This window comes from Methylobacillus arboreus (assembly GCF_020532725.1).
Classification (GTDB): domain Bacteria; phylum Pseudomonadota; class Gammaproteobacteria; order Burkholderiales; family Methylophilaceae; genus Methylobacillus; species Methylobacillus arboreus.
In genome coordinates this window covers 466,119-523,789 of record NZ_JAJAVC010000011.1, presented here as the reverse complement: position 1 = coordinate 523,789, position 57,671 = coordinate 466,119, and the positions used below count along the sequence as shown (strand labels likewise).

The following is a 57,671-nucleotide window of genomic DNA, read 5'->3' as shown; positions in this document are numbered from 1 at the left end:
CATAGAGCAGGCAGTCAAGGCAGTGCTTGACCACAGCCGCGCCCCTACTAAAGATTAAGTTTGTTTTTTGTAGTACGAGCACCGTGAACTCCACCGGTTCATGGTTTTTTTAATTTAACCCCGCTGCACGGCGGGATTATCTGGATATTTTTATTAATGGCTAACCTTTCAACCACAACCTCCTCCGCGGAAAGCTTTGCAGCCCTGTTCGAGGAAAGCCTGGCCCGCCAGGAAATGCGCTCCGGTGAAGTGATCACCGCTGAAGTTGTCTCTGTCGATGACGACTTTGTTATTGTCAATGCCGGCCTGAAGTCGGAAAGCGTAATCCTCGCTTCCGAGTTCCGCAATGACCGCGGCGAACTCGAAGTGAATGTAGGAGACTTTGTCAAAGTCTGCATCGAATCCCTGGAAGATGGTTATGGTTCTACCAAGCTTTCACGCGAGAAGGCCAAGCGCCTCGCAGCATGGCAAGACCTGGAAGAAGCAATGAACGAATCCCGTATCATCAAGGGCATGGTCAATGGCCGTGTCAAGGGTGGTCTGACCGTGATGGTCAACAGCATCCGCGCCTTCCTGCCAGGTTCACTGGTTGACCTGCGCCCAGTGAAGGACACTACTCCGTTCGAAAACAAGGAATGGGACTTCAAGGTCATCAAGCTTGACCGCAAGCGTAACAACGTTGTGGTTTCCCGCCGTGCCGTCCTGGAAGAAACCATGGGCGCTGATCGCGAAGCCTTGCTTGAGTCCTTGAAAGAAGGCGCAGTGGTCAAGGGTATCGTCAAGAACATTACCGACTACGGTGCATTCGTTGACCTGGGCGGCATTGATGGCCTGCTGCACATCACCGACCTGGCATGGCGCCGCGTCAAGCACCCATCCGAAGTGCTGACCGTTGGTGAAGAAGTTGAAGCTAAGATCCTCAAGTTCGATCAAGAAAAGAACCGCGTTTCCCTGGGCATCAAGCAACTGGGCGACGATCCATGGGTTGCTCTGGGCCGCCGTTACCCTGTCGGCACCCGCCTGTTCGGCAAGGTGACCAACCTCACCGACTACGGCGCATTCGTTGAAATCGAGCCAGGCATTGAAGGCCTGGTACACGTTTCCGAAATGGACTGGACCAACAAGAACGTACACCCTGCCAAGATCGCCCAACTAGGCGACGAAGTAGAAGTCATGATCCTGGAAATCGACGAAGACCGTCGCCGCCTGTCCCTGGGCATGAAGCAATGCCAGGCCAACCCATGGGATGACTTTGCAGCTTCCCACAAGAAGGGTGACAAGGTCAGCGGCCAGATCAAGTCCATCACTGACTTCGGCGTATTCATCGGTTTGCCTGGCGGCATCGACGGCCTGGTTCACCTGTCCGACCTGTCCTGGAACCAGACTGGCGAAGAAGCGATCCGCAACTTCAAGAAGGGTGACGAACTCGAAGCCGTGGTGCTCAGCATCGACGTTGAGAAAGAGCGTATCTCCTTGGGCGTCAAGCAGCTCGACAGCGATCCGTTCAGCGCCTACGCTGCATTGAATGACAAGGGTGCTATCGTCAAGGGTACCGTCAAGTCCATCGAAGCCAAGGGCGCAGTGATTACCCTGGAAAACGAAGTGGAAGGTTACCTGCGCGCTTCCGAAGTTTCCCGTGACAAGGTGGAAGACATCTCTACCGTACTCAAGGAAGGCGAAGAAATCGAAGCCCGCATCACCAATATCGACCGCAAGAACCGCTCCATTACCCTGTCCATCAAGGCGAAGGATCTTGCAGACGAAGCTGATGCACTGCAAAAATTCAGCAATGATGCCGGCTCTGCTGGCACCACCAACCTTGGTGCATTGCTGAAAGCCAAACTTGACGGCAAAAACAACGAGTAAGGTCGTAGCGTCATGACCAAATCGGAGTTGATTGCCAACCTGGCTGCGCGCTTTCCGCAACTGGTCGTCAAGGATGCAGAACTTTCCGTCAAGGCCATTCTTGACTCCATGACGGATAATCTTGCTTCTGGTGAACGCATTGAAATCCGTGGTTTCGGTAGCTTCAGTCTGAACTACCGCCCACCACGCTTAGGCCGCAATCCCAAGACTGGCGAAAAAGTGCAGGTACCTGAGAAATATGTGCCGCACTTCAAGGCAGGCAAGGAATTGCGTGAGCGCGTAGACGTTAGTAGCGATAAGTCCAGCTGACTATAAGTTAGGCTAGAAAAAGCGGCAGTATCTTCATGATACTGCCGCTTTTTTATCTTTTTGCATCAAATCCTGCACGCTTTTGGCGGGGCTTGGGTAAAATCATAGTATGCGTACCTTATACATGATACTCGGTGTTCTACTGTTCATCCTGTTGCTGGGCTTTGCCTTCAAAAATTCAGAGCCTGTAGAACTTGCCTATTACCTCGGCTACTCCTGGAGGGCACCGCTTTCCCTGATGCTGCTCATTACCTTTTTCAGCGGCATCATTGCAGGCATTATCGCTTGCCTGGGTTCGCTGATCAGCCAGCGCCGCAAACTGCTTGCACTGGAAAAGGAAATCAAGAACCTCAAGATAACCAATAACCAGTCAAACAAATAACAAGCATGCGCCTTGTTGCTTCATCCCTAGTAGAACCCCTGCCAACTTAATGTCAGGTCTGGAAATCAATCATGGAATTTGAATACTGGTGGCTACTCGCCCTACCCCTCTTTTTTACACTCGGCTGGCTCGCAGCACGCGTGGACATCAACCAGTTGCTGACAGAATCGACTGCCCTGCCGGCAGCATACTTCAAGGGCCTCAATTTCCTCATCAGCGACCAGCATGACAAGGCGATTGAAGCATTTATCGAAGCGGTACAAGCCAATGCTGACTCCATGGAGCTGCATTTTGCCCTAGGCAGCCTGTTCCGTCGCCGTGGCGAGGTAGACCGCGCCATCCACTTGCACCTCAGCCTGTTGGAACGCAAGGAATTGCCTGACCAGCAAAAACAGGCTGTCATGGCCGAGCTTGCACAGGACTATCTCAAAGCCGGATTATTTGACCGTGCAGAAGAACTCTTTACCTCTCTGCATGACAGCCGCTACAAGCAAACAGCCCTGCGCGCGCTGCTGGAAATCTATATTCGTGAGCGTGAATGGAACAACGCCATCAAGAGTGCGATAGAACTGGAGCGGCTTTCAGGCATCTCCTTCCGCAAGGAAGTGGCGCAATTCCATTGCGAAATTGCTATGAAGGCCATCCTGGAACATGATGCCCACAGCGCACGCCATGCGTTGGACATGGCCATTGAGGCCGACAAGCGCTGCGTGCGCGCCAACATCATGCTGGGGGATCTTGAAGCCGGCACCGGCAACCATAAACAGGCCATTTCATTCTGGAAGCGCGTGGAGTACCAGCAACCGGAATATCTTGGCCTGGTCGCCCCCAAACTGCTCAACAGCTACAAGGCGCTGGGGAAACTCGATGAAGGCATTGCGACTCTCAAAGGCTACCTGCAATCCTACAAACTCGCCTCCATCCTCAACCTGGTGTATGAAACCACCTTGAGCGAGGAAGGTGCTGCCAGTGCGGAACAACTCGCCCGCGAAGAATTGCAACGCAAGCCCAGCCTGCAGACCCTCGACCAGTTCCTGCGCGCGCAATCCATGCTGGAAGTCGGCAACCAGCAGGATGCCCTGCTGATGCAACAGACCGTGCGCTACGCCATTGGCAACCGCAGCGCGCATTATTGCGACCAGTGCGGCTTCCGCGCACGCAACTTCCACTGGCAATGTCCGGCCTGCAACGCCTGGGAATCCCTCTCACCTGAAAGCAAAGAATCCGCTGTATGAATGACCCCAAGATCATCGTCGCCCTTGATTATGCCGATGCCACCAGCGCTTTGGCACTGGCACAGCAGCTCGATCCCACCCTTTGCCGGGTCAAGGTAGGCAAGGAACTCTTTACTACTGCCGGGCCGCAGCTAGTCGAGCAATTGGTAGAGAGAGGTTTTGGCGTATTCCTGGACCTCAAGTTCCACGATATTCCCAATACCGTTGCCAAGGCTTGTGAAGCTGCAAGTAGGCTGGGAGTATGGATGCTGAACGTCCATGCATCCGGTGGCAGCCAAATGATGGAGGCGGCCCGTGAAGGCGTTACCCGTAGCGGCCACTCTCCGCTGCTGATTGCCGTCACCGTGCTGACCAGCATGGACCAAGCCGGCCTGGAACAGCTCGGTATCAATGCCCCGATTGAGCAGCACGTACTTCGCCTCGCCACCCTGGCGCAGCGAGCAGGCCTTGACGGTGTGGTTTGCTCTGCCCAGGAAGCGCCAGTGTTGAGAAAAACACTGGGCAATGGCTTCTACCTGGTTACCCCTGGCATTCGCCCGGCCAATGCCGATCTCGACGATCAATCCCGTGTGGTCACCCCTGCGGATGCCCTTGCCCTGGGCTCCAATTACCTGGTGATCGGCCGTCCCATCACCAAAGCAGCCAATCCGCTTGCAGCCCTGCAGCACATTCAGGAATTTATCCTTGAAAAATAAGGAAAATAGCTTACAGAAAAACTATCCCATCCTCCAATAGCTCATGCTCAGCATGAGGAATATGATGGTCCGACCTGGGAACAACAGGGAGTTCTACCACACTATTTAAGGAGACCATCATGAAGAAATCATTATTGCTTGCAGTCCTGATCTCACTTGGGTTGACATTCAATGCCATGGCAGCAATTGACCTTAATTCAGCCTCAGTCACCGAACTGGAATCCGTCAAGGGCATAGGACCGGCAAAAGCCCAGGCGATTGTTGACTACCGAAAGGCCAATGGCGCGTTCAAGTCAGTGGACGACTTGGGTAACGTTAAGGGGTTTGGCAAGAAAAGCGTAGATAGTTTGCGTAGCGAACTCACCGCAGGCAAGCCTCCAAAAGCAGAGAAAACTGCGGCCAAGGCTGACAAGAAATAAGACATGCGTTCACGTTTCATAAAAACAAAGCCCCTATCCAGGGGCTTTGTTTTTGATGGTTACTTACTTAACCTGCATGCCGGGCTGCGCCCCGCTGTCAGGAGATAGGATAAAAGGCCCGCCCCGCTCGTCGCTGGCAGCCAGCACCATGCCCTCGGACAGGCCGAACTTCATTTTGCGCGGTGCGAGGTTGACCACCATCACAGTCAACCGACCCTTAAGGCTTTCAGGATCATAGGCTGACTTGATACCGGCAAACACCTGGCGCGGCTTTTCCTCGCCAATATCGAGGGTCAGCCTGAGCAGCTTCTCCGCGCCTTCCACATGCTCGGCATTGGCGATGCGAGCAATGCGCAGGTCTACCTTGGCAAAGTCATCAATTGAGATATAGCCGGTTTCTTCCGCTATGGCATCCTGAGACTGCTTTTGCGGCTGGCTTGCCGCTTGAGGTTGCATGGACTCCTTGTTGGCTTCCACCATGGCTTCCACCAGCTTGGGGTCAATACGGGTAATCAGGTGCTGATATGCCTGAATCTCGTGCCCGGCAGGCAATGGACGATCAATATCGCCCCAAGTCAGCGGGCTGATATTGAGGAACGTCTCGATGGACTGCGCCAGTTGGGGCAATATAGGCTTGAGATACAAGGTCAGCAAACGGAACGCTTCCAGTGAAACCGAGCATACTTCATGCAGTGCCGCACTTTTTTCCGGCTGCTTTGCAATTTCCCACGGCGCATTTTCCGCCACATAGGCATTGGCCTTGTCAGCCAGCGCCATGATATCGCGCAAGGCTCGCGCGGTATCACGATTATGGAAACTGTCGCGGATACTATCGGCTGCACTGCGCAACTCCGCAATCACAGCGTTGTTCTCCACTGCAGCCAGTTTTCCGTCAAAACGCTTGGCAATGAACCCAGCGGTACGGCTGGCAATATTGATGTATTTCCCCACTAGGTCGCTATTCACGCGCGCGACAAAATCCTCAAGATTGAGGTCGATATCCTCCATGGTGCCGTTTAGCTTGGCAGCATAGTAATAGCGCAGATATTCAGGATTCTTCACATGGTCAAGATAGCTGCGCGCGGTGATGAAAGTGCCGCGCGACTTGGACATTTTTTCGCCATTGACGGTAAGGAAACCATGGGCAAATATCTGCGTTGGCTGGCGATAACCTGAGAATTTCAATGTTGCCGGCCAGAACAGCGCATGGAAGTAAAGGATGTCCTTGCCGATGAAGTGATAAAGCTCGGCCTGGCTGTCCGCTTTCCAGTATTCGCCGAAATCCAAACCTTCTCGCGTCGCCAGGTTCTTGAAACTCGCCATGTAGCCGATAGGCGCATCCAGCCAGACATAGAAATACTTGCCCGGCGCGTCGGGAATCTCGAAGCCGAAATAAGGCGCGTCGCGCGAAATATCCCAGTCCGAAAGTCCTGAAGCGAACCACTCGCCCATTTTGTTGGCGGCTTCCGGCTGCAGTGTGCCGGAGCGCGTCCATTCCCTGAGGAAGTTCTCGCATTCACTCAGCTTGAAGAAGTAATGCTCGGTTTCCTTGCGCACCGGTGGCGCGCCGGATACGGCTGAATATGGCTCAATCAATTCGGTGGGGCTGTAAGTGGTCCCGCAAGATTCACAGGAATCGCCATATTGGTCCTTGGCATGACACTTCGGGCACTCGCCCTTGATGAAACGGTCGGGCAGGAACATCTGCTTCACCGGGTCAAAATATTGCTCGATCGTGCGTATCGCGATCTTGCCGTTGGACTTGAGTTCTCGGTAAATACGGCTGGAAAGCTCGCGGTTCTCCTCGGAGTTGGTGGAATAGTAATTGTCAAAAGTCACGAGAAAATCGCTGAAATCGGCATAGTGCTCAGCATGAACACGGTTGATCAGTTCTTCCGGTGTGATGCCTTCTTTCTCTGCACGCAGCATGATAGGCGTGCCGTGCGTATCATCGGCACAGACATAATGCACGGTATGCCCTTGCATCTTCTGGAAACGCACCCAGACATCGCTCTGCACATATTCCACCATATGGCCGAGGTGGATGCTGCCATTGGCATACGGCAAGGCGGAAGTGACAAGGATTTTGCGTGGCGCGTTCGAGGACGTATTTCCGGACATAGTGAAAATGATGGGCAACAAGATAATCCTGCATTCTAGCAAACTGCCACGGTTTCACATAAGCAATCCGCATGCGCTAGAATGCCCTTTCCAAGAATCTTGCAGGAAAGCTCCTCATGCCACTTACCGAATCTCAGGTGCAGGATACGCTCCGGGCCGTTATCGATCCCAATACCGGTAAGGATTTTGTCAGCAGCAAGTCCGTCCGCCACATCGCAATCAATGGCAGCCATGTCTCTGTCGACATCGTGCTTGATTACCCGGCACAGAGTATCGTCAGCGAGATCAGGGCATTGGCGGAACAGGCAGTGAAAACCCTGCCGGATGTTGGCAATGTCACGGTCGGCGTCACCAGCCGCATTGTCTCGCACAAAGTGCAGCGAGGCGTGCAACTGCTCCCCAACGTCAAAAACATCATTGCAGTCGCCTCTGGCAAAGGTGGCGTAGGCAAGTCCACCACCGCCGTGAACCTGGCATTGGCACTGGCAGCAGAAGGCGCGCGCGTCGGTATTCTTGATGCAGACATCTACGGCCCCTCGCAGCCACAAATGCTGGGCCTGAGCGGCAAGCCTGAGAGCATTGACGGCAAAAGCATGGAACCGCTGGAACACTACGGCGTCCAGGCCATGTCCATCGGCTTCCTGATCGACGTGGATACTCCCATGGTCTGGCGCGGCCCCATGGTAGTGGGTGCCCTGGAGCAATTATTGCGCGACACCCGCTGGAAGGATCTTGATTATCTCGTGGTTGACCTGCCGCCCGGCACCGGCGACATCCAGCTCACACTAGCGCAAAAAGTGCCGGTGACAGGCGCTATCATCGTCACCACACCACAGGACATCGCCCTGCTGGATGCCCGCAAGGGGCTTAAAATGTTCGAGAAGGTCGGCATTCCCATCCTAGGCATCGTGGAAAACATGAGCACGCATATCTGCTCGCAATGCGGGCATGAGGAACATATCTTCGGTGCAGGTGGGGCTGCCAAAATGTGTGCCGACTACAACACGGAACTACTGGGCAGCCTGCCGCTGGATATCCGTATCCGCGAAGAAACCGACGGCGGCAAACCCACTGTTGTCGCCGACCCGGCTGGGCAGATTGCAGGCATTTACAAAACGATCGCCCGCCGGGCAGCCGTCAAACTTGCAGGCCTGAGTCAGGACTACAGCAGCAAGTTCCCGAACATCGTGATACAAAGCTCCTGATAATCAAAAGCCCACGATTGCCGTGGGCTTTTGATTTAGATATTCACGCCGAATATATAAATATCCACGCCGTTTCTGGGCTTGATCAGGCTAGCAGGGATGGCCTCGCCGCGGCGCCAGCTATCTACCGCTTCCTGCTTGCCGGCGCCAGTCACAAAAAATATCACCTCCCGCGCATGGCTCAAGCGGCCGGCGCTAATGGAAACCCGTTCCGGTGGCGGTTTGGGCGCGTCGAACACCGACACGGCTGGCTGGTTGTCATCCCAGCTGTGTCCAGGGAACAGGCTAGCAGTATGACCATCCTCGCCCAGCCCCAACAGTACCAGGTCAAACTCACCCGCATCCGCCAGAGTCTGGCTATAAGCTTCTGCGGCTTCTACCGGGCCACGCTCGGCAGGAATATCGTGTATTTGCGCAGAAGGAATCGCCACATGCTTGAGCCAGGCCTCATGCGCCATCAAGCTGTTACGCTCCTCATGCTCGGGCGGCAGGCAACGATCATCGCCGTAATACACGTGCCACTTGCTCCAGTCAGTATCTATCTTGGGCAGCAACTGGTAGATGCTCTTGGGTGTGCTGCCTCCTGCAAGCACGATACTGAACTTTCCATGTCCGGCGATCGCATTGCGGGCTGCTTCTTCTATATACTGGACAGCGCTGCTATACAGCGCCTCTTGTGCCGTGAACACCTGCCATCGGCTCACCTGGTTATTGACCACCAGGGATTGTGTTGTATTTTGCATGATATAAAACCTTCACGTTATAATTGTCTGGCTATACGCTGATCTTAATTATCAACTAAGTTCATCTTACCCCAAAAGTCTTACCCAAAAGGAAGATGGCATTCTCCTCATCAAGGAAAAAATTCAATGAAACTTGCAATAATCGGTCTAGGAAAAATGGGTGGCAACATGGCGCGCCGCCTCCTGAAGCACGGTATCGAAGTCGTCGGCTTTGACTTCAATCAAGATGCAGTGAACCAGATATCCCTGACCAACGGTTTGATTCCAGCCCACTCGGTTGAAGATGCCGTTGCCAAGCTCTCGGGCGAACCCCAGAAGATTGTTTGGATCATGCTGCCTAGCGGTGAAATTACTGAAAACCAGATCAAGGATCTGGCTCCCTTGCTCAGCAAGGGTGACATTATTGTCGATGGTGGCAACTCGAATTACAAGCACAGCCAGCGCCGTGGCGCGTGGCTGGCCGAGCAAGGCATATACTTTATCGACTGCGGTACTTCCGGCGGCATCTGGGGCCTGGACAATGGTTACTGCCTGATGTACGGCGGCGCCAAAGAAGCTGCCGACATCATCGAACCAATTGCCAAGGCGCTCACGCATGAAGACCGCGGCTGGGCACACGTCGGACCCATCGGCTCCGGCCACTTCACCAAGATGATACACAACGGCATTGAATACGGCATGATGCAAGCCTTCGCCGAAGGCCTGGATCTGCTCAAGGGCAAGGAAGAGTTTGGCCTGGACCTGGCACAGATTACCGAGCTCTGGCGTCATGGCTCCGTGGTCCGTAGCTGGCTGCTCGACCTGACAGCAGAAGCGCTGGCGCATGACCAGGAACTGTCATCGATTGAACCGTATGTTGCCGACTCAGGCGAAGGCCGCTGGACTGTCGTGGAAGCCGTGGATCAAGGCGTAGCAGCCCCAGTGCTGACCGTGGCATTGCAAGCACGTTTCAGAAGCCAGGATTCCAAAGGCTATAGCTACAAACTGCTTTCCCTGATGCGTAACGCGTTTGGTGGCCACGCAGTCAAGACCAAGCAATAAACCCAGGCCATGCTTAGGCATGGCCTTTTATGATATCAATCTTTTTTTAGAGAACACTGAATGAAAGTCATAGACCCCTGTACCCTTGTCCTATTTGGCGCCAGCGGCAATCTCTCCCGCATCAAGCTCATGCCTGGCCTGTTCCGTCTTGACCAGGCAGGCCGCTTGCCAGAGAACATGGCAATCCTCTCTGTTGGCCGTGGTCAGGTTTCGCGCGAAGATTGGCTTGCCGACATCAAAGGCATGCTGGATGCCAAATTCCCCAAGGGTTATGACCAGGCAGTGTTCAAACGTTTTATCGAACGTCACCATTACCACGCCAACCCGCCTGATGACCCAACTTCATTCACCCGGCTGAAAGAAACTTTATCAAACGAAGCGGTGTTTCCGCAGAACCTGGCCTATTTCCTCTCGGTTCGCCCCTCCGACTTTGCCACCATTGTCGAGCAACTGGCTGGCGTCGGCCTGACCCAGGAAGACAAGTACTGGCGCCGTGTCGTGGTCGAGAAACCATTTGGCACTGACTTGAAGACCGCGCAGGAACTGCAATCCTCGATCACCAAGCATCTCAAGGAAAGCCAGATCTACCGTATCGACCACTACCTTGGCAAATCCGCACTGCAGAACATCATGCTGCAACGCTTTGCCAATACCATCCTCGAACCTTTGTGGAACAAGAATTACATCGACCACGTGCAAATCACCAACACCGAGCAGCTCGGCGTGGGCGAGCGTACCCAGTTCTATGATGCCACCGGTGCCCTGCGCGACATGATCCAGAGCCATGTGCTGCAGACCCTGGCCCTGACTGCCATGGAACAGCCTGCCTCGCTGAGGTCGGACGATATCCGTGCCGAGAAGATCAAGGTGCTGGAAGCCATTCGTCCTATTCCCGTGAACGAACTGGAAAAGAATGCGTTTCGCGCCCAATACGCTGCTGGCGAAGTCAAGGGCGAAAAAGTCCCTGGCTACCTGGAAGAACTTGGCGACAACAGCAGCGTGGTGGAAACCTACGCCGCACTCAAGCTGTTCATCGACAATCCTCGCTGGCAAGGCGTGCCCTTCTACATCCGCACCGCCAAACGCCTGCATGAGGCCGACACGCGGATTTCCATCCGTTTCAAGAAGGCACCATTGCAACTGGGCAACGGTCAGGACCAGAACTGGCTGATCATCGGCATCCAGCCGCGCGAGAGCATCAAGCTGGAAATCCAGTCCAAGATTCCAGGCCTCGATATCGCAACCCGCACGATCGAGCTTGACGGTGCCAATCGCCAGGAAGGCGATGAAACCATCGACGCCTATGAAGCCCTGCTGCTGAACCTGATGGAAGGCGACAACTCGCTTTACCTGCATATCAGCGAAGTGGAAGCGCAATGGCGCCTGGTCGACCCGGTCATCGAAGCCTGGACCAAGGATCGCAAGCCAGTGTTCCAGTACCCCGCAGGCAGCAGCGACCCGGAAGCATCCAAGGTGATTTTCGAACACGAAGATCAATTCTGGCGCTACAGCATCAAGCTGGGTGGCGACAAGCAATAACTCTTTTTGACAACCCGATCAAAGCGCAGTTAACCGGATAGCTGGCAGCAAAAGCCGGTTATCCGCAAACTTCGCTTTTTGTCTTTCTAGCGGAAGAACATTACATGAGCATCAAATCCGACAAGTGGATACGCCGCATGGCCGAGCAGCATGGCATGATTGAGCCATTCGAGCCCAGCCTGATCCGTGAGGTGAACGGCCAGAAGATCGTTTCCTACGGCACATCGAGTTATGGCTACGATATCCGTTGCGCCAATGAATTCAAGGTGTTCACCAATATCAATAGCACTATCGTCGATCCCAAGAACTTCGATCCCAATTCCTTTGTCGAATTCAATAACGATTTCTGCATCATTCCACCAAACTCATTTGCCCTGGCGCGCACCGTGGAATATTTCCGTATCCCGCGCAGCGTATTGACTATCTGCCTGGGCAAATCCACCTATGCCCGCTGCGGCATCATCGTCAATGTCACCCCGTTTGAACCTGAATGGGAAGGCTATGTCACACTGGAATTCAGCAACACAACGCCGTTGCCTGCCAAGATTTATGCAGGTGAAGGCTGCGCCCAGGTGCTGTTCCTGGAGTCTGACGAGGAATGCGAGACATCCTATAAAGACCGTGGCGGCAAATACCAGGGCCAGGTTGGCGTTACCCTGCCAAAGATCTGATCCAGACCCCAAATACTCAATTGCGTCTTTGTCATATCAAGCGCAGTTGAGTATGTTATATTCCGCTTTTTTCAATCCCAAGGCAGCCTTCAGGAGGCCTCATGAAATTCCGCTTTCCCGTCGTCATCATTGACGAAGACTTCCGCTCAGAAAACTCTTCCGGCCTGGGCATCCGCGTGTTGGCCAAAGCCATTGAAAATGAAGGTTTTGAAGTGCTTGGCGTCACCAGCTATGGGGACCTCACCTCGTTTGCGCAACAGCAGAGCCGGGCATCGGCCTTCATATTGTCGATAGACGATGAGGAATTCATCGAGGAGTCGCCGGAAGCACTGGAGAACCTGCGTAATTTCGTGGATGAAATCCGCTTCCGCAATGAGGAAATCCCCATCTTCCTGCATGGTGAAACCCGTACATCGCGTCACATCCCCAACGAGATATTGCGCGAGCTCAACGGCTTCATCCATATGTTCGAGGATACGCCGGAATTCGTGGCCCGCTACATTGTGCGTGAGGCCCGTACCTACCTGGACAGCCTGCCACCGCCCTTCTTCCGCGCCCTGACCCACTATGCCGCAGACGGCTCCTATTCCTGGCATTGCCCGGGACACTCCGGCGGTGTAGCTTTCCTGAAATCGCCCGTGGGTCAGATGTTCCACCAGTTCTTTGGCGAGAACATGCTGCGCGCCGACGTCTGCAATGCAGTAGATGAGCTGGGACAACTGCTCGACCACACCGGCCCTGTAGCAGCCTCTGAACGCAACGCCGCACGCATCTTCAATTGTGACCATCTGTACTTTGTCACCAATGGCACCTCGACCTCGAACAAGATCGTCTGGAATTCCACCGTAGCCCCGGGCGATGTCGTGATCGTCGACCGCAACTGCCACAAGTCGGTGCTGCACTCCATCATCATGACCGGCGCCATCCCGATTTTCCTGATGCCGACGCGCAATCACTTCGGCATCATCGGGCCAATTCCCAAGGAAGAATTCTCCTGGGAGAACATCCAGAAAAAACTGGAAGCCAACCCGTTTATCGGTGACAAGAGCGTCAAGCCCCGCGTACTGACCATCACGCAATCGACTTATGACGGCGTGTTGTACAACGTCGAAGAGATCAAGGAAATGCTGGACGGCAAGATCGACACCCTGCATTTCGACGAAGCATGGCTGCCGCATGCCACCTTCCATGATTTCTATGGCGACTACCATGCCATCGGCGCAGATCGCCCGCGCTGCAAGGAATCCATGATATTTTCAACCCAGTCCACGCACAAGCTGTTGGCTGGCTTGAGCCAGGCTTCGCAAATCCTGGTGCAGGATGCACTGGATATCCAGCTCGACCGCGACCTCTTCAACGAGGCTTATCTCATGCACACGTCCACCAGTCCGCAATACTCGATCATTGCGAGCTGCGACGTCGCTGCTGCCATGATGGAAGCTCCCGGCGGCACAGCCCTGGTGGAAGAATCCATCATGGAAGCCCTGGACTTCCGCCGTGCCATGCGCAAGGTGGACGAGGAATGGGGAGCAGACTGGTGGTTTAAGGTCTGGGGGCCGACTGACCTTTCCGAAGAAGGCATAGAAGAACGCGCAGCCTGGATGCTGAAGGCCGGCGACCGCTGGCATGGGTTTGGCAACCTGGCCGAAGGCTTCAACATGCTGGATCCGATCAAGGCCACCATCATCACGCCAGGCCTGGATGTTGATGGCGCATTCTCTGATGAAATCGGCATTCCCGCCGCCATCGTCACCAAATATCTGGCCGAGCACGGCGTGATTGTAGAGAAAACCGGCCTTTACTCGTTCTTCATCATGTTCACCATCGGCATTACCAAAGGCCGCTGGAACACCATGGTCACGGCACTACAGCAATTCAAGGATGATTACGACAAGAACCAGCCATTGTGGAAGGTATTGCCCGAGTTTGTTGCCAAGCATCCGCGCTATGAGCGCATCGGCCTGCAAGAACTTTGCAAGCATATCCACGCAATCTATGCAGCCAATGATGTGGCACGCCTGACGACAGAAATGTATCTATCCAACATGGTGCCGGCCATGAAACCTACCGATGCATTTGCCAAGGTGGCGCACCGCAAGATAGACCGGGTGCTGATTGATGAGCTGGAAGGCAGGATCACTGCCGTATTGCTGACACCATACCCACCAGGCATTCCCCTGCTGATTCCTGGCGAGCGCTTCAATCAGGTCATCATCAACTACCTGAAATTTGCTCGGGAGTTCAACGAACGCTTCCCAGGCTTTGAGACTGATGTGCATGGCCTGGTAAAAGAAGTGGTAGATGGCAAGGCGCATTACTATGTAGATTGCGTCGCCAATTGATTGATTGACACTAGGCTTCCGGCCTGCAAGGGCCGGAAACCGACTCTCATGCGATTTAGCCTTCAAAAGCAGAAAGGCCAGAGCGCCGCAGACAATTGCTGACGTAGGGCAATGCAACGTTGTTATACGTTCAAATTACATGCTTGCAGGCGAAACCCCGTATCAGCCGCGCTTGCGTTCGTAAGTAATGTAGCTGAAACCCAGCCCTTTGACGCTGACATGGGATTCCCTGCTGACCTCTTGCCATTGAGAAAAATCAATATCCGGAAAGAAGGCATCGCCGGCAAACTCGGCATCAATCTCGGTAAAGTAAAGACGGTTTGCCAGCGCAAGGCCTTCGCGATAAAGCTCGGCCCCGCCAATCAGGAAAGCCTCGCCATCATCCTGTACCAAGGCAGCCGCCTCTTGCAGGCTGTGGACCACCAGGGCGCCGGGCACAGCGTAATCACGGTTCCGCGTCACAATCACCGTGGTGCGGTCCGGCAATAAACGGCTCAGCGACTCATACGTCTTTCGACCCATGATGATATGGTGACCCGTGGTCAGGGCGCGAAAACGCTTGAGATCTTCCGGCAAGTGCCACGGCAAAGTATTGTTGAGGCCAATGACGCGGTTGTGCGCCACGGCAACGATAAGGGAAAGGTTAGTCATAGCGTTATTATACTGGGAGTTTCGGTATCCTAGTTTTGTAGGACAAACACTGTCTGCCCCACAGCAAGGAGATGGTTTAAGATTAAAGTCGGTTTTCCCATAGTTCAATTAAAAGAAATGGAAGACAAGTTTTGCAGATTGCCTACCCAAAATCCTTTCTCAAGCTACTGCTGATTGGCTTTGCCCTTGCGATGTTGCCGCTGCTGTTTGCGTTTGGCAATGCGGCGCTCTATCTCGACCGCCTTGCCACCCAAAGCCGCGATGCGGTCACCCAGGCGGTGCAGGCAACGCGCGCGAGCCGCGCGCTGGTGGAGCAAATCACCTTCATGGAGCGTAGCGCCCGGCAGTATTTCGTGCTGGAAGACGAATTGCTGCTCGACAACTATGAGCGCGCGCATGAGAAATTCACAGACTCATTGCAGGATCTGGACTTGCTGCCCATGACCAGCAAGCAGAAGCGGGCCTTGTTAGCCCTATCCAGCCAGGAACAATCCCTGTTCCAGAGCATCATGCAGCATCCTCAGCAAGCCACTCCGTCCGAGGAAATCGTCGGCCGCTTTGCCGACCTCACCACCCAGGCCCAGGATATCCTGGATGAAAACAACCGTCAGATAGACCGCGAATCCGCCATCCTGGCCGAAACCGCCGAACGCACCCAGCAGATCATGCTCTGGCAGACCCTAACCTTGATTCCGGTGGCATTGCTGGTTGCCCTCATGATCACCTTCCTCGTGGCACAGCCGATACGGCGCATGGATGCTGCCATCCGCCGTCTGGGTGAAGGCGACTATACCGAACCCATCAGCATAGACGGCCCTGGGGACCTGCGCAGCCTGGGTGAACGCCTGGACTGGCTGCGTGCGCAACTGAACGAGCTGGATCAGCAAAAGCAGCGCTTCCTGCGCAATGTGTCGCACGAACTGAAAACACCGCTCACCGCCATCCGCGAAGGCAGCGAACTATTGAGCGACGAGGTTGGCGGCACCCTCACGCCACAACAGCGGGAAATCGCCGGCATCCTGCGCGAAAGCAGCCTGCGACTGCAGAAAATGATAGAAAACCTGTTGAGCTACACTGCCGTGCAGTTCCATGCGCCCCAGCTCAAGCTGGAACCGGTGGCCCTGACCAAGCTTGCCGAGGAAATCCTCGCTGACTATTCACTCACCATTTCCACCAAGCATATTGAAATCCAGCGCGACTTCTTCCCTACCGAAATCATGGCAGATCGGGAGAAAATCCACTCCGTGGTCGACAACCTGGTGTCCAACGCCATCAAATATACATCGCAATCCAGCAGCATACGCATCAGCATCACCCATCAGGCAGGCAATGCCATCATCGAGGTCCACGACGGCGGCCCGGGCGTGATGTCAGCCGACAAGGCCAAGCTGTTCGACCCGTTCTACCGAGGCGATGGCGTCTACGAAAGCCTGGTCAGCGGCAGTGGCCTTGGGCTTTCCATTGCCAAGGAATATGTGGATGCCCACGGCGGTGAAATCATTCTGTTACCTTCGGAACGCGGAGCACATTTCCGCGTATCCCTACCCTTGAAAGCCGCAAACCAATGAATCCAACACTCTTTATCCCCCCCATGCTGGTAGGATTGCTGTTGAGCGCCTGCGCGCACCAGCCCAAACCCACAGTTTCAGCTCCTGCCGCGAGCACTGAGCAGGTACAAAACCCTCCCCCTCACATTGCCGCGCACAAGGAAAATACCTCAGAACACACACCTGGCTTGCTAGAGTTCATTAGCAACTTTTCTGAATTGCCGCTGGATGCACAAAAAAAAGAACTGGCGCAAACCCTGCAAAAAATCAGCATCCACCACGACGAGTTACACCAGAAAACCAAGGCTGCGATCATCTATGCCGTCCCTGGCAGCAAGCTGCGCGATCCGCTCAAGGCACAACCCTTGCTTGAAGAGTTGGCGCGCGAAAAACGGTTGAGCAAGGAAGAAAACGCCATTGTTGCCATCCTTAGGGAGCACGCGGCTGAAACAGGCAAGCTCAACCAGCGTATACGCGAGGAGCAACGGCGTTCCGAGGAAAGCCAGCAAAAAACCAATTCGTTGCAGCAGAAGCTGGATGAACTGAAAAAAATTGAGAGGACCATGATGCAGAAATCGCTGAAGGATCCCAACAGGAGCAGTAGTAAATGACTGAATTAACAAAGAAAATTCTCACGGTTGACGATGACCCCGACATTCTCAAGCTGATGGGCATGCGGCTCCAGGCTGCCGGCTATCAAGTTGTGACAGCAACCAATGCCGAAGAAGCACTGTCGCAAATTGCCATCAGCAGACCCAGCCTTGTCATTACAGATTTGCGCATGCCGGGCATGGATGGCCTGGCCTTGTTCGACGTCATACACAAATCCGACCCGGCCTTGCCCGTGATAATGGTGACAGCGCATGGCTCCATCCCGGAAGCTGTGGATGCCACGCAGCGCGGCGTATTTGGCTTTCTCACCAAGCCATTTGACAGCAAGTCATTGTTGCAGCAAGTTGAGGCCGCATTACGCATCGGCACCGGGTCGCTGCATAACAGCGCCGAGCACGAGGATAATGATTGGCGGAAATCCATCATTACTCGCAGCCCGCAGATGGAAAATTTGCTGGGTCAAGCCAAGCTCATGGCGATCTCCGATGCCAGTGTATTCATCCAAGGCGAAAGCGGCACCGGCAAGGAATTGCTCGCCCGCGCGATCCACCAGGCCAGCCCCCGCCGCGACAAGCCGTTTATTGCCATCAACTGTGGTGCGATTCCAGAAGCCTTATTGGAATCGGAATTGTTTGGTCACAGCAAGGGGGCCTTCACAGGTGCGCTCCGTGACCATAAAGGCCTCTTCCAAACGGCTGATGGCGGTACCTTGCTCCTGGATGAGATTGGCGACATGCCATTACCCTTGCAGGTAAAACTTTTGCGCGCCCTGCAGGAACGAGCCATTCGCCCGGTCGGTTCCAATGCCAGCATCAATATTGATGTACGCGTGATTTCCGCCACTCATCGCAATCTCGCGGAAGAGATGAAAGCGGGCCGTTTCCGTGAGGATCTCTACTATCGCATCAATGTAGTCGGGCTTGAGATTCCCGCCCTCGCAGCCCGGCGTGAAGATATCTCGCTGCTGGCCAATAACTTCCTCAATGAGATTGCCAGCAAATATCGCAAAAAGCTCAACGGCTTTGCCCCCGAGGCTATGGAGCTTCTGATTGCAGCACCATGGCCCGGCAATGTTCGTCAATTGCAAAATATTGTCGAGCAAACGGTAGTGCTCTGTACTACGCCACTGATTCCGGCAACCTTGGTACAAAAAGCGCTACAAGAGGACATTGGCGGCATTGTGCCATTTGAGGTCGCACGCAAGAACTTTGAGCGCGACTACCTGGTTAAGCTGTTAAAGGCAACCAACGGCGGTGTCACACAAGCGGCACGGCTTGCCCAGCGCAACCGCACCGAGTTCTATAAATTATTACAGCGCCATCAACTCACCCCAGCGTTGTTCAAGAACGACAACGCCGCAAATTGACGTCTCCGGCAGGAGACGGGATTATTCTTTTATTTTCATATAGTTAACAAAAACATACCGAATCTGTCTCAGTTTTGAGACAGATTCTCCAGAAAGAAGTCCCTGCAAAAATAAAATAATTAATTGATTTATAAGTGATTTTATAAGTTGGCACACTCTTCGCTATATATCCAGTAAATATTTCGGCTGCAAATACAAAGCAAGATTAAATAGTCGGAGAGTTAGAAAACATGGCATCCAACATTAAGAAAACGCATCCTATGGTTCTGGTCGCTGCAACGGCCTTGACTGTATTCAGCCTGGTGGGTAGCGCCGCCATTACCGGCCTGATCCCTGTGAGCCATACATATCGCCCGGACTTGGCACAAGAATTGATCACTGATCCCAACGCAGCCATGGTGATCAGCAACACGCTCAACCAGGAAATGGACAACCACGTCAGCGACGCTAGGCAAATCAGCATTTCATGTAATGAATGCGGCACCATTGTTTCAATTCGCCCTCTAGAAGAGAGGATGTCGGCTGTGCATAAAGTTGACCAGCAAGCCACTGCCGCAACTTACATTATCAAGGTCAAGATGGGCAATGGCAGCTTTCATACCATTACCCAAGACAGCACACCGCACCACTCAGTAGGCGATATGGTCAAGCTTAGAAGTGGTCGGCTAGTTAACGCATAGAAAGTATCTCCAAGCTCCTCATAGCAGGCCTTTATCCTCCCCGAGAAGGTCTGCTTTTTTTATTCAAAAATAAAGCCCTGCGTTTGCAGGGCTTTATTTTTTAGGGTCGTACAAAAACTCAGGCGGTTGTATTGATGTTCTGCCCCAAATGCGCGGGCAAATTGGCTGCTGCAGGTGCTGAGGGCAAGGCTTCAATCAGTGCTAGGGCATTAGAAGAGCTAATGTCCAACGCTTTTTTCAGAACTGTCATATCCACTTTCTGCTGCAAACTACTGGCAGAAAGCTCTGTCGCAACACTGGCAATTGCATTTATATCCATCATGGCTCCAATCATCAAGTCTTCTTCCATTAACGGCAATGCAGCAATCAAATTAAGCCATAGCTGTGATTTTCATGGAGGGCCGTTGCATGCAATGGATGAATCCAATGGCTCTTAGGATGAAAACATGAAGTCTTTATTAAAATAGCAGGCAAAAAAAACGCCCCCGAAGGAGCGTGTCGACTGTCCGTCCAGTCAAAAATCGATATTATTCCTTACCTATCTGGTAGAACTCTTGGTGAGCTTCCACAATCTTGCCGCTAGTGGCATCAACTTCCACCTTGATTTCCTTGCCATCCTTGGTCTTGATGTCAAACTCGTAGGAAGCCGAGCCATCCTGTTCAATTTCGTATTCTACTTCAATAATTTCGCCAGGGTATGCGGCCAGGGCTGTCTTGCGCGCATCTGCTTCATTTACCTTCAGCTTGGCCTTGAATAATGGATGATCTGCGGAATCAACTTCTTGCTCCACTTCCACTATCTTGCCGGTGTTAGCATCGCATTCTACATCCCAAGCAGTGCCATCGCTAGACTCTATATCAAATTCGTAGACCGGAGTCTTATCTTCCAGCTTGTATTCGACTTTGACCACACTACCCGGCTTGACCTTGAGCGCCGCCTGCAAACAGGTTTCCAGGCTTACTTTTCCCTTGGGAAAAGCGTGATTATCAGCAAAAGCCAGGCTACTGGACATTGCCAAAACCAATGCACTGATACCAAATACTGTTTTTCCCATTCTTAATCTCCATCTAATAGTTATTAATGCGACAAGTATAAATGAATAATTAAAAATCGGGAAAAAATCCCGATATAATTTAGGATAAAGTCACAACCTAACCCTTTCCAACCCTGCCAGTCATTGCCACCTCTGTCATTTGATGTGCGTCAATCGGATGGCTGAACAAATAACCCTGGATAATGTCACTGCCCTGCTCTAGCAGAAACTGCAACTGCGCGTTGGTTTCCACACCCTCCGCCACCACTTCCAGCTTGAGGCTGTGCGCCATTTGGATGGTGGCAGTCGTGATAGCGACATCATCGGCATCCTGTGGAATATCGCGGATAAAGCTGCGATCAATCTTGAGCCGGCTCACCGGGAAGCGCTTAAGATAAGCCATTGATGAATATCCCGTGCCAAAATCATCAATCGCCAAGTGCATGCCCATCGCCTTCAGATCAACCAGGCGGGTAGTAGTGGCTTCCGCATCTTCCATCAACACGGTTTCGGTGATTTCCAACTCAAGCAAGCTCGTATCCATCCCGGTTTGCTCAATGATCCGGGTAACGGTCTGCACCAGACATTCCTGGCGGAACTGGCGGCCGGAGAGATTAACGCTCATGCGTAACGCCAACCCCATCTCCTTCCATTCCATTGCTTGCTTGCAAGCCTCACGCAATACCCATTCGCCGATATGCACAATCAAGCCGGTTTCTTCTGCCACTGGGATAAAATTGCTTGGATTGAGCATGCCGCGTTGGGGATGATTCCAGCGAATCAGCGCCTCCACCCCAACCAGCTTGCGCTCAGGCAAACTGATCTGTGGTTGATAGTAAAGCTCAAACTGCTTGTGCTCCAACGCAACGCGCATTTCACTTTCAAGTATCAGCCGTGTCGAGCTCTTGTGATGCATTTCAGCGGAAAACATCTGGAAATTATTCTTGCCACGGCTCTTGGCATAATACATGGCCGCATCCGCATCCCGCAGCAGATGGGCGGCATCTTCACCATCGTAAGGATAAATGCTCGCGCCTATGCTCACACCGACATAGAAACTGCGGTCATTCAACATAATAGGCTGGGCTAGTGATCGGATAAAACGGTTTGCCATAGCTTCTACGTTCTCAACATCAACAGCTTGGTTCAGGACCATGGCAAACTCGTCCCCGCCTACCCGGTAGATCGTATCGTGCTTGCCCGCAACAGATACAAGACGCTGTGCGACAAGGTACAATAATTTATCGCCGACATCATGACCAAGCGTATCGTTGATGACCTTGAAATCATCAAGATCAAATACCAGTAATGCCAAGGTTCCCCGGCGTTGATGCGCTTCATCCAATAACATCTGGAAGTGCTGATTGAAAGCATGGCGATTGGGAAGGTCTGTGACCGTATCGTAATTGGCCAGAAACCCGGCACGCTCCTCGGCATTGAGCACCGCTCGCTGGAGACGGTTCAACAACAATGCCGCAGCAAACAAGGTCACCAGCATCACCGTCACTGTCGTGCCGATATACCAAAGCAACTGGCGATACAAGCGCTTCATATTGGACCGTATGTACAGGACACCGACCTGCATGCCGCCATACATCACCGGTTGCCATATCTCGCTCTTATGCAAATCAGTCTTGCGCTGCGCCTGTGTCACAACCGGCACTTCAAAGGATTGTGGCAAGCTGCCACGACGCACATACTCAGCAAAACGGCTATGCTGCATGTTGTATAGGGCAGCTGCATCTATTTCCGGCGCCTCTGCCAGACTCGCCAGCACTTCAAACGCGCCTTCCCGCTCACCCACGACCAACGCCTGTGCAATATTACCGGCCATGATGCGCATCTGGATCTGCATGGTAGTGGCCATATTACTTCTAAGCAGCGCGTACTCCATGCTGATCAGGAAAACTGTCGCAATCAGCAGTGCCAGACCGACTGCAACCATATGTGCCATACGCAGCCTAGGTGGCACTGATTTATAAGTGGCAGGAGTCGCCATCACACACTACACGTCCATGAATAAAATGCGCAGGCAGATTGTCGCGGAAAAGAAACGGACAACAATCAACGCCCGCATCGAAACAGCATGAAGGAAAGAAAACCATGGATTGAAACAACGAATTTACACTGCGACAGGCGCCTTGATTGCTGGATGGGACTGATAGTTTTCCAGCGTGAAATCCTCGAAACGGAAGGCGAAAATATCATTCACCTCAGGATTGATCCTCATAACAGGTGACGGATAGGGTTCACGCGACAATTGCTCGTTCACCTGTTCAAGGTGATTGAGGTAGATATGGGCATCGCCCAGCGTATGTACAAACTCCCCGAGCTTGAGCCCGCACACCTGTGCCACCATCATGGTCAGCAAGGCATAGGATGCGATATTGAAAGGAACACCAAGGAAAATATCGGCACTGCGCTGATATAGCTGGCAGGATAACTTGCCATCCGCGACATAGAACTGGAAAAACGCGTGGCAGGGCGGCAGCTTCATCTTGTCCACATCCGCAACATTCCATGCCGATACGATCAGGCGGCGGGAATCAGGATTGCGCTTGATCGAGGCGATCACATCGCTGATCTGGTCGACATGGCCGCCATCAGGCTTGGGCCAGTTGCGCCACTGGTAGCCGTAGACCGGCCCCAGGTTACCTTCGGCATCCGCCCACTCATCCCAGATCGTCACGCCGTTTTCCTTGAGATAGGCAATGTTGGTACTGCCCTGGAGGAACCACAGCAACTCGTGGATGATGGACTTCAGATGCACCTTCTTGGTGGTCAGCAGCGGAAATCCCTGCGCCAGGTCAAAGCGCATCTGGTAGCCGAACACGGACAATGTGCCGGTGCCGGTGCGGTCTTCCTTCTTGTGGCCGTGCTCCAGTACGTGGCGCATCAAGTCGTGATAGACCTTCATAGGTTCTCCCGGGTATCAGATATGGTCAACAATGAACTGCTTGATGGCATCCGCGCTGGAGTGCACCACGTCGAAATGCTGCGGCAACGCTTCCAGGCCTTCCAGGCTGGGCGGACGCTCCGGCTTCTGTCCCAGCGCCTCCACAATCGCATCCTCGAACTTGGCCGGCAATGCGGTCTCAAGCACCAGCATCGGGATCCCGGCCTCACGCTTCTCCAGCGCCACCTTCAAACCATCGGCAGTATGGGTGTCTATCGTGACGCCATAGCGCTCATGCGTGGCCTTGATGGTCTGCATGCGGTTCGCATGGTTGCTGCTGCCGGAGACAAAACCGTAATCCGCCACCTTGTCAAACCAGCCATCCGCCTTGAGATCGAAACTGCCGCCAGCGTCCACCTTGTTCCATAGTTCGCGCACCTTTGCTGCATCACGCCCGACGAGGTCGAACACAAAGCGCTCGAAATTGGAGGCCTTGGAAATATCCATGGAGGGGCTGGAGGTATGGTAGGTATTCGCCGAGCCGCGTGGGCGGTAAACGCCGGTCTTGAAAAATTCGTCCAGCACGTCGTTTTCGTTGGTTGCCACCACCAATTTAGCGATTGGCAAGCCCATCATGCGCGCAATGTGCCCGGCACAGACATTGCCGAAGTTGCCGGAAGGCACGGAAAAGCTTACTTTCTGCGCATTGTCTGTAGTGACGGCGAAATAACCCTTGAAGTAATACACCACCTGCGCCGCAACACGGGCCCAGTTGATAGAATTCACTGCTCCAATCTTGTACTTGGCCTTGAATGCATGGTCGTTGGACACGGCCTTGACGATATCCTGGCAATCGTCAAACACGCCCTTGACCGCGATATTGAAGATATTGTCGTCCTGCAGGCTGAACATCTGCGCGGTCTGGAAGCGGCTCATCTTCTTATGTGGCGACAGCATGAAGACTTTGACGCCCTTTTTGCCGCGCATAGCATATTCAGCAGCTGAGCCAGTATCGCCAGAGGTTGCACCCAGGATATTGGTGATCTCGCCCTTCTGCGCCAGCACATATTCAAACAGATTGCCCAGCAACTGCATGGCGATGTCCTTGAACGCGAGGGTCGGGCCATTGGACAGAGACAACAGGTAAAGGCCTTCTTCCAGTTTCAAAGTCGGCGTAATATCTTCAGCGTTCTGGCCCGGACGGGCATAGGCATAGACATCGGCCCGGTAGGTCTTGTCCACAATCGCGCGCAGGTCAGCGGGAGGAATATCGTCGACCAGGCGTGAAAGGATAGTATAGGCAAGATCGCGGTAATGCATGCCGCGCATCGCCGCCAAATCTTCATCAGTAAAATGCGGATATTGCTCAGGCAGGTACAAACCGCCATCGGGGGCCAGGCCGCCAAGGAGAATGTCACTGAACGAAAGTGCAGGCGCCTGCCCGCGAGTGGAAATATATTTCATTGCACAACCTGATGCAGGCAAACAATATGTCCGACCTGCAACCCTTTCCTCATTATCGGCTTAGTTCTTCCATGCGCAGGCGAGTAACGCTGCCTGAAATGGCAGGCAATGCCTCGATTGCTGCAATGGCATCGTTCATGTTCTTTTCAATGGTCACGTGGGTCAGGATGATGATATCGGCCTGGTCCTCGCCTTCTTGCGGTTCCTTCTGGATCATCGCGTCGATCGAAATCTGGCGGTCGCCCAGGATGCGGGTCACGTCTGCCAGCACGCCCGGCTTGTCCACCGCACGCAAGCGCAGGTAATAGGCGCTGCTCACTTCGCCGATAGCCAGGATCGGCAAATCCACCAGTTGGTCCGGCTGGAACGCAAGATGCGGCACACGCTGGTGAGCGTCTGTCGTATGGGTGCGCGTTACATCGACAAGATCAGCGACGACCGCGCTTGCCGTAGGCTCAGCGCCGGCACCGGCGCCGTAATACAAGGTAGGACCAACCGCATCACCCTTGACCAGCACTGCATTCATCGCACCATTCACATTCGCAATCAGGCGCTTCTCGGGAATCAGCGTCGGGTGCACCCGCAGTTCAACACCCTTATCGGTACGCTTGGTAATGCCCAGCAGCTTGACGCGATAGCCCAACTCTTCCGCATAGCGGATATCAATTGCATCCAGCTTTGTAATGCCTTCCACATAGGCTTTCTCGAACTGCACGGGAATGCCGAATCCAATCGCCGCCAGGATCATCAGTTTGTGCGCAGCATCGATGCCCTCCACGTCGAATGTCGGATCGGCCTCGGCATAGCCCAGGCGCTGCGCTTCCTTGAGCACATCGGCAAACGCCAGCCCTTTCTCACGCATTTCAGAGAGAATGAAGTTGGTGGTGCCGTTGATAATACCGGCAATCCACTCGATACGATTGGCGGCCAGGCCTTCCCGCACTGCCTTGATGATGGGGATGCCGCCCGCCACTGCCGCCTCGAACGCGACGATCACGCCTTTTTTCTGTGCCGCTGCAAAAATCTCATTGCCATGCAGTGCGATCAGCGCCTTGTTGGCAGTGACCACATGCTTGCCGTTTTCAATCGCCTTCAGCACCAGCTCGCGCGCCACGGTATAACCGCCGATTAACTCGACGACGATATCAATTTCGGGGTCGGCCACCACAGCAAAGGCATCATCGGTCACCCCAACCTTGCCGCCGGTGACTTGGCGGGCCAATTCCAGGTTGCGGTCCGCAACGCGTGTAATCTCGATAGGGCGACCCGCACGGCGGGCAATTTCTTCCTGGTTACGGGTAAGGACGGTATAAGTGCCGCCACCGACAGTGCCGATGCCGAGCAGGCCAACATTGATGGGTTTCATTCAGTTTCCAGTTTTCTTGCTTTTCAATTCTAGCGCCAAGCTATATCCCACTTATGCGGGAATATGCTTCTGCTTGGCGTGTGTCTCTTTATTTGCAACCAGCGTGATCGTACTGTGCTGCTTGCGATAATTCTCCAAGAAGCGTGCAATCCGGGTGAATGCCTCGGTAAGGTCATCCACATTGGGCAGGAACACTACGCGGAAATGGTCGGGCGCATGCCAGTTGAAACCGGTACCCTGCACCAGCAATACTTTTTCTTCCAGCAACAGGTCGAGGATGAACTGCTGGTCATCCTGTATCGGGTAAATCTTGGGATCAAGGCGCGGGAACAGGTACAAGCCGGCCTTGGGCTTGACACAGCTCACACCGGGAATTTCAGTGAGCATTTTATAAGCCAGGTCGCGCTGCTTGCACAACCTGCCAGTGGGCGCCACCAGGTCATCAATGCTCTGGTAGCCGCCCAGTGCCGTCTGAATCGCCAACTGGCCCGGCACATTGGCACACAGGCGCATCGAGGCCAGCATATTGAGGCCTTCGATATAGTCGGTAGCATGGCGCTTCTCGCCGGAAATCACCAGCCAGCCAGCACGGTAGCCACAGGTGCGGTAGTTTTTCGACAAGCCATTGAATGTGACAAACAAGACATCTTCCGCCAGCGAGGCAATGGAAGTGTGCGTATTGCCGTCGTAGAGCACCTTGTCATAGATTTCATCGGCAAAAATCACCAGGCCATGGTGGCGTGCGATCTCGATGATGCCTTCCAGCGTTTCTCGTGGATACAAGGCCCCGGTCGGGTTATTAGGATTGATCAGCACAATGCCGCGCGTATTGGCGGTAATCTTGTTCTCGATATCCCTGAGGTCGGGCAGCCAACCCGACTGCTCATCACAGAGGTAGTGACGCGCAGTGCCGCCAGCCAAGGTCACGGCCGCAGTCCACAGGGGATAGTCCGGCATCGGCACCAGAATCTGGTCGCCATTGTTGAGCAAGGCCTGCATGGCCAGCACGATGAGCTCGGAAACACCGTTGCCGATGATGATGTCATCCACCCCCACGCCACGGATATTCTTCTGCTGGGTGTAGTGCATGATCGCCTTGCGCGCCGCGAACAAGCCCTTGGAATCGGTGTAGCCCGAGGCTGAATCCATGTTGCGGATCACGTCCTGCAGGATTTCCTCCGGCGCATCAAACCCAAATGGCGCAGGATTGCCGATATTGAGCTTGATGATGCGGTGCCCCTCCTCTTCCATTTGCCGCGCTCGGTCCAACACCGGGCCGCGAATGTCGTAGCACACGTTGTTGAGCTTGCTGGATTTGGAAAGTGGTTGCATATTACCCGCAATGAGGAGTTCGGAAAATGTGCTATCTTACCTTGAGTTGGCATGCAATTGAAGCGTAACTCCGCAAAGACCTTGTTGATTATTCAATACATCTGCTTATGAAATTACACCTGACCCAGGCTGCGGGCAGCCACCTGATTACCGGCTATGGCGATGGCTGGGTTGAAATCAACCATGCCCGCCATGAACACAGTTTAATCGTGCTGCCTAGCACTCTGCTCCCCGCGTGGCCGGTGGATGATTTTGACAGCCTGGCGCCCGAACACTTCAGTGACTTGCTTGCGCTCAAGCCCGAACTTATCCTGCTGGGCACCGGCAGCAAGCACCGCTTTCTGCACCCTTCCATCAGCGGCGAGCTGATCGCTGCAGGCATCAGCGTGGAATGCATGACAACCGAGGCTGCCTGCCGCACCTATAACATCCTCATGGCAGAAAGCCGCCAGGTGGCGGCAGCATTGATAGTTTAGTAAAAACTCAGTCACAGCAATCGTTTTCATCCATCTGATACTACCAATTAAAACAAAACTGAATCTGTTATAAATACAGCCCCTTCTGCAAAATCGGCATTGCATCATTCACACCAGGAAATGTCATGCAAGCAGAAGCTGTCATCGCCCGCTCCGCGCCGGCACGCAAGGTCATCCCTATCGTGCCCTATTCCGTCAAGGGGCGTTACCGCAATATCAAGTCCCTCATCCTCAATATCGCTTTTGGCGTGTATTTCCTCTTGCCATGGCTGCCTTGGCAGAACGAGGTGGGTCAGGCATTGCTGTTTGATATAGGCAACTCGCGCTTTCATATATTGGGCCTAGTGCTATATCCGCAAGATTTGATGGTACTCATGGGTGTCATGGTGATCGCAGCAAGCCTGCTGTTCATTTCCGCAGCCATGTTCGGGCGGATTTTCTGCGGTTTTTTCTGTTTTCAGACCTTATGGACCGACGCCTTCCGCTTCATTGAAAAATGGATACAGGGCGAGGCCCAGGCAAGAAAACGGCTACAGCAAGCGCCCTGGAGTGCGCGCAAGATTGCCCTGATTGGCAGCACGCATGCATTGTGGCTTTTGCTGTCCTTCGCCACTGCGGTCACATTCACGCTGTATTTTGCCGACGCTGGCACCTTGCTGGCACAAATCTTCGCAGGAAAAGCCGCCATCGCCGCTTATGTCACCGTGTCGGTCTTGACGGCCACGACTTATGTCGCAGCGGGCTTTGCGCGCGAGGATGTCTGCTTCGTCGCCTGCCCTTACGGCAAGTTCCAGGGCGTCATGCAGGATCCGTCCACCGTAACCGTGATCTATGACGAGGCCCGCGGTGAACGGGAACACGGGCGCCAGGCGCCGACCGCCAAGCTCAAGACACCCGAAATCCGGCAAAGCCAGGGGTTCGGCGATTGTATAGATTGCAACTACTGTGTGAACGTCTGCCCCACTGGGGTAGATATCCGCAAGGGATTCCAGATCGGCTGCATTTCATGCGGGCTTTGCGTGGACGCGTGCAACAACATCATGGACAGCCTCAAGCTGCCGCACGGCCTGATACGTTTTGACCGCGATGAGAATATCCAGGAAACCGATACGCGCATGCAGCGTTGGACAAAAGCCAAGCGCGCCGGCTATCTTGCGGTGCTGGTCGCCAGCATTGCATTCACCTGGCATGCCACGAGCACCATCACTCCGTTTACCGCCATTGTGCAGCAGCAACGGCAGCCCTTGGTCACCCAGCTTGCCGACGGCAGCCTGCGCAACCGTTACGAGCTACGCATCACTAACAAATCCGGGGGCACGGAAACCTATCGCATCGAGGCACAAGGTCTGCCGGAAGGCAGCTTCAAGGGCTGGAAGCAAATCACCATTCCTGCCGGCAAATCCTATGCAAGCGACTTCAGCGTATCCTTGCCGCCAGCGTTGGCAACAAGTACCAACAGTTTCATTGTCCGCGTCACGCCGCAAACGCAGCCCGATGCGCCCATGGAATTGCCTATGAGCTACTTCGCAAAATAAACAGCTCAATTACAATTAAGAAGATGTCATCGCGCGCCCATCACATTATTGTGCGAATCCATCCAGCGCCGCGCATGCCGCTGAAATAGGCGTCAACACCATTTTCACCCAACTGAGTGAGTATCTGCATCCGCAGCGGGCTGTCGCCAAGCACGCCCTCGCGTGCACGGCCGAAGAAAGGCTCGTGAGCGTAGACGAACATGTGGTCGTAGCTGCCCTTCTGCTGGCTGCTTACCCAGCCGACGATCTCGCTGGGCATCGCGCCATATAGATCGAGCGAGACGAAGAGCGTGTTGTTGTAGCTGAACGAGTAGGAGGCTCCCGGCCCTGCCGTGACCGTCGGTCCGCTCAGGTCGGGAAAGGTTGCGGACCAGGTGTCAGTGCCGCGGTAAGAGGAGGGCCCGAGCAAGGGATCAATGCCTACGGTAGTGCTCTCAGCACGCACGTCGTGATTGCCGCGCGTCAGGTAAAGAGGAACGCCAGCATCGGTCAGCGGCTTCGCGGTCTGCTTCCAGACATCGAATTCAGCCGCCGTGCCGTCCTCGGTCAGGTCGCCGATGGAAATGAGCAGGTCGATGTTGTGGTTGTTCACGAAGCGGTCCACCACCGGCTGCATCAACCTGACGGATACACCACGCGGATCGCTGGCACCCTGGGTGTCGGTAAGGAGACCGAAAGACCAGCGGGCAGGAACCGAGCTGGCGGCGGATGCTGCAAACACTGGCTGCACGCCGAGTGCAATCCCGATACAGGCAGCGAGGACAAAATGATTTCTAACAACGGACTTCAGCTTCATTGCAATCCCCTATTGAAAATGAGTGAAAATAAGTAACGCGAGTCTCGCCACCGGCCATGACCTCAGTATGAATGGGGGACTAGTGACACAGTTTCGGTTGCAGCCGTCTTCCGTTACATCAGGAAATTGAGATCGCGCAATAACCTCTGAGCCCGTTCCCGATCTTCCAAAGTACATGCGTTCATGGACAAAAAAAGCCCGGCATGGAAGGTGGCCGGGCGGAAGGGACTCAGACATTACTCAGTGGAGATGAGCCAGAATGAGTCGAGGAGATGATTCATCAATACATCAGGTTTACTGCAATGTCCTCCTAGAGACTGAAGACATTCATTGCACCGCCGCCAGGCGCGGCGTTCCAATCCTTGAGTTCCTTGTAGCCGCCAGCAGCACCCAAGCCCGCAGTTTCTTCTTCCAGGCCCAGGTTCATCGCTACACCGGCCCAGCCGCCAATGCCGGAGAGCACGCCGACATACTGCTTGCCTTTATGGGTGTAGGTAATGGCGTTGCCGACAACCCCGGAGCCCACCTGTGCCTTCCATAGCTCCTTGCCGGTCTTGGCGTCCAGTGCCTTGAACCAGCGGTCCAGCGTGCCGTAGAACACCAGGTCGGAACCTGTGGCGAGCGCGCCGCCCCAGGCGGAGAATTTCTCTTTGTTGTACCAGGCCGCCTTGCCCTTGAGGCCGTCCCAGGCCATGAAGCCGCCCATTACGCCATCCGGGCCGGCAAACATGGTCAAGGTCGCGCCCACCCAGGGCTGACCGGCGATATACTTGGACTCGGTCGGCTCGTAGGTCATGCACACGTGGTTGAGCGGCACATAGAACATCTTGGTGCGCGGCGAGAATGCGGCGGGCTGTTCATCCTTGACGCCCAATGCGGAAGGACAAATGCCTTGCGCGTTGTAATCCTGGTGGGTGGAGTACTTGGGATCCTTGTTCGGAATGCCGGTCTTGAGGTCGATCGATGTCGCCCAGTTGACGAACGGATGCATTTTCTCGGTCACCAGTAGGCTGCCGTTGGTACGGTCGAAGGTATAACCGAAACCGTTGCGGTCGAAATGGGTGGCGAGCTTTTTGCCATCGGCATCCCAGAGGATGATTTCGTTCATGCCGTCGTAATCCCACTCGTCATGCGGCGTCATCTGGTAACCCCAGCGCGCGAAGCCGGTGTCTACATCGCGAGCGAAGATGGTCATCGACCACTTGTTGTCGCCAGGACGCACATCCGGGTTCCAGGTGCCGGGGTTGCCGGTACCGTAATACATCAGGTTGAGCGCCGGGTCATAGGAATACCAGCCCCAGGTCGGGCCGCCGCCATGTTCCCAGCCGTTCTTCACAGCTTGCGGCTTGAGCCAGGTCTTGATGCCCAGCTCGGTTTCCGGGAACTTGAGCTTTTCCTTGGGCAGCGCCTTGAAGGAACCGCCTTCCTTGTTGCCTCCGTTGACATCCTCATAAAGCGACAAGGCGCTGTAGTGCGGGTTTTCCTTGTTGAAATCCTTGCCGATCAGCGCATCCGCGTCTGAACCGGTGCTGTAGGCGCGCCAGATCAGGCTGCCATCCTTAATATTATAGGCAGTGATATAGCAGCGCACGCCATATTCGCCGCCCGAACAGCCGGTAACGACCTTGTCCTTGATCACGTGCGGCGCATTGGTGGTGGAGGCGCCCTCTTTGGTGTCGACCACTTTCACGTCCCAGATCTTCTTGCCGGTCTTGGCATCGAGCGCGACGAGGATGCCATCGTTCTGCTGCAGGAAAATCTTGCTATCGCCAAAGCTCAGGCCACGGTTGACATTGTCACAGCACAGCAGCGCCTGTACCGATGGATCCTGCTTCGGGAAATAAGACCAGAGAATCTTCTGGTTGTTGTTTAAGTCCAGCGCGTACACATTGTTCGGGAACGCGGTATGGATATACATCACGCCATCCACCACCAGCGGTGCGCCCTCATGGCCGCGGTTCACGCCCGTGGCGAAGGTCCATGCGTATTTCAGGTTCTTGACATTGCTCTTGTTGATCTGCGACAAGGCGCTATAGCCGGTGTTGCTATAGTCCTTGCGCGGGTGCGCCCATTGGCCGTCATCCTTCATGAGCTTTTCCAGGTCCTGGGATGCCAGGGCGGGCATTGCCATCAGCCCCAGCATGCCGGCACTTAGTGCCAGAGTCATCGGTTTTGCTTTCACGCCATTCTCCATAGTCTATTTTCAAGAATCATTTTTTTATGTCGTATACTTCTCCGGGAGTTTTTCCCGGTGAATACACTATGGCAAAGCGTGTGCCAGCCTGGATTGGCAAGACGATAAAATTAAAAAAACCAATATTGGCAATGACTTAACAATAGCAAGGTCAATGATGCATTAAACTCCCACCCTGCCAGATGCGGGCCTGTTGTGTCAGGATTGAACAGGTGCTACATTGGCTGGAACACATCTCAACCTATTGAATCAGGCAGTTATTTATGCACAACCCCGCCAGCGATCACTCCGAGCTATTGAACGCGAGAAACGAGCTTCTCGCCCGCGGCGTGGTGGAAACCGGCAGCGTACCGGAAGAGATAGAGCGCTCCTGGCGCCGCTGCGTGGAAAACGGCATGGAAGCCGGGTCACAGGTGCGCACCGAGATCCTGACCCGGCAGGAACTTCTGCTCAAGCAGGAAGCCAACCATTTGCTGCTATCGCAGGCGCAGCCGGAAATGGAAAGCCTCAACGAGCAGATCAGCCACACCCGCAGCGTGATCGTCCTTACCGACCAGGAAGGCATCATCCTGCACAGCCTCGGCAACAGCGAATTCCTCGACGATGCCCAGCGCGTCGCCCTGATGCCCGGATGCTCATGGCAGGAGAGCCTGCGCGGCACCAACGCAATCGGCACCGCGCTGGTCGAGCGCTCAGCCATGACCGTACAGGGCGCGGAACATTTCCTCGACCGCAACCATATCCTCGGCTGCTCCGCCGTGCCGATCTTCAATGCGCAAAACGAGGTCATGGGCACATTGGACGTTTCCACTGATGTGAAAATGCCGCAGCAGCACACCCTTGCCCTGGTGCGCATGTCGGCGCAGATGATAGAAAACCGCCTGTTCACGGCCAGCCATGCGGGCGAATACTCGCTGCATTTCCACTCGCGCCCCGAATTCATCGGCACCTTATGGGAAGGCATCGCCATCTTTGACCAAGGTAACAACCTAATCGCCATCAACCGCAGCGGCCAGTTCCAGTTGGGGCTCGCTCCCGAACGTTTGCAGGGGCTGAATTTCAGCCACTTGTTCGAGGCATTGCCTGCCAAGCATTTCCAAGTGGAGAGTACTGGCAGTCAATTGGTCTTTCCGATGTACACCAGCCGCCAGGCACGCATCTATGCCCGCCTTGAGCAGCGCCATCCGCAACCGGGAAGCAACCGCGCGGCGGCACAGCCATTACCGCGCCATTGCCCTGCCAGCCTGAAAATGCTGAATACGGGCGACCCACGCATCGCGCAAGTCATTAGCCAGGTAGAACGTGTAATCGACCAGGACATTACCATCCTCATCGAGGGTGAAACCGGCGCAGGCAAAGAGCTGTTCGCGCGCGCCATTCATGAAGCCAGCAAGCGCAGCCAAGGACCATGGGTGGCAGTGAATTGCGCCGCGCTACCCGAGGGCCTGATCGAATCCGAGTTGTTCGGTTATGAAGAAGGCGCGTTTACCGGCGCGCGGCGCAAGGGCAGCTCTGGCAAGCTGGAACAAGCCGACGGCGGCACCCTGTTCCTCGACGAGATCGGCGATATGCCGCTGGCACTGCAGGCGCGATTGCTGCGCGTATTGCAGGAGCGCAGCGTCACGCCGCTGGGCAGCAGCAAATCCAAGCCAGTAGACTTTGTATTGTTGAGCGCCACCAACCAGAAACTACGCGAAAAGGTCGAGAGCGGCGAGTTCCGCCGCGACCTCTATTACCGGCTCAACGGCTTGACCGTCAGCCTGCCCTCCTTGCGCCAGCGCCAGGACTTGCACGCGCTTGTGGACACCATCCTGCAAACTGAGAACGCCACAGACAAACCGATTGATGCCGATGTGATGGCCTTGTTCGAGTCGCATCCATGGCCGGGCAACATCCGCCAACTGCATAATGTGCTGCGCACTGCACTCGCATTGGCGGGGTCAGAGCCGGTTTCGCTGATGCACCTCACCCAGGATTTCCTGGACGACATTGACAACCAGCCTCAGGAAAAATCTGCTCCTTCGCTTACCAGCATCACGGCGGAAGCGATCAAGGCCGCGATGCAGACCCATGCCGGCAATGTTTCTGCAGTGGCAAGACAGCTCGGCATCAGCCGCAATACGCTTTACAGGCGCATGAAGGAAATGAGCCTGGTTTAAATGTTGAAGATGCTGTGCTGGACTATTTGCGTTCCGCCAGCAACGCAAGCTCTGCCTCGCTGAATCCCGCTGCCTTCCTGGCAGGAAAATTGAACGGCCCGCGCAGCTTGGGGGCGGCATATTGCTCGGTGAGCAATGCATAAGTGGCTATCGGTTCCAGGCCGCGCTGTTCACATAGCCAGCCATACCAGCGGTTGCCGATCGCCACGTGCCCGATCTCGTCGCGCAGCAATATGTCCAGAATCGCCGCGGCATGAAGATCGCCCGCCTGTGCCAGCTTGGCACGCAATGGCGGCGAAGCATCCAGGCCGCGCGCCTCCAGCGTGCGGGGCACCAGCGCCATGCGCGCCAGCACATCATCGCTGGTTTTTGCCACCATTTCCCACAAGCTGTCATGCCCGGTGAAATCGCCATAACGATAGCCCAGGCTTTGCAAGTGTTCATGCAGCAAGCCAAAATGCAACGCTTCCTCGGCGGCGATCTTTAGCCAGTCTGCATAGTATTCTGCGGGCATCCCAGCAAAGCGCCAGACGGCATCCAAGGCAAGATTGATGGCGTTGAACTCGATATGTGCCAAGGCATGGATCAGGGCGGCCCTGCCCTCCGCGGTTCTCATGGACCGCTTCTCCAGCAACAAGGGCGATACGAGTTCCGGCTTTACCGGCCGGCCCGGAATTGCCTGCACCGACTCAAGATGAAGCTGTGGCGCTATGTCGGCCTCGCCTGCAAGCCAAGCCTCACGCAACACTGCCACGCCATTTGCCTTTTCGTCTGGATCACTGATACAAAGCAAGACTAGTGCGGCCTGCCGCAATTCCTTTGTGCCTCCCGGCATTGATGATGCTTCTGGTTTCATGCGCGCATTTTAACTTTACGCACAGCATTTACCAAAGACACGCCTGAATTTACAACAATTTACATAAAACTTAATCTCAGCCGTAATTTGCAGTAATATGAGTATATTTAAAAGAATCTAAAGGGGCGGGGCATGGGGAATCACCAATATCCTGGAGTTTACGTGGAAGAAATACCACAGATTCCGGCCAGCGCCGAAGCTGCCGCCACTTGCCTGCCGCTCTTCATCGGCTATACCGAGAAATCCGTCGACAGGAATGGAGCCTCTCTGCCGCCGGGCCAACCTTATTCCATTACATCATTGGCAGAATACGAACAATGCTTCGGCAAAGGGGCCCCTGAGACCTTGCAGGTTGTATTGGACGGCACAGGCCGTATTGTCAATGCGGCAAGTTACAGCCCGTTTTATCTGCATGCGTGCATCCAGCAGTATTTCGCCAATGGCGGCGGCTTGTGCGAAATCCTGTCAGTCGGGCCTTATCCCAAGGCCCCGGATACAGTGACATTGGAATCGGCCATCAGCCGGCTACCCGCCAGCGCTGCTTTTACTATGGTGGCAATTCCGGATGCCATATGCCTGCCGAAACTGCCTCAGCTACAGCACAAGCTGCTGCAATACTGCCAGCAGCAGGACCATTGCCTGGCTATCCTGGATGTTCCCTACTGCAACGACCAGACCCTGCCAACTACCGTAGCAACCTTTCGCGACAGCGTAGGCAAGCAGTGGCTCCGCCATGGCGCTGCCTTCCTGCCCTGGCTGGAGATAGCCCAGCCTCGCGCCGAACATTACGAAGACCTGGAAATCAAGTACACACCAGGTGTCGCTGCTGCCTGGAATCAATACCACAAGGCCACCAGGCTGCAGTCGCGTCTGCTGCACAAGCGCCTGGAAGAGTCTCCCGATATCGCCATCGGCAGGATGATTCCCCCCAACGGCACCATCATCGGCCTTTTCCACGCACATGACCGCAACCGTGGCATATGGAAAACACCGTCACAGGTACCAATCAATGAGGTTCTCGGCCTCAGCGCCAGCATCACTGACAACATACAGGAACCCTTGAATATTGATAAACATGAAGGTAAATCCATCAATGCCATCCGCAAGTTCAATGGCCGCGGAATATTGATGTGGGGCGCCCGCACACTGGCAGGCAACGATCATGAATGGCGCTACATCTCACAGGTGCGCACCCGCAGCTTTGTTCTGGCCTCGCTGCGCCGCCATCTGGTCCAGCAGAACTTTGAAACCAACGACGAAAGAACCTGGGCACGCATCCGCCAGAGTTATCATGCATTTCTACACAAGCTATGGCAGGACGGCGGCTTGAGCGGCGACAAGCCAGAGCATGCATTCTATGTAAGAGCAGGCCTTAACCAGACCATGACCAGCCAGGATATTTCAGCTGGAAGGTTAATCATTGAAGTTGGCATTGCCTTGGCAAAACCTGCTGAATTTATCATTCTGAGAATTCAGCAGGCTACACCTACTGCAGAAGCTGCCAAGCCTGGTGCCGCGGTCAAAGACATTGCACCGTCCAAGAAAGTAAGAGTCCGCGCCAAGACCAGCCCCATCAACGTCACTGTCAAGCCAGCCCAGTATGTAAAGGCAACCAAGCCCCGGCCGCTGGAATCCTCCTGATGACAATTCCCAGCCTGGTCATCAATGGCACGCGCTCCAGCCTCGCTGGCAACATCAAGACACTCCGTATCGAGCAACGCCTGAATGCATTACCGAACGCATACTTGCAGCTCGAATTCGACACATTAAACGCATTCGACCAAGCCAGCGGCAACCTGCTCCCCGGCCAATTGCTTGGAATTCAGGCCAATGACCAAGCCTTGTTCCAGGGAAAGATACAGCAGCAAAAAGTCCGGTTTGAAGCAGGCGCGTATTTGCTTACGCTGATCTGCCAGCACGAAGCCGTTACTTTACAAACGCATACGCGCAGCCGCTATTTTGCAGAAAACTCCGATCTCCAGACTATCCAGGAATTGCTGGCACCGCATGAGATTGAAGCCGAGATCACTCCCTCGACGCTGCATCACAACGGCCTTGTCCAGCACAATGTCAGCGATTGGGATTTCCTGCTGCAACGCCTAGATGCGAACGGGTTGGTAGCATACTTCTCAGGCAAAAAGCTGATCGTGACCTCTCCCACTTTGCAACCCGGCCAGGGATTCTCCCTGCCTTATAAAGCAATCATCAACCTGGATATTGCTGTGGATGCCAGCCAGCAAGTCGGCGGACTAAGCCTGGTTGCCTGGAATTCCAGTGATCAGGCATTATTCGAGGTCAAGGCGGAAGTTCCGGATTTCTCCGTCAATGATCGCCTGGCCACGGCACCCCGAGCTGAAGATGCCGCACGAAACACCTGTACACAACGCCTCGCTGGCGAATTTACAGAGGAAGAACTGCAAATCGCGGCCAATGCCCGGCTCACCCAGTTACGGCTTGCTTCGGTGCAGGGCAAGATCAGCGCGCTTGGTTTACACCATGCCACGCCAGGACAAACCCTGAAGCTTGATGCAACAGGTATCCATCTTTCGGGAAACTACTATATTTCCGGAGTGACCTACGAATGGCCTGCTGGCGCGCCACCGCAAACCAGTTTCGAGCTTGGCCTTCCCCAGCAAACCGCAGGCCGGCCAACATCCAACACTTTTTCAAACCTGCTCATAGGCAAAGTAATCGACGGTGGCAACGACCCAACAGGCGAAGGCAGGATTAAGGTCACCTGCCCCTTGATCGACCCGCAAGGGCAAGGCACCTGGACAAGGCTAGCCACCCTGCAAGCCGGGATGAATTCAGGCACTGTGTTCCGTCCCGCCATAGGCAGTGAGGTGATTTTGGGGCTAATCAGCGAGGATCCAAACGACATTGTGATCCTGGGCGCCTGTCACAGCAGCGCCATATTTCCACCATGGGAAGATACCGATCAGCATGGATTTCAAAGCCCCGGTCAGCTTAAACTGACCTTCGACGACAATAGGCAGCAAGTGCAAATCAGCACCAGGAATGGTACAAACTTACTTTTGAGCCAAGACACCGCAGAAACTTTCCTGCTTGAGGATCAGCACCAGAATAAAATACGTTTCACTAAAGACGGACTACACCTGCAAAGTGCTCGTATCTTCCTGGAAAGCGACAGCCTCAAGATCAAGGGCCTCAATATTGATCTTGAGGCTGAACACGCTTTGCGCCTGAAGGGAGGAACTGTGGAAATAAACTCCTCCGCTACCCTGACGCTTAAGGGAAGCATGGTGCACATTAATTAACTAACAGGAAAAGCTAAATGAAAACCGCTGCACGTCTAGGAGACCGCCTGCTGACCTTTAACAGGGCCATTCCTCGCATCAGCCGTATCATGAATGGCTGCCCTACAGTATTGATTGGCGGCATGCCCGCGGCTTGCATAGGCCATGGCGATGGTATCGACGCCATAGTGCAAGGCTCATCGACTGTTTTCATCAACGGCATGCCTGCAGCACGAGTGGGCGACCATACCGCGACAGGAGGTCACATCATGCCGCCTGGTGCTGTTCATGTATTGATTGGATAGCCTAACATCAGTCCTCATTCTGCAGCAGGATAGCCAGCCTCGCTTGCAATACCATGTTCTCCAGGATCAGGCGGGTCACCGTCGCAGCCATTACCATTTCCCGGTCTTCAGCGGGATTGTCCTCGCGGAACCTTTCCATGATCTCTGCCACATTGATGCAGGCCAGTTGACGCAAGTCATCGGCATCAAACGGCAAGCCGGAAAAATCAACCGGGTCCTCGCTTTCGATTTCCTCTAACAGCTGCATCAAGGCCTGTACGTTCATGCCTCAAAGTATAAGACCAGCCTGAGAGCCTGTTCAATGTCTTTTCGTAGGGCACGTTGCCCCGCCAGCCATGAAACTTCACATATTCAGGGTTGCCATACCAATCCCTGCTGTTATCATGAATTATCCGCCCCGAGGAGAATGTCAATGCTGGACCAAGCCGCGAACAATATCCTGGATAAGCATGAGCTATCGCAGTTGCATGCTTACTGGCGTGCAGCCAATTACCTCTCTGTCGGCCAGATCTACCTCTACGCCAACCCGCTGCTCAAGACACCCCTGCTGCCCGAACATATCAAGCCGCGGCTATTGGGACACTGGGGTACGACGCCCGGACTTAATTTCATCTATGTCCATGCCAATCGCGTTATAAAAAAACACGACCTCGACATGATCTACATCACCGGGCCGGGGCACGGCGGCCCTGCGGTTGTCGCCAACACCTACCTCGAAGGCAGTTATACCGAACTTTTCCCGGAAATCACCGAGGACGAAGCCGGCATAGCCAAGCTGTTCAAGCAGTTTTCCTTCCCCGGCGGCATTCCCAGCCATGCCTCGGCGCAAACACCCGGCTCGATCAACGAGGGTGGAGAACTGGGCTATTGCCTGTTACATGCGTTCGGCGCGGTATTCGACAACCCGAGCCTGATCGCCTGTTGTGTAGTGGGCGACGGCGAGGCGGAAACCGGACCGCTCGCCACCTCTTGGCACGGCAACAAATTCCTCAACCCGCAGACTGACGGCGTGGTGCTGCCCATCCTGCACCTAAACGGCTACAAGATCGCCAATCCCACCATACTCGCGCGCATCAGCCATGAAGAACTGCAAAAGCTATTTGAAGGCTATGGCTACAAGCCCTACTTCGTAGAAGGCAGCGAGCCGGAACTGATGCACCAGCGCATGGCGAGCGTGATGGAACAGGTGGTGGAAGAAATCCATGCGATCAAGCGCGAGGCCAAGTTGAGGCGCGAGGTTACCCGCCCGCAGTGGCCCATGATCATCCTGCGCTCGCCCAAAGGGTGGACCGGGCCTAAAGAGGTGGATGGCAAACAAAGCACCGGCACTTTCCGAGCGCACCAGGTGCCGTTTGGTGAAATGCAGAAACCCGAGCATATCGATCTGCTGCAGGACTGGCTCTTGTCGTATGCGCCTCATGAGCTATTTGACGAACAAGGCAGGCTCAAGGGAGAACTGCGCGCCCTCGCCCCCAAGGGCAAGCGCCGCATGGGCGCCAACCCGCATGCCAACGGCGGCGTGCTGCTAAAACCACTGGAGCTACCGGATTTCCGCAAGTTTGCTTATGCCGTCACCCAGCCTGGCGAACGCGAGGCCAGCACCACAGGTGAACTCGGCAAATATCTGGCCGAGGTCTGGCGGCTCAACCCGCATAACTTCCGCGTGTTCAGCCCTGATGAAAACAACTCCAACCGCCTCCAGGCCTTCTTCGAAGTCACCAAGCGGCAATGGATGGCAGAGCGGCTGGAAAACGACGAGAATCTCGCGCCGCATGGCGGCGTCATGGAAATCCTTTCCGAGCACAGTTGCGAGGGCTGGCTGGAAGGCTATTTGCTCACTGGCCGCCATGGTTTCTTCTCCTGCTACGAGGCGTTCATCCACATCATCGACTCTATGTTCAACCAGCATGCCAAGTGGCTCAAGGAATGCGGGCATATCCCATGGCGCAAACCGATTGCCTCGCTCAATATCCTACTGAGCTCGCACGTCTGGCGCCAGGATCACAACGGCTTCTCGCATCAGGACCCAGGTTTCATCGACCATGTCGCCAATAAAAAACCCGACATCATCCGCATCTACCTGCCCGCCGATGCCAACACGCTGATTGCCGTCACCGACCACTGCCTGCAAAGCCGTAACCTCATCAACGTCATCGTCGCAGGCAAGCAGCCGCAGGGGCAATGGCTGGACATGCCCGCCGCGATCGAACATGCGCGGCATGGCGCCAGTATCTGGGATTGGGCTGGCAATTGCGCAGCAGACGAAGAGCCTGACCTGGTTATCGCCAGCGCGGGGGATGTGCCGGTGATGGAATCGCTCGCCGCCGTCATGCTGCTGCGCGAGCATGTACCCGGGCTCAAGATACGCTACGTCAACGCCGTAGACCTCATGACCCTGGTACCGCACGACGTGCATCCGCACGGGCTCACCGATGAAGCCTTCGACGAGCTGTTCACACGTGACAAGCCGGTAATCTTTGCCTTCCATGGCTATCCCGGTCTGATCCACCGCCTCGCCTACAAGCGGCATAACCATGCCAATTTCCACGTTCACGGTTTCCTGGAAGAAGGCACGACCACTACCCCATTCGACATGACCGTGCTTAACCGCCTGGACCGCTATAACCTTGTCAAGAACACATTGCGCTGGCTACCGCATATTGAAAACGCCGTTGTACTGGATGCCCTGATGGATGAGAAGTTGGCCCAGCACAAGCAATATATCTGGCAACACGGTGAGGACATGCCGGAAATCAGGGACTGGAAATGGCAGCCATGGAATGACTGACTGCCAGATGATGTCACACTAAAAAGCCGCGTGCATGCAGGCGGCTTTGTCTTTATGCCCGATTAAATCAATGCAAATGCACCCAGGTGACCGTTCCGGCCTTCATATCGGGCACCAAAAGAGTTTTGCCATCAGGCGTGATACCGATATCCGCCGCGCTCTGGAAGCCCTGTTTTTCAAGTTTGACTTCATCCTCAACACTGAGGCTGAACACCTTGCCATTGACGTAATCGCTGATGTAGAGCTTCTTGTTCGCCCCCAGTGCCAGCCCGTCGCCACCGCCAAATCCATTTGCCAACTCGATCAGGTGACGATTGAGAAGATCGAGCTTGTATAAGATGCCGCTCGCAAAATCGACGTAGATCAGCACTTCCCCGGTATCATCCATCCATAATCCATTGGGCGACTTAATTCTGGCATCCTGCTGGTGGTTGATGACAGTGCTCACCTTACCGGTTGCCAAGGTTATTCTATAGATGGCGCCGCTAGTGCCACCCTGGTTGGCAATGTCGCCGCTATCGCTGACAAACAGGTAATCACCGGCAAAATCAGGCTCTAGGTCATTGAGGAACTTAGGCAATGACGGGAAAGCGCCTTTATCAACCAATACCGTCCATTGGCCATCCTTGCCTATCTTGAGTATGCGGTCCTTGTCCGCCACATATAAATCATTCCCGACGAACGCCAGGCCCTTGGGGTCGTTCAAACCCTTGGCAAACACCTTGGGCTTGCCATCTGCGTCAATCACGCTGATCTGGCCGTCGCCATCCTTATCGAACTCGCCGATTTCTGAAACATAAACCCGGCCAACCTTATCCACCACTACCGATTCAGGGTTCTTGAATCCCGTGACCACTTTCACATCATGTGCCCAAGCCAGTCCTGAAGCCATCAACAAGCTGCCAAGCAAGGCAGTAACCACCGTTTTATGCATACTTTCCTCCTGTATTCGCAACGTTATTTTTAGCATTATCCAGCCTATGCTTTTGATTATGCGTTTGAATGCAGGCAAACTCAACTAATGTGCTAAATGATGCGGTTTAAGTAGCGGAGTGACCAGCAACATGGCGACTGCCACTAACACCAGCAGCCAGCTTGCCAGATGGAAATCATGCATGAAATCGCGCAGGAAACCGACAGACAGCGGGCCTGCGGCAGCGATCAAGTAGCCCACCGTCAACACAAACGCATTCCAGGCATTGGCTTCATCCACGCTATGGGTATTGTCCAGCGGCAAGGTCATGCCCAATGTAAAGGCGCCGCCCAAGCCAAATGCACAAATCGCAATACTCACGAACGGCGACCATGTCGGTGCCATGGCAATCAATACCAAGCCAACAACCGCCAGGGCTGCGCAGGCAGCCAATAAGCCACGCCGGTCGATGGATTTGCTGATGGCGCCCAGTATGGGGTTGGCAATCATGAACACAGTGGTGAATGTTGCGAGGATGAATCCGGCTGTGGAGGTATCCAGCCCATATTCAATGTACATGGGTGCCGTCCATGACAACACGGCATAAAACAAGAAGTTGTCAGCGGCAAAGAACAAGGCAACCAGCCAGGCCGTGCGATTGCCCCATGGCAAACGTGCAGGGCGTGATTGCGGTTGGGCATGGCCTCGCTCCAACCGTGCGATCAATAACCATGTGACCAGGCCTATTGCCGCAAAAATACTCCATACACCGGCACCCAGCCGCCAGCCCGAGTCATGATGCATGGCGATTGGCCCTGACACCGCGGCTGAGAGCGTACTGCCAAAGGAAAGCGCGGTGGCGTAAATACCCATGACCATGGCGGCCTTGTGCGGAAAATTGCCCTTTATATAACCGGCAATCAATGCGCCAGCGATGGCAATGCCCGCCCCCACGCCAGCTGTAGTCAGGAGCAGCACATCCACACTATTGGCAAAGGCACGCGCAGCAATCGCCACGCACAAAAGCAGCAAGGCCAGTAGCAACACCGGATCGCGCCCATAACGATGTGCCAGCCAGGGTGTTGGCAAGGCCAGCAGCCCCATGAGCAAATCCGGGATTGTCGTTAGCAGTGATGCAGCACTGTGAGAAAGCTGGAATTCATCAATAATGACTGGCAGCAGCGGCCCCATGGAGACAATGCCCGGGCGCAAGGCAATTGCCACCAGAATGATGGCTGCAATGGCGAATCCGACTGGGATTTTGGAAGCCGGCTGGGAGAAATGTTGCGATGGAACAGCAGAGGCAGGAATGGATAATTCGCTAATACCAACGGGGGACTTTGCCATGAATTTACTGCCTTAGCGCGCTTAAGGAATAGCAGGCAATATATGATGGCGACGGCCTCGTCACTATACGTCATCTTGCGTAATCCCGGCCTCGAGATCACGCAAGATCACCGTCATGACGATGTTATGGCGTACGCAAACCCGGCAGCAAGGCAATCATGGCACAGGGTGTATAGGACTCACTGCTGGCAATGCCTTCGTCTATGAGCTTCTTGATGGCCGGGTCGGCCTGCATCTTGTCTGCTACCTGCTGGATAGCCAGGTCATAAGTGGCCTGAACGGTGTTGGCAGGCAGGATATCCAGGTCGCCGCTATAGCGCGACTCCCCGGTGTAGCTGGCAATGGCCTTGCCAGCGCCGGTGTATACCGTGGCCTTGATCGTGCCGTAGAAATTACGCATGTGCGGGTTGTAGAACATTTTCGGCTGCACCCAGAGCAATACATTACCGGTCACGCCAGCCTCGCACACGACGGTTTCACCCAGCTTGGCACTCAAGGTCTTAGTCAGCACCGGCTCGACCAATGGCCCCTGGGCGAACCAGTAATCCTTCATGAAATGCCAGAGCTTGATCTCGTTGGTATATTCATAGGGACTGATATACACCACGACCTTGCTGGTCGGCTGTTGCGCCTCCGCATGTGCCAGGTTGGCTGCCAGCAGCAACGCCGCCAGCCCCAGAACTCGTTTTTTCATTGCATTATCCTCAAGTAGTCATTTTTTATTGTAGGTAATACGATACACCAAACCTGCCCGGTCATCCGAGACATACAGCGCTCCATCCGGCCCGGTAATCACGTCCACGGGACGCCCCCAGGCACTGTTGCGGGTTTGCCAGCCGGTGACGAAATCCTCCACCGCCACAGGCTTGTCATCCTTGAAGCGGATGCGCACCAGCTTGTAGCCGTACGGCTCGACACGGTTCCAGGAACCATGTAAGGCCACAATCGCATCCTGCTTGTATTCAGCCGGGAAATCCGTCTTGTCGAGGAAGGTAATGCCGATAGGCGTGGAATGCGCGCGCAGTGTAATGGCAGGCGGTTGTGTCGTTGCGCAGAAGCCGGGCTTGCCAGGGAAATTCGGGTCAGTGAAGCGGTTGCCCCAGCAATGCGGCCAACCATAATGCTTGCCGGGCTCGATATGGTTGATATGCTCCGGCGGCAGTTCGTCATTCATGGCGCCGCCCTTGGTCTCGGAACGCATGTCAGCCCCGTTGTTGGTGGCATAGAAATCGCCGGTGCCAGGATGCCAGGCCAAGCCTTGCGAGTTACGCAGGCCCGAGGCCCATACGGCACCCCTGGCGCCGCTCACGCTGCCGTCAGGAGCACCTGCGGGCTTGCCGTCAATCGTGTACCGCAGAATGGTGGCTCGTAGCGGGTCTTTTTCCACACAGACGTTGCAACTGGAGCCGACGTTGAGGTAAAGGTGATTATCCGGCCCCAGCTTGATCGTCTTGAGCGTGTGGCCGCCGGTGGGCAGGCCGCTGATGAGCGGCGTCAATTTGCGGGCAGGCCATTTGCCATCCTTGGTTTCAACACGCACCACGCCATCCTGGTTGGCAACCAGCATGATATCACCCACGAATACCAAGCTATTTGGCGCATTCAGCCCGTCCACTGCGGTCACGACCTCGTCCGCTACGCCATCATGGTTACGGTCTGGCAACATATAAACCGTATCATCGACGCTGCTGGCAAGATAAAGATTGCCGTCCGGGCCAAACGCCATGAAACGCGGGCCACGGAAATAGTCGCCCTTGGCAGGGTTGAGCTTAGCAAAGGTATTGATCTTGAACCCTGGTGGCAGCTTCAGGCTGCTGGCAATATCCTCCGGCGCCTTGCTGACTGCTGCCACTGTGGTGCATGCCATCAGCGCAGCGCTGGCAACCATCGCAGGCAACACATTGACCGGCAACCTCGATTTCCACATAAGCTCCCCCATTTCAAATTAAGACGGATGACCAGATATTACGAGCCTGGGATTGAATATAGGTTCCCTGATGGGGGAGTAGATATGCAAATGCCGGAACAAGTCCGGCATTGCAAAACCGTGAAAGGCATTTCTCATGCCTGACCCGAATAACACAGGAATAAACCTTAGATCAATGGCACTTTTCTTCCTGGCAGCCGTCATTCTTGGCGCCAGCCGCAGTCAGAAACTCCACCATGTCAGTACGGCCTTCATCCTTCAAGGCGCGAATGATGGAAACATTACCGCGCAACTTCGCATTCACATCAGCGCCATGGTCGATCAGGTATTTGACGACTTCCTTGTTGCCCTGATAGGCAGCCAGGTGCAATGCGGTCATCTTGGTGATCGGGTGCTTGTAGTTCACGTCCGCGCCATTCTCGACGAAAAACTTGACCACTTTCAGCTGGCCCTTGTTGGCAGCAATCTCCAGTCCAGTCCAGGCAAAAAACAATTCATTCACGGCATAGGGGTTATTGAAGTACTTCTTCACCACCTTCAGGTCGCCTTTGCCAATGGCATCGGTGTATTCCACCTGAGGATCCTCGGCATGCGCCATAACAGCCCAGCCCAGCACCAACGTTGCCAGGATAACTTTCAACATCTTTTTCATGCTACTTCTCCATAGTAATCATCATTAATTTTAAGTGTGCTTATTATTGTTAAGACTGCAGGGTAAGATGGCACGCCATCTTTGCCCGACTAGCCTAACGCACATCTTGCATCGTTGCTGACCGCTTAGCCGATAAACCTCCTGGCGTTGCGGAACATACGAATCCATGGGCCATCTTCACCCCAGCCATCAGGATGCCATGAATGCTGCACTGCACGGAAAACCCGTTCAGGATGAGGCATCATAATACTGAAACGGCCATCAGGGGTAGTCAGGCCGGTAATCCCCTGAGGCGAGCCATTCGGATTGAATGGATAAACCTCGGTAGAAACCCCGCTGTTATCGACATAGCGCAAGGTCACCAAGCTTCCTGCCAAGACGCGCTGTTGTGCAGCCTCATCGGCAAATTCGGCATAGCCTTCACCATGCGCCACGGCAATCGGCATGCGGCTTCCCTCCATGCCATTGAAGAACAGCGAAGGCGACTCCATCACCTCCACCATGGCCACCCGCGCCTCGAATTGCTCGGAGCGGTTACGCACGAAATGCGGCCAGTTTTCAGCGCCGGGAATAATGCTGTGCAGATTGCTCATCATCTGGCAGCCGTTACAGACGCCTAAGGCAAATGAGTCGTTGCGCTGGAAGAAAGCCGAGAATTCCTCCCGTGCACGCTGGTTGAACAGGATGGACTTGGCCCAGCCCTCGCCCGCGCCCAGCACGTCACCGTAGGAAAAGCCGCCACAGGCGACAAAACCTGCAAAATCCTTAAGGCTGACGCGGCCGCTGATGATGTCGCTCATATGCACGTCATGCGCCTGGAAACCAGCACGATCAAACGCCGCCGCCATTTCCACCTGGCCGTTGACGCCCTGCTCGCGCAGGATAGCCATCTTGGGCTTGATGCCGCTGGTGATGTAAGGCGCCGAGATATTCTCAGCCGGGTCGAAGCTCAGCTTGGCGTGCAAGCCGACATCTTTTTCATCCAGGATGCGGTCGTATTCCTGTTGCGCGCATTGCGGATTGTCGCGCAGTTTCTGCATCTGGTAAGTCGTCTCGGACCAGGCACGGTGCAAGGCCACGCGGCTTTCGGCAAAGACTACGCGGCCATCCTGGTGGATGCGGATATCGCCATGATCGGCAGGCGTGCCAATCACGTGCACCAACCCGCCCAGTTGCGGCTTGAGTTCGGCCACAATCGCATCCGCTTCAGTTGCGCGCACTTGCAGCACTGCGCCCAGCTCCTCGTTATAGAGCGCGGCTACGGCATCCTCGCCCAGGCTGGTAATATCAATATCCAGGCCACAACGCCCGGCAAACGCCATTTCCACCACGGTGGAGAACAGGCCGCCGTCGGAACGGTCATGATAGGCAAGCAATTTTCCTTCACGGTTGAGCTTCTGCACACTGTCGAAGAATGCCTTGAGGCTGGTGGCATCATCAACGTCAGGCGCTACATTGCCCACCGCGCCATAGACCTGTGCCAGCGCGGAACCGCCCAGACGGTTCTTGCCTGCACCCAGATCGATTAACAACAACTTGGTATCGCCCAGGTCTGTGCGCAATTGCGGTGTCAGTGTTTTGCGCGCATCCGGCGTGGGTGCGAAGGCAGTCACTACCAGTGAGATGGGGGAAGTAACGGCTTTTTTCTCTCCGCCCTCATCCCACACGGTTTTCATGGACATGGAATCCTTGCCCACCGGAATGCTGATGCCCAGGGCCGGGCAAAGCTCCATGCCGACCGCCTTGACAGTATCAAACAAGGCCGCATCCTCGCCCGGATGCCCGGCCGGGGCCATCCAGTTGGCAGAGAGCTTCAGTTCGCTGATGTCGTCAACCAGGCTGGCGGCAATATTGGTAATGGATTCCCCAATTGCCATGCGGCCTGAGGCAGGACCGTCAATCAGCGCCAGCGGCGCCTTCTCGCCTATGGCAAAAGCCTCGCCGCGATAGGTTTCATAGCCTGCCAGCGTCACTGCCACATCCGCCACAGGCACTTGCCATGGCCCTACCATCTGGTCGCGCGCAACCAGGCCGGTCACACTGCGGTCGCCAATGGTAATCAGGAAGGTCTTGTCAGCCACCCCAGGCAAGCGCAATACGCGCTCTGCCGCTTGCCGCAAGTCGATTTTCGAGTGGTCGAACCCTGCCAGCTCCCGTGTGACATGTTTTACATCGCGTGTCATCTTGGGCGGCTTACCCAGCAATACCGAAAGCTCCATATCCACCGGGTTGTTGTTGAAATGGCTGTCCGCTACGGTCAGGCGCCGCTCTTCGGTCGCCTTCCCCACCACGGCAAACGGGCAGCGCTCGCGCTCGCAAATCTCGGCAATCAGCGGCAAGTCCTCCTTGCGCACGGCCATCACATAACGTTCTTGTGCCTCGTTGCTCCAGATTTCACGCGGAGCCATGCCCGGCTCTTCATTGTGCACGTCGCGCAGCTGGAACCTGGCGCCAACGCCAGCATCGTTCACCAGCTCGGGAAAGGCATTGGAAATACCGCCAGCACCCACGTCATGGATACTAAGGATGGGATTCTTGTCGCCCAACTGCCAGCAGCGGTCGATCACCTCCTGCGCACGGCGCTCCAGCTCCGGGTTGCCGCGCTGGACCGAATCAAAATCCAGGTTCTCGGTATTGGCACCAGTATCCATACTCGACGCCGCCCCGCCGCCCAGGCCGATCAGCATGGCGGGGCCGCCCAGTTGGATCAGGGCGGCACCCGGCGGAATCGGGTTCTTCTTAGAGTGCTTGGCAGAGATATTGCCCACGCCGCCCGCCAACATGATGGGCTTGTGGTAGCCGCGGATTTCATCCGCAGCCTCGATTTCAAGGGTGCGGAAATAACCCGCGATATTAGGACGGCCAAATTCATTGTTGTAGGCAGCGCCGCCCAATGGGCCATCCACCATGATCTGCAATGGCGAGGCGATACGCGCAGGCTTGCCGTTATCCTGCTCCCACGGTTGCTTGAAACCGGGGATATTGAGGTTGGAAACTGAAAAGCCGGTGAGGCCGGCCTTGGGCTTGGAGCCTGAGCCAGTCGCACCCTCATCGCGGATTTCGCCGCCGGCACCGGTAGCAGCGCCGGCAAACGGCGAAATCGCGGTAGGATGGTTATGGGTTTCCACTTTCATGAGGAAATGCATATCCTCCTCGACAAAACCATAGCTGCCGTCGGTCTGCGGATAAAAACGCCTGGTTTTCTCGCCTTGCACAATAGAGGCATTGTCAGAGTAAGCCACCACGGTCTTGCCTGGATTGAGCTTGTGCGTGTTGCGTATCATGCCGAACAGCGATTGCGCCTGTTCTACGCCATCAATCACCCAGTCCGCATTAAAAATCTTGTGCCTACAGTGCTCCGAATTGGCCTGGGCGAACATCATCAACTCGACATCGGTCGGATTGCGGCCCATGCGCTGGAAATTTTCCACCAGGTAATCCACCTCGTCAGGCGACAAGGCCAGGCCCATCTCTGAATTGGCGGCATCCAATGCCGCCTTGCCGCCACCCAGGATATCGACGCTGGACAGGGGCGCGGGCTCGGCTGTGTGATACAGCTTTTGCGCGTCAGCCAGGTCCGCAAATACAGATTCGGTCATACGGTCGTGAATCAGCGGACGCAAAGCGAGTTTTTCCGCATCTGTCAGCGGACTACCATCGGCAGTCGTTGCATAATAGGCCACGCCGCGCTCCAGGCGCTGTATGGCTTCCAACCCACAGTGTCGCGCAATATCCGTAGCGCGAGACGACCATGGCGAAATTGTCCCTGGACGTGGAGTCACCAAGAACAGTTCGCCTGCCGGGATTTCCTCATCCAGCCGCGGGCCGTAAGTCAAGATCTGCCTAAGCGTCTGCTCCTGGGCTTCAGTCAGGGCTACGTCAGACCAGGCAAAGTGCCAGAATTCAGCATACAGGTGGCTAATGCGCGGCGCGGCAATTTTCAGTGCGCTGAGGATTTTTTCAAGACGGAAAGGAGATAAAGCGGCACTGCCACGAAAACTGATCATTTGGCTGGACATGAAGAAATTCAAAGTGTTGGCAAAAGTGGAATTTTACCAGAATATGCCTGCGCCTATCCTTTCATGCTCTGGTAAAAATCGGAATACTCACTTTTTTACTTGATGATTTTCTCCATGCTTGCCCAACGTCCTAAAGACGTCAAAATCATCCCGCTTTTTGAAGAAAAATAATGTAATCAACCAATCTCACGTTCGGCAATTTTTCTAAAATGTTTCCTGTCTTTACATTTTGCAGTTTCGCTATAATCTCCTACTCTTGATAGGCCTATTACCCACTAGATGCTGCAACTTGATGTCAAAACCCTTTATTTCGTCCTCGGGCTGCTAGCCACCACCACAGGGATGGTGCTGGTAGCGCTGTCCCTGACAGGCCGTTTTGATCGCTGGCTGCAATACTGGGGAATCAGCAATCTGGCGACAGGAGGCGGCATTCTGCTACTCACGTTCCGTGACCTGATCCCGAACTTTTACAGCATCGTGATGGCCAACATGCTCGCCATCCTCGGCTACTTTCTCTTGATGACCACCACACACCACCTGCAACAAAGGCAGATATCATGGAAACCACATGCATTGTTCCTGGGGTTGCTGGGTGTGTTGCTCATGCTGCTGCAGGATTCAAACCATTACTATACCGAACGCACTATCCTGACCGCCATCGCCTGCGGCTTCTATGCCATCAACATAGCAAAGATTACGAGAAATATTGCGCAGGAAGAGGATATAAGCGCGGCCTATCTGGTTTCAGGAATATTTACCTTCGTCGCCCTCTCTTTCGGCCTGCGTATCCTGGCAGGGCTGACTGACCAGTTAGGGGGTGACACGATATTTGCGCCCGGCGGCATGAATATGTGGATGATTCTCCTGGCAGCGACTATCGCGCCATTGTGGAATATGTCGATGCTGCTCATGATCATGGAACGCATCAACCGCAACTGGATCGGGCGTGCATTGCGCGACCCGCTGACCGCTGCTCTCAACCGGGCGGGATTGAATGCCGCCGTCGAAAACAATGCGCTACGCCGCCGCTCTGATACCCACGCCACAACATCGTTGCTGCTAGTGGATATTGATCACTTCAAGCAGGTCAATGACAAGCTTGGCCATGCCTATGGCGACCAATTGCTGCGCAGTTTCGCCGACATGGTGCACACCCAGTTGCGCGGCTCGGACCTGTTTGCACGCCAGGGTGGGGATGAATTCGTGATTATCTTGCCAGGAAGCGGCGAGAAGCAAGGCTATGAAGTAGCTGAACGGTTGCAAAAAGCTTTTGCCCATGCGGCAACCAAGCTCAAAAATACTGACATCATGCCAACGCTGAGCATAGGCATAGCTGTCACGCAATCCGATACCCTGCCGCATTCACTGCAAAAGCTTATTGAACAGGCTGATGCAGCGCTTTATCAATCCAAACACAGCGGCCGTAACCGGGTGACATCGGTACAGCCGGCGTAACAAACCTAAGTATTATTGATCAATCTACTGCACTCTCCAGAGCCAGAAAGCCAGCGCTACGGCTGCAACAGTCAGCACCAGAACAATACGAGAAAGCCTGGCTACACGTCGGCGGTTATCCTCGATCTTGGCCACTAACAGGGCATTCTGGTCTGCCAGGTTCTTGATCAGCTGGGAAGATTCAAACATTTGCCTGTGCAACTCCTCTACCCTGCCTTCGAGCGCCTGGATGCGAGCATCCTTGTCCTCATCGCTTTTAAGTTCGTCATAAGGCACATCATAAATTGGCGGTACCTGTACCGGCTTGCCTGAGACTGCCTGCCAGAACTTTCTAGCACCATCCGCGATGTCCGGCGCACGCCGTATAACCTCGACCCAAGGGACACTTTTCAAAACGACGGCTAACCAGGGTGCTGCCATACTTGTTCCTTTCAAATTCGATATTGGGGCTTAGCATATGACATTGATGCCTGTGCCTCGGCAAATTCGCTCTTGCCTGATGTGAAAATTCTAATGCCCAAGCGTTTTGGAAAACAGGTTCATGACAATCACCCCTGCAACAATCAACGCCATCCCCATCATCGCGGCAAAATCCAGCTTTTGCCCATACAACACGGCAGCGACTACCGAGATCAATATAATCCCCAGGCCAGACCAGATCGCATAGGCCACACCCACGGGAATGGTGCGCAAGGTAAGGGAGAGGAAATAGAATGCCAGCAGATACCCTACCACCACCAAAATACTAGGCACCGGCCTAGTAAACCCTTCACTGGCGTTAAGCGCTGAAGTCGCAATCACTTCACTGAGAATTGCAATGGAAAGATAAATCCAGTTTTGCATCATATTGACCATCAAACAAAATCAGGATTCTAAACGCTGGAGGCCAAACCTGCAGGTGGGACTCAAAAAAGACAAATGCATTTGGTAAAGAAAGTTTAAATCACTCGCAGGAAACCGTGATAAAACTCAAGCGGTTGCCATCGGGATCGACCATGAGCATATTGCGCACAGTAGGGCCAAGATCATTGCCGGGAGGTTCGGTGATGTGTAGCCCCTGTTGCTGAAACTCAAGGTGCACCGCATCGACATCCGGCACATAAAAATGTACCAGCCCGCCAAATGCGCAATCACCAGTATGCTCGGTTAGGAATATCTGCATTTCCTCACGGGCAATGGCAGCAAATGTAGGGAATCCAGGCTCAAACTGGTGCGTCCACAATTCACGAAACCCCAGTTTTTCATAGTAGGGCTTGCTCAAGGCATATGAAGCGACCCGCACGGCGGGGATGACATTCTGAGTAATTTTCATGCTCCCTCCTTCTCAACATTAAGCACTATTCACGCATGCCGATAATGGCATCATACAGAGCAGGAAATTCAGAAAAGCCATCCTGCGCCATAAAATGACCACCTTTTTCAAACAGCTCCCACTCTGCCCGCAGCTTTTCCGCCAAACGCAATGAATAGGGATAAGGCACAATATTGTCATCCTGTGCTGCCATGACAATACGCTTGGGCACCAAGCGGATAATATGTTCTGAGTCCAATGGCACAGCAGTGAATACGTCAAGTGCTGGTAAGAAGCTGAGAGGTTCGGCAAAACCCGATACCAATATCATGCCCCCCGCAGGCTGTTGCTGCTCCTCAAGATAGCGCAATAAGGTAATACAACCCAGGCTATGGCCGATGAAATAAGTATGTTGATCCTGACCAGTGATATTGGCGCGTAGGTGATCGAGCCAAACGCCAAGGTCAGGGGTGCTGGACTCGGGCAACGCTAATACGTCAACCTTGAAATCCTGGCTTTCCAGTGCTTGCTTCACCCATGGGAACCAGTGACTCTGCGGTGACGCTTGGTATCCATGGATGATATAGACAGCATTCTTTTGCATGTTTCTCCCCCAAACTTTATGTTGGGTTAGAACATATTCTGTGGTTTAGTTCTCCGCGTTACTCATGCAACTGTCCATCAACCCACTTACTTAACCGCGCCGAACACTTTTTTCAGCAGACTGCTGGCCTGTCCCATCGGATCCTGGCGAATGGCTTTTTCTTCTTCCGCCATCATGAGGTAGACACCATCCAATGTTTTCTGCGTCACATATTGCTCAAGATTGGCCTGGTCTTTATTCACTAGGCCATACTTGCTGCCCATTTCAGCAAACCGGTTATATTGCTGCGCAAGGTTGACGTTTTCAGTCGCCTTTTTCACGATAGGCAGGAATTTCTCCGCCATGGGAGTTGAGGTGGTCTTGCGGAAATACTGGGTAGCTGAATCCTGGCCGCCAGTCAGGATATCCTTGGCATCCTGCACGCTCATTTGCTTGACCGAGTTGACCAGCAAGGCCTTGGCCTCAGGCACGGCAGCTTCCGCAGCCTGGTTCATCTTCAGTACCAGCTCATCCGCCTGCTTGCCCATGCCGAACATGCGCATGGCTTTTTCTGCCTTTTGCATGGATTCGGGCAAGGGAATCTTGACTTGGGGGTTGTTGAGGAATCCGCCAGCCTGTCCCAATTGGCTTACCGCGCGCTCAGCCCCTTGTGTCAATGCCTGCTTCAGCCCCTGGCTGGCATCGGTATTACTGATATCGCTCAACCCGAGGGCTGATGCATGGCTAGCAAACAGGGCAAAGCCAAGAGCGGTGACAAACTGGCGCATGATTCCTCCAAACAAAATGCTGAAAACAATATGGGCTTATTCTACCCGCATTGCAGGACTCATGCGCAGCTTGCCTGCCTAATGTTGCACAGGCTTTACATGCCAGATTTTATCGACATATTCCCCTATGGTGCGATCGCTGGAAAATTTACCCACGCGTGCCACATTCAGGATAGCGCGGCGGCTCCACTCTTCCTTGTCCTTGTATAGCTGGCCTACGGCGTCCTGCGTTTCAATATAGCTCGCATAATCTGCCAGCAGGAGATAATGATCGCCATTGTTGAGCAGAGTCTCGCCGATAGCCTGGTAGCGCTCCGGCTCATCGACGGAGAAGAAACCGTTGATGATCATATCAATCACCTGTTTCAACTCGGGGTTGCCATGGTAATAATCCCAGGGGTTGTAATGATTGGCCTTGACCTCGGCCACCTCCTGGGTAGTAAGGCCGAAGATAAAGATATTGGCCTCTCCCACCTCCTCACGGATTTCCACATTGGCACCGTCCAGCGTGCCTATGGTCAACGCACCATTCAACGCCATTTTCATGTTGCCTGTGCCTGACGCCTCGGTACCTGCAGTGGATATCTGCTCGGAAAGATCACTTCCTGGGAACAACAGTTCGGCTGCCGACACTTCATAATTGGGATAGAACGCCACCTTGATCTTGTCGCCCACCGCAGGGTCTTCATTGACGATGGATGCGACATCATTGATCAAGCGGACGATAAGCTTGGCCAGCCAGTAGCCTGGCGCGGCCTTGCCTCCGAATATAAACACCCTGGGCGTCACATCCTTGAGTTGTCCGCTGCGGATGCGGTTATATAGCGTGATGATATGCAGCACATTGAGCAATTGGCGCTTGTATTCATGAATACGCTTGATCTGTACATCAAACAATGCAGCCGGATTGAGCCGCACCCCGGTCAACTGCTCAATGCGGCGCGCCAACCGCTGCTTGTTGGCATGCTTGATTTCACGGAAGGTCTTGCGGAAATCAGCATCATCGGCAAGCGGCTCCAAAGCCCGCAGCTTGTTGAGATCATGATGAAACTCCTTGCCGATCACTGCCTCGAGCAAATGGGTCAGGCCTGGATTGCATTGATTCAACCAGCGGCGCGGCGTGATGCCGTTGGTGATATTGATGAAGCGGCCTGGGAAAATACGGTTGAAATCCGCGAACAAGGTGGTGCGCAACAATTCGCTATGCAAGGCAGCCACCCCATTCACGGTATGGCTGCCAATAACCGCCAGATGTGCCATGCGCACGCGGCGGCCATGCTCCTCATCAATAATGGACACCCTGGTGAGCAGGTCTGTTTCTCCCGGGAACTTGTGGTTCACCATTTGCAGGAACTCATGATTGATGCGGTAAATAATGCCCAGGTGGCGTGGCAACAGCTTGTTGAACATATCCACCGACCAGGTCTCCAGCGCCTCAGGCATCAGCGTATGATTGGTATAGGCAAACACCCGCTCACTGATTCTCCAGGCCTTGTTCCAGGCCAAGTGATGTACATCCACCAGTTGATACATGAGCTCGGCCACTGCAATTGCGGGATGCGTGTCATTAAGCTGAATCGCCACCTTGTCAGGCAATACATTCCAGTCATCGTGCTTGGCCAGGAAACGGCGCAGGATATCCTGGATGGAGGCCGATACGAAGAAATATTGCTGTTTCAGGCGCAGCTCGCGGCCCAGTACCGAAGTATCATTCGGGTATAGCACCTTGGAGATGTTCTCATAGGCGTTACGCTCCTCAACAGCCTTCTCGTAATTGCCGTCATTGAAATGGGCCAGATCAAACTCGCGTGCCGCCTTGGCCGACCATAAGCGCAAGGTATTCACGGTTTCCGTATCGTATCCAGGCACCGGCATGTCATAAGCAATTGCCAGAACACTCTCAGCGTCCACCCAGTGATATTCGGTACCTTTTAGGGTCGGGAACTCGATGACTTTGCCATAGAACTTGACGGGATAATGGCTTTCCGGGCGCTGGAATTCCCAGAGATTGCCGTAGCGCAGCCAGTTGTCGGGATTCTCCACCTGCTGGCCCTGGCTGATGGACTGGCGGAACATGCCGTATTCATAACGGATACCATAGCCGGTGCCGGGAATATCCAAGCTGGCCATGGAATCCAGGAAGCATGCCGCCAGACGCCCAAGGCCCCCATTGCCCAGCGCAGCATCGTTTTCCAGCTCGACCACGTCTTCAAGCTTATGGCCCAGCGCCTTCAACCCCTCCTGCACTTCATCCTCAATGCCCAGATTCAGTGCAGCATTCTGCAACATGCGCCCGATCAGGAACTCCAGTGACAGGTAATACACCCGCTTTGGGTCTTGTGCATTGTAAGCCTCCGCGGTCTTCACCCAGCGTTCCACCACATGGTCGCGCACAGTGTGGCCAGCGGCTACATACCAGTCACGCTGTGTGGATGCCTCACTGGTCTTGAATGCGGAGAATATCAGGTGATTCTGTAATGCCTGGGCAATCGGAGTTTTTTCGGTCGTAATCACAGGTGTAGTGACTTTGGGCTTTTTGGATTCTTTTGCAGCAGTCATTGGCGTATTTCCATGTGAGTTTACAAAATGCCACCCGTTGGCTTGAGTATAAAACCGTCATATTGAATGGCGAACATGAAATTCTTGCGAAGCTTGGTATTAATATATGCCAGCAAAAATCAGGCCATTGCCAAACCAATGCAACGCGAAGAGTAAAGTGTTATACGGCGCCTACAGGTGAACTCTTTTACAAGACTACAGCAGTGCAAAAAAGTTGAACAGAACATAGCGGCAAGCATTCAGCACCATTTTTTA

50 protein-coding genes (1 of these 50 only partly in view) are annotated in these 57,671 nt (G+C 54.4%); 24 read left to right on the top strand and 26 right to left on the bottom strand.

Features of this window, described 5'->3' with window-relative positions; all coding sequences use genetic code 11:
* The 7 genes from cmk to LG198_RS13425 form a co-directional block, all read left to right on the top strand.
* Positions 1–58: the final stretch of a (d)CMP kinase gene (gene cmk / locus LG198_RS13455; RefSeq protein WP_230343693.1), read on the top strand. 623 nt of this gene lie to the left of the window's left edge; 58 of the gene's 681 nt are visible here — the last part of the coding sequence; its start codon lies beyond the left edge, outside the window; its stop codon occupies positions 56–58.
* A gap of 98 nt (positions 59–156) precedes the next feature.
* Positions 157–1,866 (top strand): 30S ribosomal protein S1, encoded by a 1,710-nt coding sequence (gene rpsA / locus LG198_RS13450; protein WP_230343692.1) that lies wholly within the window; start codon positions 157–159, stop codon positions 1,864–1,866.
* Between the two features lie 12 nt (positions 1,867–1,878).
* Entirely contained in the window at positions 1,879–2,175 is a 297-nt protein-coding gene (locus tag LG198_RS13445; protein WP_230343691.1) for an integration host factor subunit beta, read from the top strand.
* A gap of 109 nt (positions 2,176–2,284) precedes the next feature.
* Positions 2,285–2,557 carry a LapA family protein gene (locus LG198_RS13440; protein ID WP_230343690.1) on the top strand — a complete coding sequence of 91 codons (273 nt, stop codon included), beginning with the start codon at positions 2,285–2,287 and terminating at the stop codon, positions 2,555–2,557.
* A gap of 71 nt (positions 2,558–2,628) precedes the next feature.
* On the top strand, positions 2,629–3,792 hold the full coding sequence (gene lapB / locus LG198_RS13435) for a lipopolysaccharide assembly protein LapB (RefSeq protein WP_230343689.1): 1,164 nt from the start codon (positions 2,629–2,631) through the stop codon (positions 3,790–3,792).
* Positions 3,789–4,487 carry an orotidine-5'-phosphate decarboxylase gene (pyrF, locus tag LG198_RS13430; protein WP_230343688.1) on the top strand — a complete coding sequence of 233 codons (699 nt, stop codon included), beginning with the start codon at positions 3,789–3,791 and terminating at the stop codon, positions 4,485–4,487. Before lapB ends, pyrF begins: the two co-directional genes overlap by 4 nt.
* A 119-nt stretch (positions 4,488–4,606) precedes the next feature.
* Complete coding sequence (locus tag LG198_RS13425) at positions 4,607–4,906, top strand: ComEA family DNA-binding protein (RefSeq protein ID WP_230343687.1); 300 nt, start codon at positions 4,607–4,609, stop codon at positions 4,904–4,906.
* 63 nt (positions 4,907–4,969) lie between these two features.
* Here LG198_RS13425 and metG read toward each other — a convergent pair whose 3' ends face one another.
* Complete coding sequence (gene metG, locus LG198_RS13420) at positions 4,970–7,027, bottom strand: methionine--tRNA ligase (RefSeq protein WP_230343824.1); 2,058 nt, start codon at positions 7,025–7,027, stop codon at positions 4,970–4,972.
* Between the two features lie 116 nt (positions 7,028–7,143).
* Between metG and apbC the strand changes: the two genes are divergently transcribed.
* Positions 7,144–8,232: an iron-sulfur cluster carrier protein ApbC gene (gene apbC, locus LG198_RS13415; protein WP_230343686.1), complete on the top strand. Its 1,089-nt coding sequence runs from the start codon at positions 7,144–7,146 to the stop codon at positions 8,230–8,232.
* A gap of 35 nt (positions 8,233–8,267) precedes the next feature.
* Here the strand turns inward: apbC and pgl are convergent, their stop codons facing one another.
* Positions 8,268–8,975: a 6-phosphogluconolactonase gene (gene pgl / locus LG198_RS13410; RefSeq protein ID WP_230343685.1), complete on the bottom strand. Its 708-nt coding sequence runs from the start codon at positions 8,973–8,975 to the stop codon at positions 8,268–8,270.
* Positions 8,976–9,101: 126 nt separating this feature from the next.
* On the opposite strand from pgl, the gene gnd reads away from it, so the two are divergent.
* The 4 genes from gnd to LG198_RS13390 all read left to right on the top strand — a co-directional run bounded on the left by gnd (position 9,102) and on the right by LG198_RS13390 (position 14,568).
* On the top strand, positions 9,102–10,016 hold the full coding sequence (gene gnd / locus LG198_RS13405; protein ID WP_230343684.1) for a phosphogluconate dehydrogenase (NAD(+)-dependent, decarboxylating): 915 nt from the start codon (positions 9,102–9,104) through the stop codon (positions 10,014–10,016).
* Positions 10,017–10,076: 60 nt separating this feature from the next.
* The gene (zwf, locus tag LG198_RS13400) at positions 10,077–11,555 is read left to right on the top strand and encodes a glucose-6-phosphate dehydrogenase (protein ID WP_230343683.1); all 1,479 of its coding nucleotides are present in this window, start codon (positions 10,077–10,079) and stop codon (positions 11,553–11,555) included.
* A 104-nt stretch (positions 11,556–11,659) separates the two neighbouring features.
* Entirely contained in the window at positions 11,660–12,226 is a 567-nt protein-coding gene (gene dcd, locus LG198_RS13395; protein ID WP_230343682.1) for a dCTP deaminase, read from the top strand.
* A 101-nt stretch (positions 12,227–12,327) separates the two neighbouring features.
* Complete coding sequence (locus LG198_RS13390) at positions 12,328–14,568, top strand: arginine/lysine/ornithine decarboxylase (RefSeq protein WP_230343681.1); 2,241 nt, start codon at positions 12,328–12,330, stop codon at positions 14,566–14,568.
* Positions 14,569–14,730: 162 nt separating this feature from the next.
* Here the strand turns inward: LG198_RS13390 and LG198_RS13385 are convergent, their stop codons facing one another.
* Positions 14,731–15,219 (bottom strand): dihydrofolate reductase, encoded by a 489-nt coding sequence (locus LG198_RS13385; RefSeq protein ID WP_230343680.1) that lies wholly within the window; start codon positions 15,217–15,219, stop codon positions 14,731–14,733.
* Positions 15,220–15,350: 131 nt separating this feature from the next.
* On the opposite strand from LG198_RS13385, the gene LG198_RS13380 reads away from it, so the two are divergent.
* The 4 genes from LG198_RS13380 (at position 15,351) to LG198_RS13365 (ending at position 19,424) form a co-directional block, all read left to right on the top strand.
* Positions 15,351–16,787 (top strand): HAMP domain-containing sensor histidine kinase, encoded by a 1,437-nt coding sequence (locus LG198_RS13380; RefSeq protein WP_230343679.1) that lies wholly within the window; start codon positions 15,351–15,353, stop codon positions 16,785–16,787.
* The gene (locus tag LG198_RS13375; protein ID WP_230343678.1) at positions 16,784–17,377 is read left to right on the top strand and encodes a hypothetical protein; all 594 of its coding nucleotides are present in this window, start codon (positions 16,784–16,786) and stop codon (positions 17,375–17,377) included. Before LG198_RS13380 ends, LG198_RS13375 begins: the two co-directional genes overlap by 4 nt.
* The gene (locus LG198_RS13370) at positions 17,374–18,744 is read left to right on the top strand and encodes a sigma 54-interacting transcriptional regulator (RefSeq protein ID WP_230343677.1); all 1,371 of its coding nucleotides are present in this window, start codon (positions 17,374–17,376) and stop codon (positions 18,742–18,744) included. The genes LG198_RS13375 and LG198_RS13370 overlap by 4 nt, the downstream gene beginning before the upstream one ends.
* Positions 18,745–18,974: 230 nt before the next feature.
* Positions 18,975–19,424, top strand: a complete 450-nt coding sequence (locus tag LG198_RS13365; RefSeq protein WP_230343676.1) for a hypothetical protein — start codon at positions 18,975–18,977, stop codon at positions 19,422–19,424.
* Between the two features lie 118 nt (positions 19,425–19,542).
* Here LG198_RS13365 and LG198_RS13360 read toward each other — a convergent pair whose 3' ends face one another.
* From LG198_RS13360 to LG198_RS13330, 7 genes are all read right to left on the bottom strand, one after another.
* A complete protein-coding gene (locus LG198_RS13360) occupies positions 19,543–19,773 on the bottom strand; it encodes a YjfB family protein (protein ID WP_230343675.1) in 231 nt (76 codons plus the stop codon).
* Between the two features lie 178 nt (positions 19,774–19,951).
* The gene (locus LG198_RS13355) at positions 19,952–20,479 is read right to left on the bottom strand and encodes a PepSY domain-containing protein (RefSeq protein ID WP_230343674.1); all 528 of its coding nucleotides are present in this window, start codon (positions 20,477–20,479) and stop codon (positions 19,952–19,954) included.
* Between the two features lie 97 nt (positions 20,480–20,576).
* Positions 20,577–22,412 carry a putative bifunctional diguanylate cyclase/phosphodiesterase gene (locus LG198_RS13350; RefSeq protein WP_230343673.1) on the bottom strand — a complete coding sequence of 612 codons (1,836 nt, stop codon included), beginning with the start codon at positions 22,410–22,412 and terminating at the stop codon, positions 20,577–20,579.
* Positions 22,413–22,580: 168 nt separating this feature from the next.
* On the bottom strand, positions 22,581–23,375 hold the full coding sequence (locus LG198_RS13345) for a thymidylate synthase (RefSeq protein WP_230343672.1): 795 nt from the start codon (positions 23,373–23,375) through the stop codon (positions 22,581–22,583).
* 15 nt (positions 23,376–23,390) lie between these two features.
* Complete coding sequence (gene thrC, locus LG198_RS13340) at positions 23,391–24,818, bottom strand: threonine synthase (RefSeq protein WP_230343671.1); 1,428 nt, start codon at positions 24,816–24,818, stop codon at positions 23,391–23,393.
* A 52-nt stretch (positions 24,819–24,870) separates the two neighbouring features.
* Positions 24,871–26,184: a homoserine dehydrogenase gene (locus LG198_RS13335; protein ID WP_230343670.1), complete on the bottom strand. Its 1,314-nt coding sequence runs from the start codon at positions 26,182–26,184 to the stop codon at positions 24,871–24,873.
* A gap of 51 nt (positions 26,185–26,235) precedes the next feature.
* On the bottom strand, positions 26,236–27,516 hold the full coding sequence (locus LG198_RS13330; protein ID WP_230343669.1) for a pyridoxal phosphate-dependent aminotransferase: 1,281 nt from the start codon (positions 27,514–27,516) through the stop codon (positions 26,236–26,238).
* Positions 27,517–27,623: 107 nt separating this feature from the next.
* On the opposite strand from LG198_RS13330, the gene LG198_RS13325 reads away from it, so the two are divergent.
* Positions 27,624–27,992, top strand: a complete 369-nt coding sequence (locus tag LG198_RS13325) for an Mth938-like domain-containing protein (RefSeq protein WP_230343668.1) — start codon at positions 27,624–27,626, stop codon at positions 27,990–27,992.
* A gap of 125 nt (positions 27,993–28,117) precedes the next feature.
* Positions 28,118–29,527 carry a cytochrome c oxidase accessory protein CcoG gene (gene ccoG, locus LG198_RS13320; RefSeq protein WP_230343667.1) on the top strand — a complete coding sequence of 470 codons (1,410 nt, stop codon included), beginning with the start codon at positions 28,118–28,120 and terminating at the stop codon, positions 29,525–29,527.
* 40 nt (positions 29,528–29,567) lie between these two features.
* Here the strand turns inward: ccoG and LG198_RS13315 are convergent, their stop codons facing one another.
* Together LG198_RS13315 and LG198_RS13310 are read right to left on the bottom strand one after the other, a co-directional pair.
* Entirely contained in the window at positions 29,568–30,323 is a 756-nt protein-coding gene (locus LG198_RS13315) for a metallophosphoesterase family protein (protein WP_230343666.1), read from the bottom strand.
* A 310-nt stretch (positions 30,324–30,633) separates the two neighbouring features.
* A complete protein-coding gene (locus LG198_RS13310) occupies positions 30,634–32,490 on the bottom strand; it encodes a methanol/ethanol family PQQ-dependent dehydrogenase (protein WP_407659204.1) in 1,857 nt (618 codons plus the stop codon).
* A gap of 290 nt (positions 32,491–32,780) precedes the next feature.
* On the opposite strand from LG198_RS13310, the gene LG198_RS13305 reads away from it, so the two are divergent.
* The gene (locus tag LG198_RS13305) at positions 32,781–34,676 is read left to right on the top strand and encodes a sigma-54-dependent Fis family transcriptional regulator (RefSeq protein ID WP_230343665.1); all 1,896 of its coding nucleotides are present in this window, start codon (positions 32,781–32,783) and stop codon (positions 34,674–34,676) included.
* A 22-nt stretch (positions 34,677–34,698) separates the two neighbouring features.
* Here LG198_RS13305 and LG198_RS13300 read toward each other — a convergent pair whose 3' ends face one another.
* The gene (locus LG198_RS13300) at positions 34,699–35,511 is read right to left on the bottom strand and encodes a ferritin-like domain-containing protein (RefSeq protein WP_230343664.1); all 813 of its coding nucleotides are present in this window, start codon (positions 35,509–35,511) and stop codon (positions 34,699–34,701) included.
* A 153-nt stretch (positions 35,512–35,664) separates the two neighbouring features.
* On the opposite strand from LG198_RS13300, the gene LG198_RS13295 reads away from it, so the two are divergent.
* Genes LG198_RS13295 through LG198_RS13285 form a run of 3 tightly spaced genes read left to right on the top strand, consistent with a single transcriptional unit; the run spans position 35,665 to position 39,094 of the window.
* Complete coding sequence (locus tag LG198_RS13295) at positions 35,665–37,173, top strand: phage tail sheath family protein (RefSeq protein WP_230343663.1); 1,509 nt, start codon at positions 35,665–35,667, stop codon at positions 37,171–37,173.
* The gene (locus LG198_RS13290; RefSeq protein ID WP_230343662.1) at positions 37,173–38,810 is read left to right on the top strand and encodes a phage baseplate assembly protein V; all 1,638 of its coding nucleotides are present in this window, start codon (positions 37,173–37,175) and stop codon (positions 38,808–38,810) included. Before LG198_RS13295 ends, LG198_RS13290 begins: the two co-directional genes overlap by 1 nt.
* Before the next feature lie 17 nt (positions 38,811–38,827).
* Positions 38,828–39,094, top strand: a complete 267-nt coding sequence (locus LG198_RS13285) for a PAAR domain-containing protein (protein WP_230343661.1) — start codon at positions 38,828–38,830, stop codon at positions 39,092–39,094.
* Positions 39,095–39,101: 7 nt separating this feature from the next.
* Here LG198_RS13285 and LG198_RS13280 read toward each other — a convergent pair whose 3' ends face one another.
* On the bottom strand, positions 39,102–39,341 hold the full coding sequence (locus LG198_RS13280; protein ID WP_230343660.1) for a hypothetical protein: 240 nt from the start codon (positions 39,339–39,341) through the stop codon (positions 39,102–39,104).
* Positions 39,342–39,506: 165 nt separating this feature from the next.
* On the opposite strand from LG198_RS13280, the gene LG198_RS13275 reads away from it, so the two are divergent.
* Positions 39,507–41,882: a phosphoketolase family protein gene (locus LG198_RS13275; RefSeq protein WP_230343659.1), complete on the top strand. Its 2,376-nt coding sequence runs from the start codon at positions 39,507–39,509 to the stop codon at positions 41,880–41,882.
* Positions 41,883–41,949: 67 nt separating this feature from the next.
* On the opposite strand, the gene LG198_RS13270 is transcribed toward LG198_RS13275, so the two are convergent.
* The 6 genes from LG198_RS13270 to purL form a co-directional block, all read right to left on the bottom strand.
* Positions 41,950–42,816, bottom strand: a complete 867-nt coding sequence (locus LG198_RS13270) for an SMP-30/gluconolactonase/LRE family protein (RefSeq protein WP_230343658.1) — start codon at positions 42,814–42,816, stop codon at positions 41,950–41,952.
* An 84-nt stretch (positions 42,817–42,900) separates the two neighbouring features.
* On the bottom strand, positions 42,901–44,142 hold the full coding sequence (locus LG198_RS13265) for an MFS transporter (protein ID WP_230343657.1): 1,242 nt from the start codon (positions 44,140–44,142) through the stop codon (positions 42,901–42,903).
* A gap of 124 nt (positions 44,143–44,266) precedes the next feature.
* Positions 44,267–44,836 (bottom strand): hypothetical protein, encoded by a 570-nt coding sequence (locus LG198_RS13260; RefSeq protein WP_230343656.1) that lies wholly within the window; start codon positions 44,834–44,836, stop codon positions 44,267–44,269.
* 18 nt (positions 44,837–44,854) lie between these two features.
* Positions 44,855–46,069: a PQQ-dependent sugar dehydrogenase gene (locus tag LG198_RS13255; protein WP_230343655.1), complete on the bottom strand. Its 1,215-nt coding sequence runs from the start codon at positions 46,067–46,069 to the stop codon at positions 44,855–44,857.
* A 172-nt stretch (positions 46,070–46,241) separates the two neighbouring features.
* Positions 46,242–46,721, bottom strand: coding sequence for an ankyrin repeat domain-containing protein (locus LG198_RS13250; protein ID WP_230343654.1), 480 nt, complete (start codon positions 46,719–46,721; stop codon positions 46,242–46,244).
* 125 nt (positions 46,722–46,846) lie between these two features.
* Positions 46,847–50,740, bottom strand: a complete 3,894-nt coding sequence (gene purL, locus LG198_RS13245; RefSeq protein WP_230343653.1) for a phosphoribosylformylglycinamidine synthase — start codon at positions 50,738–50,740, stop codon at positions 46,847–46,849.
* 279 nt (positions 50,741–51,019) lie between these two features.
* Between purL and LG198_RS13240 the strand changes: the two genes are divergently transcribed.
* Positions 51,020–52,195: a GGDEF domain-containing protein gene (locus tag LG198_RS13240; protein WP_230343652.1), complete on the top strand. Its 1,176-nt coding sequence runs from the start codon at positions 51,020–51,022 to the stop codon at positions 52,193–52,195.
* Positions 52,196–52,219: 24 nt separating this feature from the next.
* Here LG198_RS13240 and LG198_RS13235 read toward each other — a convergent pair whose 3' ends face one another.
* The 6 genes from LG198_RS13235 to LG198_RS13210 all read right to left on the bottom strand — a co-directional run bounded on the left by LG198_RS13235 (position 52,220) and on the right by LG198_RS13210 (position 57,416).
* Entirely contained in the window at positions 52,220–52,615 is a 396-nt protein-coding gene (locus LG198_RS13235; protein ID WP_230343651.1) for a hypothetical protein, read from the bottom strand.
* A 90-nt stretch (positions 52,616–52,705) separates the two neighbouring features.
* Complete coding sequence (locus tag LG198_RS13230; protein WP_230343822.1) at positions 52,706–53,038, bottom strand: DMT family transporter; 333 nt, start codon at positions 53,036–53,038, stop codon at positions 52,706–52,708.
* 100 nt (positions 53,039–53,138) lie between these two features.
* Positions 53,139–53,507 carry a glyoxalase superfamily protein gene (locus LG198_RS13225; protein ID WP_230343650.1) on the bottom strand — a complete coding sequence of 123 codons (369 nt, stop codon included), beginning with the start codon at positions 53,505–53,507 and terminating at the stop codon, positions 53,139–53,141.
* Between the two features lie 25 nt (positions 53,508–53,532).
* Entirely contained in the window at positions 53,533–54,090 is a 558-nt protein-coding gene (locus LG198_RS13220; RefSeq protein WP_230343649.1) for an RBBP9/YdeN family alpha/beta hydrolase, read from the bottom strand.
* An 86-nt stretch (positions 54,091–54,176) separates the two neighbouring features.
* Positions 54,177–54,857 (bottom strand): DUF4197 domain-containing protein, encoded by a 681-nt coding sequence (locus tag LG198_RS13215; protein ID WP_230343648.1) that lies wholly within the window; start codon positions 54,855–54,857, stop codon positions 54,177–54,179.
* A gap of 78 nt (positions 54,858–54,935) precedes the next feature.
* A complete protein-coding gene (locus tag LG198_RS13210) occupies positions 54,936–57,416 on the bottom strand; it encodes a glycogen/starch/alpha-glucan phosphorylase (protein WP_230343647.1) in 2,481 nt (826 codons plus the stop codon).
* Positions 57,417–57,671 lie beyond the last annotated feature (255 nt).

Coding starts and splice junctions, on each gene's coding strand:
- rpsA (WP_230343692.1), top strand. CDS start 157: ATGGCTAACCTTTCAACCACAACCTCCTCCGCGGAAAGCTTTGCAGCC.
- LG198_RS13445 (WP_230343691.1), top strand. CDS start 1,879: ATGACCAAATCGGAGTTGATTGCCAACCTGGCTGCGCGCTTTCCGCAA.
- LG198_RS13440 (WP_230343690.1), top strand. CDS start 2,285: ATGCGTACCTTATACATGATACTCGGTGTTCTACTGTTCATCCTGTTG.
- lapB (WP_230343689.1), top strand. CDS start 2,629: ATGGAATTTGAATACTGGTGGCTACTCGCCCTACCCCTCTTTTTTACA.
- pyrF (WP_230343688.1), top strand. CDS start 3,789: ATGAATGACCCCAAGATCATCGTCGCCCTTGATTATGCCGATGCCACC.
- LG198_RS13425 (WP_230343687.1), top strand. CDS start 4,607: ATGAAGAAATCATTATTGCTTGCAGTCCTGATCTCACTTGGGTTGACA.
- metG (WP_230343824.1), bottom strand. CDS start 7,027: ATGTCCGGAAATACGTCCTCGAACGCGCCACGCAAAATCCTTGTCACT.
- apbC (WP_230343686.1), top strand. CDS start 7,144: ATGCCACTTACCGAATCTCAGGTGCAGGATACGCTCCGGGCCGTTATC.
- pgl (WP_230343685.1), bottom strand. CDS start 8,975: ATGCAAAATACAACACAATCCCTGGTGGTCAATAACCAGGTGAGCCGA.
- gnd (WP_230343684.1), top strand. CDS start 9,102: ATGAAACTTGCAATAATCGGTCTAGGAAAAATGGGTGGCAACATGGCG.
- zwf (WP_230343683.1), top strand. CDS start 10,077: ATGAAAGTCATAGACCCCTGTACCCTTGTCCTATTTGGCGCCAGCGGC.
- dcd (WP_230343682.1), top strand. CDS start 11,660: ATGAGCATCAAATCCGACAAGTGGATACGCCGCATGGCCGAGCAGCAT.
- LG198_RS13390 (WP_230343681.1), top strand. CDS start 12,328: ATGAAATTCCGCTTTCCCGTCGTCATCATTGACGAAGACTTCCGCTCA.
- LG198_RS13385 (WP_230343680.1), bottom strand. CDS start 15,219: ATGACTAACCTTTCCCTTATCGTTGCCGTGGCGCACAACCGCGTCATT.
- LG198_RS13375 (WP_230343678.1), top strand. CDS start 16,784: ATGAATCCAACACTCTTTATCCCCCCCATGCTGGTAGGATTGCTGTTG.
- LG198_RS13370 (WP_230343677.1), top strand. CDS start 17,374: ATGACTGAATTAACAAAGAAAATTCTCACGGTTGACGATGACCCCGAC.
- LG198_RS13365 (WP_230343676.1), top strand. CDS start 18,975: ATGGCATCCAACATTAAGAAAACGCATCCTATGGTTCTGGTCGCTGCA.
- LG198_RS13360 (WP_230343675.1), bottom strand. CDS start 19,773: ATGGAAGAAGACTTGATGATTGGAGCCATGATGGATATAAATGCAATT.
- LG198_RS13355 (WP_230343674.1), bottom strand. CDS start 20,479: ATGGGAAAAACAGTATTTGGTATCAGTGCATTGGTTTTGGCAATGTCC.
- LG198_RS13350 (WP_230343673.1), bottom strand. CDS start 22,412: ATGGCACATATGGTTGCAGTCGGTCTGGCACTGCTGATTGCGACAGTT.
- LG198_RS13345 (WP_230343672.1), bottom strand. CDS start 23,375: ATGAAGGTCTATCACGACTTGATGCGCCACGTACTGGAGCACGGCCAC.
- thrC (WP_230343671.1), bottom strand. CDS start 24,818: ATGAAATATATTTCCACTCGCGGGCAGGCGCCTGCACTTTCGTTCAGT.
- LG198_RS13335 (WP_230343670.1), bottom strand. CDS start 26,184: ATGAAACCCATCAATGTTGGCCTGCTCGGCATCGGCACTGTCGGTGGC.
- LG198_RS13330 (WP_230343669.1), bottom strand. CDS start 27,516: ATGCAACCACTTTCCAAATCCAGCAAGCTCAACAACGTGTGCTACGAC.
- LG198_RS13325 (WP_230343668.1), top strand. CDS start 27,624: ATGAAATTACACCTGACCCAGGCTGCGGGCAGCCACCTGATTACCGGC.
- ccoG (WP_230343667.1), top strand. CDS start 28,118: ATGCAAGCAGAAGCTGTCATCGCCCGCTCCGCGCCGGCACGCAAGGTC.
- LG198_RS13315 (WP_230343666.1), bottom strand. CDS start 30,323: ATGAAGCTGAAGTCCGTTGTTAGAAATCATTTTGTCCTCGCTGCCTGT.
- LG198_RS13310 (WP_407659204.1), bottom strand. CDS start 32,490: ATGACTCTGGCACTAAGTGCCGGCATGCTGGGGCTGATGGCAATGCCC.
- LG198_RS13305 (WP_230343665.1), top strand. CDS start 32,781: ATGCACAACCCCGCCAGCGATCACTCCGAGCTATTGAACGCGAGAAAC.
- LG198_RS13300 (WP_230343664.1), bottom strand. CDS start 35,511: ATGCCGGGAGGCACAAAGGAATTGCGGCAGGCCGCACTAGTCTTGCTT.
- LG198_RS13295 (WP_230343663.1), top strand. CDS start 35,665: ATGGGGAATCACCAATATCCTGGAGTTTACGTGGAAGAAATACCACAG.
- LG198_RS13290 (WP_230343662.1), top strand. CDS start 37,173: ATGACAATTCCCAGCCTGGTCATCAATGGCACGCGCTCCAGCCTCGCT.
- LG198_RS13285 (WP_230343661.1), top strand. CDS start 38,828: ATGAAAACCGCTGCACGTCTAGGAGACCGCCTGCTGACCTTTAACAGG.
- LG198_RS13280 (WP_230343660.1), bottom strand. CDS start 39,341: ATGCAGCTGTTAGAGGAAATCGAAAGCGAGGACCCGGTTGATTTTTCC.
- LG198_RS13275 (WP_230343659.1), top strand. CDS start 39,507: ATGCTGGACCAAGCCGCGAACAATATCCTGGATAAGCATGAGCTATCG.
- LG198_RS13270 (WP_230343658.1), bottom strand. CDS start 42,816: ATGCATAAAACGGTGGTTACTGCCTTGCTTGGCAGCTTGTTGATGGCT.
- LG198_RS13265 (WP_230343657.1), bottom strand. CDS start 44,142: ATGGCAAAGTCCCCCGTTGGTATTAGCGAATTATCCATTCCTGCCTCT.
- LG198_RS13260 (WP_230343656.1), bottom strand. CDS start 44,836: ATGAAAAAACGAGTTCTGGGGCTGGCGGCGTTGCTGCTGGCAGCCAAC.
- LG198_RS13255 (WP_230343655.1), bottom strand. CDS start 46,069: ATGTGGAAATCGAGGTTGCCGGTCAATGTGTTGCCTGCGATGGTTGCC.
- LG198_RS13250 (WP_230343654.1), bottom strand. CDS start 46,721: ATGAAAAAGATGTTGAAAGTTATCCTGGCAACGTTGGTGCTGGGCTGG.
- purL (WP_230343653.1), bottom strand. CDS start 50,740: ATGTCCAGCCAAATGATCAGTTTTCGTGGCAGTGCCGCTTTATCTCCT.
- LG198_RS13240 (WP_230343652.1), top strand. CDS start 51,020: ATGCTGCAACTTGATGTCAAAACCCTTTATTTCGTCCTCGGGCTGCTA.
- LG198_RS13235 (WP_230343651.1), bottom strand. CDS start 52,615: ATGGCAGCACCCTGGTTAGCCGTCGTTTTGAAAAGTGTCCCTTGGGTC.
- LG198_RS13230 (WP_230343822.1), bottom strand. CDS start 53,038: ATGCAAAACTGGATTTATCTTTCCATTGCAATTCTCAGTGAAGTGATT.
- LG198_RS13225 (WP_230343650.1), bottom strand. CDS start 53,507: ATGAAAATTACTCAGAATGTCATCCCCGCCGTGCGGGTCGCTTCATAT.
- LG198_RS13220 (WP_230343649.1), bottom strand. CDS start 54,090: ATGCAAAAGAATGCTGTCTATATCATCCATGGATACCAAGCGTCACCG.
- LG198_RS13215 (WP_230343648.1), bottom strand. CDS start 54,857: ATGCGCCAGTTTGTCACCGCTCTTGGCTTTGCCCTGTTTGCTAGCCAT.
- LG198_RS13210 (WP_230343647.1), bottom strand. CDS start 57,416: ATGACTGCTGCAAAAGAATCCAAAAAGCCCAAAGTCACTACACCTGTG.